The sequence below is a fragment of the Pseudomonas sp. AM4(2022) genome (genome assembly GCF_036346515.1).
Classification (GTDB): Bacteria; Pseudomonadota; Gammaproteobacteria; order Pseudomonadales; family Pseudomonadaceae; genus Aquipseudomonas; species Aquipseudomonas paracarnis.
Genome location: NZ_JAOTNW010000026.1, coordinates 1 through 57671, shown reverse-complemented (window position 1 = coordinate 57671; position 57671 = coordinate 1). Strand labels below are relative to the sequence as shown.

49 protein-coding genes and 1 pseudogene (1 of these 50 running past the window's edge) are annotated in these 57671 nt (G+C 60.8%); 24 read left to right on the top strand and 26 right to left on the bottom strand.

The features are described from left to right. From tssM to tssA, 13 genes are all read right to left on the bottom strand, one after another. A protein-coding gene (gene tssM, locus ODQ19_RS24930; protein ID WP_330211496.1) for a type VI secretion system membrane subunit TssM crosses the window boundary here: on the bottom strand, window positions 1-2745 show its 5' portion. Its footprint begins 621 nt before the window's first position; only the first 2745 of its 3366 coding nucleotides appear in the window; it begins with the start codon at window positions 2743-2745; its stop codon lies beyond the left edge, outside the window. A gap of 16 nt (window positions 2746-2761) precedes the next feature. Further along, window positions 2762-3622, bottom strand: a complete 861-nt coding sequence (gene icmH, locus ODQ19_RS24925; protein WP_330211495.1) for a type IVB secretion system protein IcmH/DotU — start codon at window positions 3620-3622, stop codon at window positions 2762-2764. Window positions 3623-3627: 5 nt separating this feature from the next. After that, complete coding sequence (gene tssK, locus ODQ19_RS24920) at window positions 3628-4956, bottom strand: type VI secretion system baseplate subunit TssK (protein ID WP_330211494.1); 1329 nt, start codon at window positions 4954-4956, stop codon at window positions 3628-3630. 1 nt (window position 4957) lies between these two features. Next, window positions 4958-5443 carry a type VI secretion system lipoprotein TssJ gene (tssJ, locus tag ODQ19_RS24915; protein ID WP_330211493.1) on the bottom strand — a complete coding sequence of 162 codons (486 nt, stop codon included), beginning with the start codon at window positions 5441-5443 and terminating at the stop codon, window positions 4958-4960. Between the two features lie 5 nt (window positions 5444-5448). Beyond that, window positions 5449-6645 (bottom strand): type VI secretion system-associated FHA domain protein TagH, encoded by a 1197-nt coding sequence (gene tagH, locus ODQ19_RS24910; protein ID WP_330211492.1) that lies wholly within the window; start codon window positions 6643-6645, stop codon window positions 5449-5451. A gap of 11 nt (window positions 6646-6656) precedes the next feature. Then, a complete protein-coding gene (locus ODQ19_RS24905; RefSeq protein ID WP_032896909.1) occupies window positions 6657-6788 on the bottom strand; it encodes a hypothetical protein in 132 nt (43 codons plus the stop codon). 35 nt (window positions 6789-6823) lie between these two features. Continuing rightward, on the bottom strand, window positions 6824-8353 hold the full coding sequence (locus ODQ19_RS24900) for a sigma-54 interaction domain-containing protein (protein WP_330211491.1): 1530 nt from the start codon (window positions 8351-8353) through the stop codon (window positions 6824-6826). 104 nt (window positions 8354-8457) lie between these two features. Beyond that, window positions 8458-9465 (bottom strand): type VI secretion system baseplate subunit TssG, encoded by a 1008-nt coding sequence (gene tssG, locus ODQ19_RS24895; protein ID WP_330211490.1) that lies wholly within the window; start codon window positions 9463-9465, stop codon window positions 8458-8460. Next, the gene (tssF, locus tag ODQ19_RS24890; RefSeq protein WP_330211489.1) at window positions 9429-11216 is read right to left on the bottom strand and encodes a type VI secretion system baseplate subunit TssF; all 1788 of its coding nucleotides are present in this window, start codon (window positions 11214-11216) and stop codon (window positions 9429-9431) included. The genes tssG and tssF overlap by 37 nt, the downstream gene beginning before the upstream one ends. Then, window positions 11206-11607, bottom strand: coding sequence for a type VI secretion system baseplate subunit TssE (gene tssE / locus ODQ19_RS24885; RefSeq protein ID WP_330211502.1), 402 nt, complete (start codon window positions 11605-11607; stop codon window positions 11206-11208). Before tssE ends, tssF begins: the two co-directional genes overlap by 11 nt. Window positions 11608-11621: 14 nt before the next feature. After that, the gene (tssC, locus tag ODQ19_RS24880) at window positions 11622-13100 is read right to left on the bottom strand and encodes a type VI secretion system contractile sheath large subunit (protein WP_330211488.1); all 1479 of its coding nucleotides are present in this window, start codon (window positions 13098-13100) and stop codon (window positions 11622-11624) included. 27 nt (window positions 13101-13127) lie between these two features. Further along, window positions 13128-13625 carry a type VI secretion system contractile sheath small subunit gene (tssB, locus tag ODQ19_RS24875; RefSeq protein WP_116665911.1) on the bottom strand — a complete coding sequence of 166 codons (498 nt, stop codon included), beginning with the start codon at window positions 13623-13625 and terminating at the stop codon, window positions 13128-13130. Window positions 13626-13650: 25 nt separating this feature from the next. Then, complete coding sequence (gene tssA / locus ODQ19_RS24870) at window positions 13651-15195, bottom strand: type VI secretion system protein TssA (RefSeq protein WP_330211501.1); 1545 nt, start codon at window positions 15193-15195, stop codon at window positions 13651-13653. A gap of 469 nt (window positions 15196-15664) precedes the next feature. Here tssA and ODQ19_RS24865 point away from each other — a divergent pair, with 469 nt between their 5' ends. From ODQ19_RS24865 to ODQ19_RS24805, 13 genes are all read left to right on the top strand, one after another. Continuing rightward, window positions 15665-16180: an Hcp family type VI secretion system effector gene (locus ODQ19_RS24865; RefSeq protein WP_014718214.1), complete on the top strand. Its 516-nt coding sequence runs from the start codon at window positions 15665-15667 to the stop codon at window positions 16178-16180. A 551-nt stretch (window positions 16181-16731) separates the two neighbouring features. Continuing rightward, the gene (locus ODQ19_RS24860; protein WP_330211487.1) at window positions 16732-17226 is read left to right on the top strand and encodes a DUF1543 domain-containing protein; all 495 of its coding nucleotides are present in this window, start codon (window positions 16732-16734) and stop codon (window positions 17224-17226) included. A gap of 108 nt (window positions 17227-17334) precedes the next feature. Next, window positions 17335-17616, top strand: a complete 282-nt coding sequence (locus tag ODQ19_RS24855; RefSeq protein WP_034125729.1) for a peptidylprolyl isomerase — start codon at window positions 17335-17337, stop codon at window positions 17614-17616. A 130-nt stretch (window positions 17617-17746) separates the two neighbouring features. After that, window positions 17747-19606, top strand: a complete 1860-nt coding sequence (locus ODQ19_RS24850; RefSeq protein ID WP_330211486.1) for an extracellular solute-binding protein — start codon at window positions 17747-17749, stop codon at window positions 19604-19606. Then, a complete protein-coding gene (locus ODQ19_RS24845; RefSeq protein WP_032876053.1) occupies window positions 19606-20664 on the top strand; it encodes a microcin C ABC transporter permease YejB in 1059 nt (352 codons plus the stop codon). Before ODQ19_RS24850 ends, ODQ19_RS24845 begins: the two co-directional genes overlap by 1 nt. Continuing rightward, window positions 20664-21686 (top strand): ABC transporter permease, encoded by a 1023-nt coding sequence (locus tag ODQ19_RS24840; protein WP_032896898.1) that lies wholly within the window; start codon window positions 20664-20666, stop codon window positions 21684-21686. Before ODQ19_RS24845 ends, ODQ19_RS24840 begins: the two co-directional genes overlap by 1 nt. Before the next feature lie 10 nt (window positions 21687-21696). Further along, complete coding sequence (locus tag ODQ19_RS24835; protein ID WP_330211485.1) at window positions 21697-23268, top strand: ABC transporter ATP-binding protein; 1572 nt, start codon at window positions 21697-21699, stop codon at window positions 23266-23268. A gap of 166 nt (window positions 23269-23434) precedes the next feature. Continuing rightward, a complete protein-coding gene (locus tag ODQ19_RS24830) occupies window positions 23435-24838 on the top strand; it encodes a sigma-54 interaction domain-containing protein (RefSeq protein ID WP_330211484.1) in 1404 nt (467 codons plus the stop codon). 282 nt (window positions 24839-25120) lie between these two features. Then, window positions 25121-26512, top strand: a complete 1392-nt coding sequence (locus ODQ19_RS24825) for a GntP family permease (RefSeq protein ID WP_005788811.1) — start codon at window positions 25121-25123, stop codon at window positions 26510-26512. A gap of 7 nt (window positions 26513-26519) precedes the next feature. Next, window positions 26520-27293: a 3-hydroxybutyrate dehydrogenase gene (locus ODQ19_RS24820; protein WP_003191811.1), complete on the top strand. Its 774-nt coding sequence runs from the start codon at window positions 26520-26522 to the stop codon at window positions 27291-27293. A 170-nt stretch (window positions 27294-27463) separates the two neighbouring features. Beyond that, a complete protein-coding gene (locus ODQ19_RS24815) occupies window positions 27464-29419 on the top strand; it encodes an acetoacetate--CoA ligase (RefSeq protein ID WP_330211483.1) in 1956 nt (651 codons plus the stop codon). A 138-nt stretch (window positions 29420-29557) separates the two neighbouring features. Continuing rightward, window positions 29558-32095, top strand: coding sequence for a PAS domain-containing protein (locus ODQ19_RS24810; protein WP_330211482.1), 2538 nt, complete (start codon window positions 29558-29560; stop codon window positions 32093-32095). Window positions 32096-32138: 43 nt separating this feature from the next. Beyond that, on the top strand, window positions 32139-32414 hold the full coding sequence (locus ODQ19_RS24805; RefSeq protein ID WP_003174397.1) for a peptidylprolyl isomerase: 276 nt from the start codon (window positions 32139-32141) through the stop codon (window positions 32412-32414). A 110-nt stretch (window positions 32415-32524) separates the two neighbouring features. Here ODQ19_RS24805 and ODQ19_RS24800 read toward each other — a convergent pair whose 3' ends face one another. From ODQ19_RS24800 to ODQ19_RS24765, 8 genes are all read right to left on the bottom strand, one after another. After that, complete coding sequence (locus tag ODQ19_RS24800; RefSeq protein WP_330211481.1) at window positions 32525-33430, bottom strand: sugar kinase; 906 nt, start codon at window positions 33428-33430, stop codon at window positions 32525-32527. 128 nt (window positions 33431-33558) lie between these two features. Next, window positions 33559-34767, bottom strand: coding sequence for an amino acid deaminase (locus tag ODQ19_RS24795; protein WP_330211480.1), 1209 nt, complete (start codon window positions 34765-34767; stop codon window positions 33559-33561). A 9-nt stretch (window positions 34768-34776) separates the two neighbouring features. Next, window positions 34777-35541 (bottom strand): IclR family transcriptional regulator, encoded by a 765-nt coding sequence (locus ODQ19_RS24790; protein ID WP_330211479.1) that lies wholly within the window; start codon window positions 35539-35541, stop codon window positions 34777-34779. Window positions 35542-35688: 147 nt separating this feature from the next. Beyond that, window positions 35689-36078 (bottom strand): RidA family protein, encoded by a 390-nt coding sequence (locus ODQ19_RS24785; RefSeq protein ID WP_034119946.1) that lies wholly within the window; start codon window positions 36076-36078, stop codon window positions 35689-35691. Window positions 36079-36092: 14 nt separating this feature from the next. Continuing rightward, complete coding sequence (locus ODQ19_RS24780; protein ID WP_116665662.1) at window positions 36093-36875, bottom strand: amino acid ABC transporter ATP-binding protein; 783 nt, start codon at window positions 36873-36875, stop codon at window positions 36093-36095. Continuing rightward, a complete protein-coding gene (locus ODQ19_RS24775) occupies window positions 36872-37534 on the bottom strand; it encodes an amino acid ABC transporter permease (protein WP_014718199.1) in 663 nt (220 codons plus the stop codon). Before ODQ19_RS24775 ends, ODQ19_RS24780 begins: the two co-directional genes overlap by 4 nt. 12 nt (window positions 37535-37546) lie before the next feature. Then, on the bottom strand, window positions 37547-38209 hold the full coding sequence (locus ODQ19_RS24770) for an amino acid ABC transporter permease (protein WP_003191828.1): 663 nt from the start codon (window positions 38207-38209) through the stop codon (window positions 37547-37549). A gap of 55 nt (window positions 38210-38264) precedes the next feature. Next, window positions 38265-39113 carry a transporter substrate-binding domain-containing protein gene (locus ODQ19_RS24765; RefSeq protein WP_330211478.1) on the bottom strand — a complete coding sequence of 283 codons (849 nt, stop codon included), beginning with the start codon at window positions 39111-39113 and terminating at the stop codon, window positions 38265-38267. A gap of 326 nt (window positions 39114-39439) precedes the next feature. On the opposite strand from ODQ19_RS24765, the pseudogene ODQ19_RS24760 reads away from it, so the two are divergent. Next, window positions 39440-39712, top strand: a pseudogene (locus ODQ19_RS24760) (thioredoxin family protein); the annotation flags it as partial. A 37-nt stretch (window positions 39713-39749) separates the two neighbouring features. Here ODQ19_RS24760 and ODQ19_RS24755 read toward each other — a convergent pair. The 3 genes from ODQ19_RS24755 to rpiB all read right to left on the bottom strand — a co-directional run bounded on the left by ODQ19_RS24755 (window position 39750) and on the right by rpiB (window position 43259). Beyond that, on the bottom strand, window positions 39750-41318 hold the full coding sequence (locus tag ODQ19_RS24755) for a TerC family protein (RefSeq protein WP_330211477.1): 1569 nt from the start codon (window positions 41316-41318) through the stop codon (window positions 39750-39752). Window positions 41319-41753: 435 nt separating this feature from the next. Further along, entirely contained in the window at window positions 41754-42734 is a 981-nt protein-coding gene (locus ODQ19_RS24750; protein WP_330211476.1) for a sugar-binding transcriptional regulator, read from the bottom strand. A 63-nt stretch (window positions 42735-42797) separates the two neighbouring features. Next, window positions 42798-43259 carry a ribose 5-phosphate isomerase B gene (rpiB, locus tag ODQ19_RS24745; protein WP_019817614.1) on the bottom strand — a complete coding sequence of 154 codons (462 nt, stop codon included), beginning with the start codon at window positions 43257-43259 and terminating at the stop codon, window positions 42798-42800. Between the two features lie 262 nt (window positions 43260-43521). On the opposite strand from rpiB, the gene ODQ19_RS24740 reads away from it, so the two are divergent. The 7 genes from ODQ19_RS24740 to dhaL all read left to right on the top strand — a co-directional run bounded on the left by ODQ19_RS24740 (window position 43522) and on the right by dhaL (window position 50820). Then, window positions 43522-45009 (top strand): sugar ABC transporter ATP-binding protein, encoded by a 1488-nt coding sequence (locus ODQ19_RS24740; RefSeq protein ID WP_330211475.1) that lies wholly within the window; start codon window positions 43522-43524, stop codon window positions 45007-45009. Continuing rightward, window positions 45006-45983 (top strand): ABC transporter permease, encoded by a 978-nt coding sequence (locus ODQ19_RS24735; RefSeq protein WP_014718193.1) that lies wholly within the window; start codon window positions 45006-45008, stop codon window positions 45981-45983. Before ODQ19_RS24740 ends, ODQ19_RS24735 begins: the two co-directional genes overlap by 4 nt. A gap of 34 nt (window positions 45984-46017) precedes the next feature. After that, entirely contained in the window at window positions 46018-47025 is a 1008-nt protein-coding gene (locus ODQ19_RS24730; protein WP_330211474.1) for a substrate-binding domain-containing protein, read from the top strand. A 152-nt stretch (window positions 47026-47177) separates the two neighbouring features. After that, the gene (locus tag ODQ19_RS24725) at window positions 47178-47933 is read left to right on the top strand and encodes an SDR family oxidoreductase (protein WP_330211473.1); all 756 of its coding nucleotides are present in this window, start codon (window positions 47178-47180) and stop codon (window positions 47931-47933) included. 27 nt (window positions 47934-47960) lie between these two features. After that, window positions 47961-49076 carry an erythritol/L-threitol dehydrogenase gene (locus ODQ19_RS24720; RefSeq protein ID WP_019817618.1) on the top strand — a complete coding sequence of 372 codons (1116 nt, stop codon included), beginning with the start codon at window positions 47961-47963 and terminating at the stop codon, window positions 49074-49076. Between the two features lie 94 nt (window positions 49077-49170). Further along, a complete protein-coding gene (locus ODQ19_RS24715; RefSeq protein ID WP_116665654.1) occupies window positions 49171-50172 on the top strand; it encodes a dihydroxyacetone kinase subunit DhaK in 1002 nt (333 codons plus the stop codon). Window positions 50173-50175: 3 nt separating this feature from the next. Next, window positions 50176-50820, top strand: coding sequence for a dihydroxyacetone kinase subunit DhaL (gene dhaL / locus ODQ19_RS24710; RefSeq protein ID WP_330211472.1), 645 nt, complete (start codon window positions 50176-50178; stop codon window positions 50818-50820). Window positions 50821-50953: 133 nt separating this feature from the next. On the opposite strand, the gene sohB is transcribed toward dhaL, so the two are convergent. Next, window positions 50954-51979 carry a protease SohB gene (gene sohB, locus ODQ19_RS24705; RefSeq protein ID WP_032896860.1) on the bottom strand — a complete coding sequence of 342 codons (1026 nt, stop codon included), beginning with the start codon at window positions 51977-51979 and terminating at the stop codon, window positions 50954-50956. A 194-nt stretch (window positions 51980-52173) separates the two neighbouring features. Between sohB and ODQ19_RS24700 the strand changes: the two genes are divergently transcribed. Both ODQ19_RS24700 and ODQ19_RS24695 read left to right on the top strand, forming a co-directional pair. Next, the gene (locus ODQ19_RS24700) at window positions 52174-52884 is read left to right on the top strand and encodes a histidine phosphatase family protein (protein ID WP_034135852.1); all 711 of its coding nucleotides are present in this window, start codon (window positions 52174-52176) and stop codon (window positions 52882-52884) included. A gap of 56 nt (window positions 52885-52940) precedes the next feature. Continuing rightward, a complete protein-coding gene (locus ODQ19_RS24695; protein WP_034125754.1) occupies window positions 52941-53255 on the top strand; it encodes an SCP2 sterol-binding domain-containing protein in 315 nt (104 codons plus the stop codon). Window positions 53256-53383: 128 nt separating this feature from the next. On the opposite strand, the gene ODQ19_RS24690 is transcribed toward ODQ19_RS24695, so the two are convergent. Further along, window positions 53384-56020, bottom strand: a complete 2637-nt coding sequence (locus ODQ19_RS24690; RefSeq protein WP_330211471.1) for an MGH1-like glycoside hydrolase domain-containing protein — start codon at window positions 56018-56020, stop codon at window positions 53384-53386. Between the two features lie 197 nt (window positions 56021-56217). Here ODQ19_RS24690 and hglS point away from each other — a divergent pair, with 197 nt between their 5' ends. After that, window positions 56218-57594: a 2-oxoadipate dioxygenase/decarboxylase HglS gene (hglS, locus tag ODQ19_RS24685; protein WP_330211470.1), complete on the top strand. Its 1377-nt coding sequence runs from the start codon at window positions 56218-56220 to the stop codon at window positions 57592-57594. Window positions 57595-57671: the final 77 nt, after the last annotated feature.

Below are 57671 nucleotides of genomic sequence, written 5' to 3'. Positions count from 1 at the left end.
GGCGTGCGCATTGAATGGGTAACGTCGACCAATGGCCTTGGCATAAAGGCTATGCACCTCGCTCTGATAACGTTGGTTGACGTGCACATAGGCCTGTTCCAGCAAATGCCGCCAACTGTCATCGGCCATACCTTCGAGCCAGCCGGCAACGGGCAGCGGCAGACGCGCGGCGGCGTCTCGCAGATGGCCCAATGCATCCTGCTGGCCCTCCATGCGCTGCCTGGCACGCAGGAAGGCGGCCTGCTCGGGTGCGCTGTCCCGGTTCAATGCCGTCAGTTGCAGGTGCACTTCATCCAGCAGACGCAAGGCCTGAGTCAGCTCTACGCCGGGGTTCTGCTGCTCATCCAGCAATTGATGCAAAGGCTCAAAGCGGCGCTGCAAGGCGCGCCGCGGAGCCTCGACAATAGCCGCCTGCCCAGCCGTCAACCTCGACTTGGCCATCTCGCCCAGGTCTGCCGACTGCTGGGCCACTTTGTCCAGCAGTCCGTGGCCTGGCAACAAACGTGTATTTTCACGCACCTGTTGCAAGAGACGAATCAAGGGCGATTGCGCCGACGTCAGGTTCATCAGTTGCTCGGCATCCTGGCGCAGGTTGTCAGTCTCTTGCAGCCTGACTCGGCCAAGCGCATCGCTCCAGACATCGGCATACTCGCTGAAATAACGTTGCTGCAGTTCAGCCATCAGGCGCCGCAAGTCCTGGGGCTCCAGGTCGGAGCCCTCGCCGAGCACCCAGTTGTCCTGGGTGATGGCGTTTACCAACCGCGGGCCCTGAGCCTCGAAGTACTGTACATAGCGTTTGGTATAGAACCCCGGCACAGGCGGATCGATAGCGGCAAACACCTTACCCTCGGCCAGACGCAACGGCTCCAGGCTGCGCGCTTGTTCGCGCAATACCCGATAGACCCCATCGGCCAACGATTCGCCCCTCAGCGCTTCACGGGCCTGGGCCACCCGTTCCTCGTTGAGTGACACCACAAAGGGTTGCTCCAGCAGCCGCGCAAGGTGCACATTGAGGCGCTTCTGTGTTGGCATATCCCCGGCAAACCGCACCGACCAAAGGCTTGCGATATGTTCTGCCAGCCAGGTCGTGTCACGGCGTTCGCGCAGATTGAGCATCAGGTAGGCACGCAGGTCGTCGAGCAGCCGCTCCCGGTCCCCAAGGCTGGCAATTACCTGTTCTTCCAACTGGGCGGCTGTCCAGGCCAGAAATGGCTTTTGCAGCGCGTGCTCATAGGCTTGATCGACGCTGGGACGGCTCAGTTCGCCCTGATACAGCCCGGTGCGCTCCACCAGGCGTACATCTACCGGCCCTGGAAAAACCTGGGTCGCCGCCAGTCGCGCGTCCAACAACGCCAACAGCGCCGTGCTTTCATCGTCGGCCGCAAGGGCGAGCGGCGGGTGTGAGGTCAGCGCCGACAATTGCGCCAAGCGTTGGTGGTTGACGGAATAACTGTGCCCCCATAGCCCGCCGACACCGCCAATAACCAGCGCCGCAGCCATCGCCTGCGCGCCCTGGCGCCAACGTAGACGTTGCTGTTCCTGAGCCTGCAAACCCGCAAGGTCGGCCTCGGCGAAGATCACCTGGCTGAACAGGCCCTGCACAAAGCGCGGGTGCCTGCCATCGGCGCAGGTCAAGAAGAACCCTCGCAACCCGTTGATGGCTTGGTAACGATGAGCGCAAAACGCCATGTCAACGAACAGGCTGACGCGCTCCCCCATTCGTGCTGCCTGCTGGGGAAACTCCAGCATCTGCCCACGTCGCCCGACATTGCGCTCCTGATGCAGTCGCCCAATCAGCTCACTGTTCAAGCGCTGCAACAATTGTTCGACCGCCTGACGAACCTGTGTTGTGTCAGCACCGTCGGCGCAGTCTTGCAGGTGCTGACCCAGCACGCTGTCGGCACTTTCTCCAAGGGGTGAGTCGAAGAATTCAGCGAATCCCGGCAACCGGTCGGCGTGGGTCAACACCAGGTAAATCGGCACATCCACATGCAACGTCTGTTGGATCTCTTGCAAGCGCGAATGTACATGGCGTGCGTGATGATCCAGGTCGTATTCGTTGGTACTCGACAGCATGTCGACCGATAGCGTCACCACCACACCGCTGAGCGGCCGCACTCGGCGGCGCCACCGGAGCAGATGCAACAAGGTGATCCAGCCTGCGGCGTCCACTGAAGGGTCGGGCTGGGTAAGGTAGCGTCCCGGGGTGTCGATCAGCACGCCTTCGTCGCCGAAATACCAGTCACAATGAGCACTGCTACCGATCGGTCGCGGTTGCGCGTGGTCCAGCGCCAGCGGCAAGCCCGCTGCCGCCAGTAACTGCGTCTTGCCACTGCCCGGCTCACCGATCAACAGGTACCAGGGCAACTCATGACGCCAACGTGCGTTACGTTCTCCATAATGGCGGGATATTTTGAGCAGGTGCACGGCTTTCTTGAACCGACTGCGCAGGTGCCGGCGCTCGTCCTCCACCCGCGTCATCGGCTGCTGGCGCACCTCGCGTTCTGGCCTTTGGCGCCAGGCGGTAAAACCTGAGCCCACAAACGCCATCGCCAGTCCCCATAGCAAGAACACACCGCTGATGGTGACCAACCGAGCAGTCGCCCCTGCCCAGATACGGTGATCATCCACTGCCAGCAGCGGCCCCAAGAACCACACCATTGCCGCGCAGGAAAGCACCAGCAACAGGCTCCACACCCAAATCCTGCCCAGCACGGTGCCCACCCCCTTGAAGAATGCGATCATTCATTGCTCCCAGCGTTTACAAGGGCGTACGGACCAGATCCGACGCCGAAAGTTGAAGGGGGTGCAGCGCGTTTGTACGCTCGTTGCTCAGCACCCAGGCAAACCCTGTGTACATCGCCAACACACACACCAAGGTGAGGCCGGCCCACCAAGTGGCAGGGATGACCCGCACTTGCTTACGCCGGTCGGCCCGCTGCTGGGCAGGCAGTAGCGCTTGCGCCGCCGGCTCCCCACGTACGTGCCTGATCTGGCGATACAAGGCATCGCGGACGGCCTCAAGTTGCGCCACGCCCCGCTCCATTACCCGGTATTTGCCTTCGAACCCCAGGGACAGGCACAGGTACAGCAACTCCAGCATCGCCACGTGCTTCACGGGGTCGCGCGTGAGGCGCTCCAGCAACTGGAACACTTTTTCGCCGCCAAAGGTTTCGTTATGGAAGCGGCTCAGCAGGCTCATCTTCGACCATTCGCTTTGCGCCCCCCACGGCGTCGTCACCACCGCCTCATCGATCACGCTGCACAACACATAGCGCGCCGACATGACCTGGCTGTTCTCCACGCCGCCCTGCAAGGCGCGGGTTTCGAACTGAGTCACCGCCAACACTAATCGGTCGTTGAGCGTGCCCAGGTTTTCACGGCCCGAGCAGACCCTGAGCCCAATAACCTCGAACAATACCGCCCAGGCTGCGGCTACCAGCGGGTTGAGCCCTGCCTGAAAGCTCTGCGTATCGAGCCTGTGGCCGGCGTAGATCATGCGGTCTTCCAGCTGTTCGTAGCGCGGCGGCGATGGGAAATCCGTTAACGGCCCCTGGGCAGGCTCATGAGTCTCCCGGTCGAGCAGGACGGTTTTTTCATCCTGGGTATATTCACTGTCCATGGCATTCAGTTCCTGATGGCCCAGAAGTCGAGTTCAAGCCCGGTGAATTCACCCCCTACGTGGAAAGCGAAACCACCCGACTGTTCCAGCTGTGCGATATCACGGGGGCTCATATCGAGCACGAAATAGGTCTTGCCGGCATGGAAAGGAATCTGTCGCGGCGCCACTGGCAAAGGCTTGACCTTGATACCGGCCAAGTGCAGGTTGACCAACTCGCGTATGCGCTCAACCGGCGCGACTTTCAGGTGTGCTGGCAGACGCTGGCGCAATTCCTGCGCCTCACACTGCGCGGTGGCCGCCAGGATGAAGGTGGCGGTGCCAAGCAATTTCAACTCGCTGACCGGGCATACCAGCACCCCGTACTGGCGAGGCTGCAATGCCAACTTGATCGCCTGTTGCTCCAGCACCACCGACAGCGCCGTGCGCACCTGCGCCATCAACCCGCGAAAACTGGCGCCCTGATCGCCGTGTTGATAGTGAACATCCAACTGCGCGCGTTTACTGTCCGTGGTGAAGGTTGATAGCTCCCCGAGCAGCGACACCAGCGCACGGAACACCGCTTCGGGCCGCACCCGCGCCTGGCTCAGGCAGTGGCGCAGCTCCAGCTCACTACGATTGATCACTTGCAGCATCAGGAAATCGGCGATTTGCGTGCCTGGGGCCGTGCTCTCGCCACGAATGCGCGCCGCGATGGCATCGCCCCGACTGGCAAGCAGGCCAATCACCTCCTTGAGACACGACGCCACGTACCCATGCTCCTGCACGAAGATAAACGTCGGGATGAACGCCGTATCCAGGTTCACACCGCCTTCACCGCTGGCGTCGAGTACCTGGGCCACCTTGAGCTTGATGAAGTGCTGGTCACCCGCCTGTTCACCCAACAGAAGACGTAAGTCCGGGCGCGCGCAGTGGATTCGGCAACGCGTATCCGCCCCCACGTTGGAATCCCCCACTTCCACTTCACAGCTGAGGTAGCGCGCCAACACCTCGCTTTGCTCAGGCCGGCGGACTTCAAGGTGACTGCCGCTGGCCAGCGGTAGCGCCAGGTAAACCCCTTGCGCGCCCGAATCCCTTGGCACCTGCACCACCAGCGGCTCCATGGCAGCATTCAAGTCAAACAGGCTGCCGTCCGGCAACACGCCGCTGGCCTGGTTGACCACCAGCTTGCCCAGCTTGAGGTACTGCGTATTGAGTTCGAGCGTGAGCAAACCCCAGGTGTCTCTGCCCAGCAGGCGGGTCTGATTGAGCTGCTGGTGGTAATAACGGTCGTTGTGCTGCAAGTGCTGTGGCCGCAACAGCATGCCTTCCTGCCAGATAACTTTATGAACCTGCATGTTATTGCGTCTCCACACTGGCGAGCGGGTCAGCAACACGTATACCGCCTTGGTCCAGCACCAGCTCGGCACGGTTGCGTTGCTGCACCGTCAAGGGCACCAACAGCCGCCACTGGACATGGGGCAAGTCTCGGTAAGCGGCCAGCACACCCACAAAACGACTGTCGGGAGCGATTCGCAGTTTGAGCGCCAACCGGTCACCCGGACGCAGCTCAACCTCCTCGCTGCCGACCCAGTCCTTTGGCAGCGTCTGCTGCGCATTGCCATACAGGCTGAAGAAGTCGGCATGTTCAAAGGCAACGCCATGGCGCAGTTCGATCAACTGCACCACCACGGGAGAAGGACGACCGTGCAAATCCGGGTTGACGTGTTCGCTGGCGGTCAGCACCACGTCCAGCTTGGTCAGCGTGGAAAATGGCGAGACGGCGCTGCAACCCGCCAACAGCCCGCATAAGAGCAACAACGAAACAAGGGTGGCTCGATACATGATTATCATGCTGGAAAATCAATGTGCAGGCTGGAGATCAGGCGCACCTGCTCCTCATAGGCCTTGGCGAAGTCGCCGGCCAACGGGCGATCATTCAACTGTTCTTGCGCCACCACACGCTGGTAGTAACGCTGGTAGTCACGCCACCGCCCACCATCGGAGAAAAACCCGGCAGGCTTGCCCTGGGACGCAAAACACCCCAACAGATGGCTGGGTTCAAAGACAGCGCGGGCATTACGCATGGCGTTTCGACAAGCGGCCAGCAACGCAACCTGATGCACCTGCAGTTCTAGGTGCACTTGGGTAATGGCGCGCACCGCGGGCAGTTGACCCAGCTCCCGGGTATCGAGCATCGTGGCTAAAGCAGCATCGGTGTCGCTATACACTTTCAAGGGATTCTGGCCGGTGCCCTGACCGGCGAACGGCGCCATACCCAGTTCGTTATTCAGTTCTTCACGGGTGCGCAAACCTTGTTGCAGCCCTTCGATCGTCACCCGAAACAAGCGTGCCACCTTGATCGCCAATGCCTCCCGGGCCGGTGTGTCGAGGGCCGTCAGGTCCACACCCAGGACCGCTGCAAATTGCGACCAGAACACCTCGTCGGTCGACGGCGGCGTCGCAACAGCGGGTACCGCGGCAACCTCCATCGAAGGGTCTTGCCGCCGCGGCAATACCACGTGCTCGCAATCGGCCCCATAGTGATCTGCCCATACCGCTTGCTCATCGGCACTTTTGCTCAAGGCTTCCAGATCATCCGACGTGGCCTGCATCTGCCGATCAAGGTCCAAGCCATGCAGCGGGTCCAGCGACAGGAAAGCGTCATCGGGAATCGGTACTGCCGCAGGCGCCAGCAGCTCGTCGGAAGGTCGCGGCGATTCCAGCAGTCGCGCACGTATCGTCAACACCCCCAACTCGAATACGTCGCCGTCACTGATCAATCGTGCCTGCCCCTTGCGCAGGCGCTCGGAACTGTTGGCTACCCCGATACCGTTGCGGCTGATATCCGTAAGGAAATAACGACCTTCACGGTAACCGATCAATCCATGATGGCTGGAGAGTACGCGGCTAGCGTCAGGGATCACCCAGTCACATCCAGGACCACGCCCGATCACGCCGCCGGCACCGTCAAATACTTTGCGGGCCAAAAGTAGGCTCTGGTCGCTTTCGCACGCGCAGACCTCAAACACAAGCTGCAGCTTCATGCCCCCTCCTTTCAGCGGCCACGAATGATCGCCTGCGGGTCACCCAAGGGGTGGTACTCGGCATCATCGAACACATAGTTGGCGTTACAGCCTCCCAGCAAACACATCACCAGCACGACGACGTGCCATGGACGATCAGGCATCAGGTTTCTCCCACAGTAAAAATCAAGTGCGCCATTCAGCGTTCCTCCCGGGCATCGCCAAAGGGAATGTTCAAACGGGCAAGACGGTAAAGCAGCGTGCGCCGGGCGACCCCCAGTTCCCGCGCGGTGCGGGTGCGATTACCGTGGTTCTTGTGCAGGCAGTCGAGCAGGAACGTGCGCTCCACTCGCTCCATCCGCTGGCGCAGCGTCACGTCATCGGAAGTGGCCGGCTTTGGTGCCAGCGGCAGCGCCAGGTGCTCGGGCCGGATCACGCTGTCGTCACACAACAACACGGCGCGCTCCACCAGGCATTTGAGCTCGCGTACGTTGCCGGGAAAACCATGGCTGAACAGTTGATCGAGGGCGGTATTCGACCATTCGACAGGTGGCCTCCCCAGCGCTGCGCACACCTTGCCTGTGAAATGGCGCGCCAGTTGCAGCACATCGCTGTCCCGCTCGCGCAAGGCCGGTAAGGTGATGGGAAACTGAGCCAGTCGGTAATAGAGGTCTTCACGAAAGCCCCCTTCGGCGACCATCGCCGCGAGGTCGCGATGCGTCGCGGCAATGATGCGTACGTCGACCTTGTGTGCCGCACTGGCACCCAGCGGGCGAACCTCACCCTCCTGCAATACCCGCAGCAACTTGGCTTGCAAGGGCAGCGGCATATCGCCGATCTCATCCAACAGCAACGTACCGCCATGTGCGGCGTCGAACAGCCCCGCGTGATTGCGATCGGCGCCAGTGAACGCACCTTTGCGGTAGCCGAACAGCTCACTTTCAAGCAACCCTTCCGGGAACGCCGCGCAGTTCTGCACGACAAAAGCCTTGGCCTTGCGCGGCCCGGCCGCGTGAATCGCCCGGGCCACCACTTCCTTGCCCGTGCCGGTCTCGCCCTGCAGCAGCACGGTGTAAGGGGTGTGCAGGACTTTACTGATCAACCGGCATGCCTGCTCCATTGCCGCACTGGTGCCAATCAGGCCGTATGCGCCAGCTAAGGGTTTGTTGCCTCCGGGCTTTGGATCAACGTTGGGCTGCCTACCGCGCAGTACGCGTAACTGGTTCACGGCGTAGCTGCCCAAATGCCCCAAGGAAGGGGCGTAGCCTTGCAACTGGGCCGGCTGTTGGCGGGCGCACACCAGCATCCCAATTATCCGCTCACATCGATTGAACAGCGGCACGATTAATAGCGCACGCCATGGTGTCGCCAATGCGGGCAGAAAACCTGTGTCATGGCCGCTGCCTTGCACATCCTCCAGGCTCAACCCAGTGCCCTGGGTCAAGGTGTCGTGCAGCAACTGTTGGGAATGCTGACCAGACCGTGGAGGCACTACGGTGAGCGACGGCACCTGGGCAAGATGTTGGGCGATCAGTTCAAGCCGGCCGGTCACTTCATCGAGCAGATACAATTGGCTGACGTCACACTGGCTCACCCGGGCCGCCGCGCTGACACATCCGTCAGGTAACGCGTGTTCATCACGCTCGAACCCCAAGCGTGCGAAACAGGCAGACAGTGCGTCGGCATATATCAGCGGGTCGGCCCCCTCACCAATCAGGTTATCGGTCATTGGCTGCACCCGCAGAAATCCACCAGGGCCGATGTTGTTTCCAGCCGTGCTGACAGCGCGCCGATCATGTGTTGCAAATCCCTGTTCATCATGTCCATTCATCCCTAATGAAAATTACGGGTTAGCGTGACTACGCCATCGGCCCGCTCGTGCCCCAGCCAGGTGGTCCAACCCAGGCGGCAAACCGTGTTTTCGCCAATGTGCAGGGCCCTGATCTGACCCTGCGCCAGTACCAGACGCAGGTCGTATTCCAATGGGTCGCGCAGGGTCAGGCGCACCAGCGAACGCAGCGGCTGACAGGCCTTTCCCGTGGGCAGGAAGTCGTGAAAACGCCGCCACCCCAACGCGCGGACATGCACCCTGAAGTTGCCACTGCGGTCAGCGACTCGGCGCCCTAAGACCAGGTCCTCGCCAAGCACACTGTTGGCCCGTCCAAGGTCATTGCGCTGTACCTGGCTGATCTCGACCTGGCGTTCAACCCACTGCTCGATAAACAACGCGTCGTGCTTGAAGTAGTAACGCAGGACCGACTCGATCAACGCCGCCGAGTGCACACGCACACTCAGCAGGCCCAGGTATGGCAGCAGGCGCTTGCAATCGAGCTGGGAAGCGCCACGGATCGCAGTGCCGCCCAAACCCGTCAAGGCAAACATCTGCGCGGAAAAACCATCATTGGCGCCTGCCCGGAAACACGCCCGATAGCGGTATTTGCGCCAGATCGGGAGCATCAGCCGGTGCAAGCGATGATGGAACAGATCCAGGAAATCTCGAGTCGGGTTGCCGCCTGGCTGTTCGGCAAATGCCTGCTCACCATAAAACGCAGGCAGTGGGGACCCGGCGCCAAATAACCCCAGTACATTGAGGCGCAGGCGCGCGCGCAAATGTCCATGCTCCATAAAGAACTCCACTCGGTCGATATCGTGCGCGGCAAACCCCAAGCCAGGGTTGGCCTGGAACTCCAACTGGTCGTACAACGCGTCCTCATCCAGCAGCGGATGAGCCTCACGCAATCGCTCGGTCACCTGCAAAACCGCCTGGAACAGCGTGTATTCACGGATACCACGGCAAAGTTGATTCAGAGCAGGGGCTGCTGTCCCATCAGGGATGGCCATAAATACACGTCTCCTTGTGTGCTGATGACACGCAACTCGTGATGGGAATTGAGGCTGGCATAAAGCGCAAAGAACTGATTGAGGACCGAAGCGAATACAAATAAGTCGCCCTGGCCGACAAAGCCTTGGGAGTCGACCGTCAGATCGACCCGCACACCTCGCACGGGCAACCCACGATGCAGGCGATCCATCGCGTCATGACGGATAGCACGCAAAGCCCCCAGTCTTTTCTGGCTGACCTTCAGCGCCTGGCGATCGTAATAACGCGGCAGGTCGTAGGTTGCTAGAATCGCCTTCAAGGCGTTGATGTCGGTCAACGACAAGTAGTTGAGCGACATATTGCTGATGAGCTTCCACAGGAAATCCTGGTCCAGGGGCGGCGCGTAGCTCGCCGTTGGCGCGGTGATATTGCGAAACGTCAACGACTCCGGTGTGTGTTCGCCGGGCTGGTGGATATCGCCTGCACGTAATTGCCGTGGCAGGTTGCAATTGGTACAGGTCAGTTCGACCGACAGGGTTTCCTGGCCCTGTTTGCGGCGGTTGCCGAACCCCATCCAGGTGTCGAGTCCGGCATGTTGCACCGACGAACGTTGGCGAATGCTGTAGCTGGGCGGTGCCGCCACAGGCTCGCTGTGGCAGTCATGTTCAAACGACTCGAACGGCACGTAGGTTTGATAGCCCAAGCCACCGGGGCGCCAGCCGGTGACCCGGTCCACTGAATACACGCTGGCATTGCCCGGCGTGTACTCCCCAGGCACCAGGAGGTACTCGTCCTGTTTACCGTCCAGGCGAATGGGAATTGCATCCTGTGTAAACAGGTTGACGATGGGCGTGCAATACAGCTTCACGTTATCCAGGGTAGGACGCAGGGGCTCGCGACCCTGACTGCGGAGCTCGAAACGCATCACCAGGCCGCGCGCCTGCCGGAGCAACTCGTGAGACAACGTGTGCAACACCTCCAGGCCTTCGACATCGACAAACAGGTACTTCTCGGGAAACGCGAAGTACTCCTGCAGGTGCCGATAGCCCTCCAGCGTGTTCTGCGGATAAGGAATCAGCGCCTGTTCCTGGGAAAACCCCACTGGCCGGACCTGGTTGGCATTGAGCCGCAGCGTCAGGGGTTGGCCATCGCCGGCGCTGATCGGCAGGCCATCTTGATCCACGAGCTGCAGGCTGATTCCGGCCAGATGGCGCAACAGACTCAGGTACAGACCCTGACTGATGTAGTGGTCACCGGCCAGGTGCAGTCGCAGCGAATCGAATACCAGCTCACTGAAGCTGCCGTCGACACTCATGCACAGGCGCAAATCCAACCAGGCCCCTTCGCCCTGGCATCTATATTCCAGGTCAGTGAGTTGCAATGGCATGACGTTGGTGGCATAGCATGTACGGAACTGGCAACGCTCACCGTGTATGGGAGCGCTTTGCACGGCGGTGTCCCGCTCCACCCGAACGCTTGGGCCGGCGCGTTTCAACGGGTCGAATTGCAAGATGCTGAAGGCCGGTATCGGGCGCATGTAATGGGGCCAGAGCAAGTGCATCAACGAGTGTGTCAACTCCGGCAGTTCGTCATCCAGTTTCTGACGCAAGCGCCCGGTCAGGAATGCAAAGCCCTCCAGCAAGCGCTCGACATCCGGGTCCTGGCCCGCTTCGCCGAGAAACGGCGCCAGGGCGGGATTACGTTCGGAAAAACGCCGCCCCAGTTGGCGCAACGCACTAAGTTCGCTTTGAAAATAACGGTTAAGCGTCATCGGCACAGACCTCAACCCGCCCGGTATCCGTGAGGCGCGCGTGGAACACCACAGGATGCAGTACGCCCTCAATCATTCGCTCAGCCTCAATGGCGAATGCCAGGGACAAGGAGTCACGCACAACCGGCAATAGCCTGACACGTACATTCGTCAGCCGCGGCTCATAGGCCTGGATAAAACGTTCGATATGCAGCCGCGACTGGCTCAAGGACTCATGTAAGCTGAGCCGCATGTCATTGAGGTCAGGCAAGCCATAATCAGGCAGCGTCTGGACACTGCCCGCACGAGTGCTGAGCATTTTCCCCAAATGTGCGGCGATGGACACCACGGCGGCGCCCGGGTTAGACGCACCCTGCTCGAGGCGTTCGAAAAGGCTGTTGTGCTCAAGCATGCCCTGGCCTCTGCTCATTCTTTATCGAGCTTCCCGACCAAGGACAATGTGAAGTCTGCCCCCATGTATTTGAAATGCGGGCGTACCGTGACGTTGACCCGGTACCAGCCAGGCTCGCCCTCGACATCGCTGACGACAATGCGCGCAGCACGCAAGGGGCGCCGCCCACGCACCTCGGCACTGGGGTTTTCCTGGTCCGCCACGTATTGGCGAACCCATTTGTTAAGTTCCAACTCCAGGTCCGTCCGCTCTTTCCACGCGCCCAACTGCTCCCGTTGCAGCACCTTGAGGTAATGAGCCAGGCGGTTGACCACCATCATGTAGGGCAATTGGGTGCCCAAGCGGTAATTCAGCTCTGCCGCCCTGCCCTCCTCACTGATGCCGAAGGGTTTGGGCTTTTGCACGGAGCTGGCGGAAAAAAACGCTGCGTTATCGCTGCCCTTGCGCATGGTCAAGGCGATGAAACCTTCTTGTGCCAGCTCGTACTCACGTCGGTCCGAAATCAGCACCTCCGTAGGAATCTTGGTTTCGATCTCGCCCATGCTCTGGAAGTGATGCAGCGGGAGGTCTTCGACCGCCCCGCCGCTTTGCGGGCCAATAATGTTGGGGCACCAGCGAAAGCGCGCGAAGCTGTCGGTCAGGCGAGTGGCAAAGGCATAAGCGGTATTGCCCCACAAGTAATGCTCGTGGCTGTTAACCACATTCTCCTGGTAAGCGAAGGTCTTGACCGGGCACTCAAGGGGGTCATACGGGGTGCGCAGCAAAAAGCGCGGCACGGTGAGGCCGATATATCGGGCGTCTTCGCTCTGCCGGAAACTTTGCCATTTGGCAAACTGCGGGCCTTCGAAATGGTCCCGCAGATCCTTCAGGTCGGGCAACCCGGTGAAGCTTTCCAAGCCAAAGAAACTCGGCCCCGCCGCTGCGATAAAGGGCGCGTGGGCCATGCCGGCGACGCTGGATGCGTATTGCATCAGTTTCACATCGGGTGCACTGGGCGAAAGAAAGTAATTGGCAATGATCGCGCCCACCGGCTGGCCGCCGAACTGGCCGTATTCGGCGCTATAGACGTGTTTGTATAACCCGGACTGGGTAATTTCCGAGGAATCTTCGAAATCATCCAGCAGGTCCTCGCGCGAGACATTCAACAGTTCGATCTTGATGTTCTCGCGAAAATTGGTGCGATCGACCAGCAACTGCAAGCCTCGCCACGAAGCCTCCAACGCCTGGAAGTCCGGGTGGTGAAGGATCTCATCCATTTGTTCGCTGAGCTTGGTATCGATCTCGGCGATCATCCGGTCGACCAGGCGTTTCTTTACGGGTTCGTCACAATTATGTGGCTTGACCAGCTCTGCGATAAACGCCGACACGCCGCGCTTGGCAATGCCATAAGCCTCGTCGTCGGCGCTGAGCAATGTCTGGGAAATGATGTTATCGAGGATGCTACCGCCTTCGATAACCTGTACAGGTTGCGTGCCGTGTTGAATGGTGGTCATGGTGTCAGTGTCCTTTTACTGAAAACGTCAGGCTTGAGGCCTATCCAGGCCCAGTTCGGCGAGCACGCGTGCGCGAGAGTCGCCATTGGCCAACGCCCGCTCGATAGCGTTGCGAAAGCTGGGCGTATTGCCCAGCGGGCCCTTGAGCGCCACCAATGCCTCACGCAATGCCATCAGCTTTTGCAATTGCGGGATCTGCTCCACCAGGTTCGCGGGGTTGAAGTCCTTCATCGTGTTGATCCGCACCTGAACCGGCAGTTCTTCCCTGTCGGCTGCATCCTGGAGGCGGTTGGGAACGCTCAGCGTCAGGCTCAATGCTTGCTTGGCCAACACCTCGTCAAAGGTGTGCTTGTCGATACCGATGGGCTTGCGATCTTCGAGTTTGCGTGGGTCCGCGCGCAGGGAAAAATCCCCCAGCACCAGCAGCTTCAACGGCAGCTCGACGTCTTCCTGAGCGCCACCGACGGCGGGTTTGAAGGTAATGTTGATACGTTCCTTGGGGGCTACCGAACCGTCTTTGGCCATGGTGCTTCTCCTTTTTGATGAGGCGCTATTCAAGTACTGCTTCCAGGTCGAAATGGCACAACCGGCGATGCAGACTGTCTTTTCCGTCTTGTACGGCTTGGTTTTGTGGCAACAGGTCGTAGCAGCGATACAGCAACTGGCCGACTTGCACAGCCAGCTCCGGCTCCCAACTTTCCAGACCCGTGCGCTGTAATTGCAGGTTGAGTTGCTCCAGCTGGATCCTGGCCAGGTCATGCTTGCCGGCCGCCACACACAACCTGGCCAGCGCCAGGTACCAATGAAAGCGCGCTCGATCACCGCACGCCGCCCGCAGCCCTTGCTTGAGCACACCCACCGCAGCCTTGAGACCGTCCTTGCGCAGGCAGGGCATCACCGCCTGCAACGCGGCTTCCCAGGGCTGAGCAGCGCAGTCAACGACGACATTGGAGGGCTCAGGCTTGTGCAGGTGACGCATGACGTGAAGCGCGATCCACTCACCTGTCGCGGGGTCGGCAAAGGGCGTGCCGTCCTCGAACCGATACTCAGGCAGATTCGGCAGGCGATGCAGCAGCAGAGCGAATTGCATTTCCAGTTCGGTCATGGCGAGGTCTGCGTGCAAGGCCGCCAGGCACTCCCAGACCATGCGCAAACCATCGAACCAGAACATTGCACCGGCCAGGCTGACCTCGAGTTCAAGCAACAGATCGGCGTAATGGCCTTGGCTGAAGCGGTCTTGATAGCGCTTGCGCTTGTCGGCAGCCAATGAGCGCAGCGCCGTGACCCGCTCATTATTGGCGTCGGGATAGTTGACGAGCATCAGCCACGCCAAGGTTCGGCCGAGGCGCAAGGCGCGCGGGTCGGCGGCATCCTGACGCAACCACCAGGCACATAAAGGCCGAGCCTGCTCCTGCAATGCGCGCAGCCGTTTGTGCGCGTCTTTTTCGTTATTGAGCGGGTGCTCGGGGGCCGGCAGCGGGCTTGGCGCTGGCTTGACCCGGGCAATGACGCCCGCGACGCCGCCAGGTTCGGCAGCAGCCTGGGCCAAGTGCGCCGACAGCTGCCGGCGAACCGGCAACAGCAGCGGCGCCTCGCTGCCAAGCTGTTCACCCCATATCTGATCGAGACATTCCAGGTGCTCCAACAGCGCCTGCAATAAAGGCCGTTGGTCACTGAGCGGCAGGTTGTGTGCGCACGCTTGCTCAAGGCGCAACACCAACCAGCCAAACGCCGCAATGCGGGTACGCAGCTTAACTGGATAGACCTGCGCCCAATGGTGCTCGCAGAGTTCACGCAGCACACCGAGACCAGCCAGCAACCCAGCAAATGAATCACGTTGATACAGGGCCCAGGCTAACCAGGCGGCGACGCGCAGATCCTTGGAATGCTCACGCAAAATGCACTCGCAGATTTCGCTGATCTTCATCCAATCCGGCAAGCTCGTACCATGAATGGAGTGTGCCTTGCCCAGCTCGGTTTCCAACACCTCAAACTCGCTTGAAAAACGCATGTCGCTGCCAACAAAACTGCTTGGCGAACACGCTGCCCGGGCAAGTTCTTGGCAATCGGCATATAGCTGTTCTGAATAAACTATTTTGGTCTGCACACAACCATCCAGGGTAAGACAGGCAAAGTTAACGTCATTGTTAAAAACCCTTGAACTTGCGTTCAAAACACATCGAGGTGAGCGAACCTTAGCCACGAAAAAAACAATCAGCAAGTAACGGAGCGGAACTTAAGAAACATCCTACACGGCTTGAAAATAAAGGCCTGCGCAGCTATTTGCGCAGTCCCTCCCAGCAGAAAACATCATCAATCGCCCACAGCCTTGCATTTACCAAAACACATGACATGAGCAACTAAGTGCGCATAGGCGTGCAACTAATAGCGCTAAAAATTCACCCACAGCCCTATAATAAATACTCAATAAAGGCCACTGACTCTTCTTCGCCCTTATTTCATTGAACCTCACACTTTCAGGCACGTTTCTTGTTAAAGGAACCTGACCGCTCAGCGCTCTCGCTGCCCGGCAATACCTACTCAATCAGGCAAGGAAACCCGTCATGCCCACACCCGCGTACCTCTCCATCACTGGTGTCAAACAAGGTTTGATTACGGCAGGCACATTTACCCAGGACTCGGTAGGCAACATTTATCAGGAAGGCCATGAGGACCAGATTCTGGTGCAGGCGTTTGCTCATCAGGTGATCATTCCCCGCGACCCGCAATCGGGCCAGCCGACCGGTCAGCGCGTGCATAAACCACTGATGATCAGCAAGGTTTTCGATAAATCCTCACCTTTGCTGTTCAGCGCCCTGACCACCGGCGAAGAAGTGTCCTGCCGCCTGGAGTGGCTGCGCACCTCCTCGGCCGGAACCCAGGAGCACTACTTCACGATTGAACTGGAAGGCGCCACCATCGTCGACATCCAATCTCGCATGCCCAACTGCCAGGACCCAGACAACGCCCACTTCACCCACCTGGAGGATGTGCACTTCACCTATCGCAAAATCATCTGGACTCACGAAGTCGCCGGGACGTCCGGTTCGGATGACTGGCGCAGCCCAGTGACGGGTTAACGGTAACCACGATGCGAAGCGAGCCGCTGTTGATCTTGATCTGCTTTTGATCTGCTTTTGATCTTAGGCGCCCCGTTAAACCACGCTGGCCGAACGCAGGCTTGAATTCGTGGGTAACCCGGCAGGACGCCGGGTTAGCCGCCCCGCGCCATGGATGGCGCGTGGCGGCGGCCCACGGATTCAAGCCTGTGTTCGGGCACACCGAGCCCAAGCGAGGTGCCGAGTGGTGGGGCAAGAGCCCTTTGGTTACTTTGGGGCTCTTTTCCAAAGTGACCCGCTGTCAGAGCGGAACCCTAAGTGGCCGTTACCGCAGAAATGGATATGTACACAATCCAACAGTGTTGACTGCCAGGCCGCCTTCGCGAGCAAGCCCGCTCCCACAGTTTGATTGCGAGGTGTCAGGTAGACAGGTGTTGCTTGTTAGGCCGCCATCGCAGGCAAGCCAGCTCCCACAGGTTCGGCGTCGCGACACACAGGCCCCATCACAACCGGACAAAACGGCTCAATCGCAGTATGGTTGCCCTCTCGCCACTCCCCAGGAATCACTGGTAATGCTGTTTGTCGTCATGCTCGGGGGCAAGCACCCGCGGGCCAGGATCGAAGTACACGATGTGGTATTCGCAGTAGCCGACACCCTGCAAGCCACCTACCCACAATTACGCGACGCCTGGTTCGGCAGCCCCAAAGGCGTACACATCGACGCATGGATGGCCGTCGATGGCGTCGACGGCTGGAAGGTTGAGTTGAGCTACCTGGCGCCCCACGGCGATGCGCCCCGCCTGTACTTCATCAACCTCGGCGGCTACGAGGCCAATAGCTTTGGCGAAGCCCATCACTACCTGCTGGTGGTCGCCCGTAACAAACAGGAGGCCATGGGCAAAGGTAAGCAGCAGATGCTCAGCAACTGGTCCCAGGCCCACACCGACGCGGTGCTGGATATCGACGATTGCCTGCCCATCGACCTGGTGGACGGCCGTTATATCCACCTGGTGCAAGCAGCGCACCGACCGATCGTGCAGCGCAACGACTATCTCGTGCTGCCTTGAACCGGCATGACTTAAACAGTGGCGACTGAAAACCCAGTGGAACTTTGCCGAGAAATAACCGCCTGAATCCGGTACGCTCACCGTTTTTTACTCTAGGAGTTACTCACCATGGCCAAAGCCACCGCCCGTCACATCCTCGTTGCCTCTGAAGACAAGTGCAACGAACTCAAGGCCCAAATCGAAGGCGGCGCTGATTTCGCAGAAATCGCTAAAGCCAACTCCAGCTGCCCATCCAGCCGCCAGGGCGGCGACCTCGGCTCGTTCGGCCCAGGCCAGATGGTCAAGGAATTCGACACCGTGGTCTTCAGTGCCCCGGTCAACACCGTGCAAGGCCCGGTGAAGACCCAGTTCGGCTACCACCTGCTGGAAGTCACCAGCCGCCAGGATTGATTCAATCTGCGCTGATGCTATAAACAACGGCCCGCCCTTTGGTGGGCCGTTGTGCATCTGATGACTGGCGATGCCCAGGCCGTTAGCGTACAAATCCTTATTATTCTTTACCCGGCGCTCAAGGCTGATAATGCGATTGGCTTTTTCATCTCTGCTCTACTCCACCCTGGCCTTGCTAATGGCCAGCACTGCGGTGATCGCAGCCCCGCAAACCTACCTGACGGTGTACGGCGAGCCGGCCAAGTACGCCGAAGGGTTCAGACATTTCGACTACGCCAACCCCAACGCCCCCAAGGGCGGCAGCCTGCGGCGTTCAGCGCTGGAGGTGGGGCGGTTTGACCATGTGCTGCCCTATATCGACAAAGGCATCGGCGTGTCCCAGGTGGACGGCTGGGTGTATGCGCCTTTGGCGTTGCGCTCGCTGGATGAGCCTTACACCGTCTATGGCCTGGTGGCGCAAAAGATGGAACGCGGCGACGACGGCCTGTCGCTGCGCTTCTACCTGAACCCCAAGGCGCGCTTTGCCGATGGCACGCCCATTACCGCGCAAGACGTGCGCTACAGCTTTGACGTGTTGATGACCCAGGGCAGCCTGCGCTATCGAACGTTATTTGCCGACGTCAAACACGTCGAAGTCGAAGGCGAACGTCAGGTGCGCTTTGACTTTTCCAGCAATGAAAACCGCACCCTGCCCCTGGATCTCGCCACTTTGCCGGTGTTCCCCGAGCACTGGTGGAAGACCCGCGACTTTGCCAACGGCGGCGGCTACGAAGCGCCACTGGGCAGCGGCCCTTACAAGGTCAGCAAGATCGACTCCGGCAGTACCATCACCTTCACCCGCGACCCCGACTGGTGGGGCAAGGACTTGCCGGTCAGCCGTGGCCTGTACAACTTCGATCACCTGAGCCTGGAATACTTCGGCGACACCGAAGTGGCGCGCCAGGTGCTGCGCGGCGGCGCCTACGACTTCAATCGTGAATTCTCTGCCACGGGTTACTCCATCGGCTACAACGGCCCGGCCCTGGACGATGGCCGCCTGCAGCGCGCGCACCTGGCCAAGGAGATGCCGCAGCCGGCCCAGGGCTATGTGTTCAATGTACAAAAACCGATGTTCAAGGATCGCCGCGTGCGCCAGGCCCTGGCGATGCTGTGGGATTTTGAATGGGCCAACCGCCAGATGATGCGCAACCTGTACATCCGCCAGCAGAGCTATTTCTCCAATAGCCCGTTGGCTGCCAGCCAGTTACCGACCCCGGAAGAACTGGCGATCCTCGAACCCCTGCGCGGGCAGGTTCCCGACGAGGTGTTTACCCAGGTGTTCAAGGCCCCGGTCACCGATGGCAGTGGCATGATCCGCGACAAACAGCTGCAAGCCTTGGCCCTGCTGGAGGACGCCGGCTGGAAACCGGTGGGAGACAAACTCGTCAATGCCCAGGGCGAGCCACTGGAGTTTACCTTTCTGAATGTCCAGAACGGCCTTGAGCGCTTGTTGCTGCCCTACAAACGCAACCTGGCGCAGATAGGCATCACCCTGAATATCCGCCGCATTGACTCTTCGCAGTACGTCAACCGGCTGATGGCCCGCGACTACGACATGATCGTCACGGGTTTCCCGGTCACCACCTCGCCCGGCATGGAGCTGTACAACTATTTCGGCTCTGCCGCCGCGTTCGATTCGGGCGCCAACAACTACATCGTGCTCAAGGACCCGGCCGTCGATACCCTGATCCATGGCCTGGTCAAAGCCGACACCCAGGCGAAGATGCTCACCTATGCCCACGCCCTGGATCGCGTGCTGCAATGGAATTACCTATGGATCCCCAACTATTACCCACCGGGCACCTCCGCCGCATGGTGGAACCGTTTCGGGCGCCCGGCCATCGAGGCAAAAAACGACGAAGCCCTGGAAACCTGGTGGGAAGTCAGCCCCACCCCGCTGACGAACGAACAAATGCAGGCTGAGTTGAAAAAACGCGGAGAGGCCCACTGATGTTTGCCTATATCGTACGGCGCCTGCTGCTGATCATCCCGACGCTGGTGATCATCCTGTTGGTGAACTTTGTGATCGTGCAGGCCGCGCCCGGCGGGCCGGTGGAGCAAGCCATCGCCCACTTGCAAGGCATTGGTGGCGGTGGTGTGGCGGGCGCATCCGGCGAAGGCATCAGTGGCTCGCGAGCCAGCCGCGGCCTGGACCCGAAGCTGATCAAGGACATCGAGAAACAATACGGCTTCGACAAATCCGCGCCGGAACGCCTGTGGTTGATGCTCAAGAACTACGCCCAACTGGACTTCGGCAACAGCTTCTTTCGCGGCGCGACGGTGACCGACCTGATCCTGGAAAAGATGCCCGTCACAATTTCCCTCGGCCTGTGGGCCACGCTGATCACGTACCTGGTGTCGATCCCGCTGGGCATACGCAAGGCCGTGCGCCATGGCAGCAGCTTTGATATGTGGAGCAGTACGGCCATCGTCATCGGTTACGCAATGCCGGCGTTCCTGTTCGCGATGTTCCTGATCGTGGTGTTCGCTGGCGGCACTTCGCTGAACTGGTTCCCGGTACGCGGGCTGGTCTCGGAAAACTTCGCCGAACTGAGCACCGTGGGCAAGGTGGCCGACTACTTCTGGCACTTGGTGCTACCGGTAACGGCGCTGGTTATCGGCGGGTTCGCCACCTTGACCATCCTCACCAAGAACTCGTTCCTCAATGAAATTACCCGCCAGTACGTAGTCACCGCACGCGCCAAGGGTTTGAGCGAACGCCGGGTGCTGTACGGTCACGTGTTCCGCAATGCAATGTTGCTGGTGATCTCGGGGATTCCCCAGGCGTTTATCAGTGTGTTCTTTGCCGGCTCGCTGCTGATCGAGGTGATTTTCTCCCTCGATGGCCTGGGCCGCATGAGCTACGAGGCAGCCGTGTCCCGCGACTACCCGGTGGTGTTCGGCTCGCTGTTTATCTTCACCCTGTTCGGCCTCCTGATAAAACTCATCGGCGACCTCTGCTACACCCTGGTGGACCCGCGTATCGACTTCGCCGCGAGGAACGCCTGATGCTCAACCTGTCCCCCGTGGCCCGTCGGCGCTTCGAGCGCTTCAAGAAAAACCGCCGTGGCTGGTGGTCGCTGTGGCTGTTTATCGGCCTCTTTATCCTGACCCTGGGCGGGGAGTTGATCGCCAATGACAAGCCGCTGGTGCTCAGTTTCAAGAACGAGCTGTATTTTCCGGTGTTCAAGCGCTATACCGAGCAGCAGTTCGGCGGGCAGTTGCCGTTCCAGGCGGACTACCGCAGTGACTACGTGCAAAAGCTGATCAAGCAGGATGGCGGCTGGATGCTGTTCCCGCCGATTCCGTTCAGCGATGACACCCCCAACTACGAACTCACCCGCCCTGCCCCGAGCCCGCCGTCGGCGGTGAACTGGCTGGGCACCGATGACCAGTCCCGCGATGTATTGGCGCGGGTGATCTTTGGTGCACGGGTGTCGATCCTGTTTGCCCTGGCCCTGACCGCCATCAGCGCCGTCATTGGCATTGCCGCCGGGGCGTTGCAGGGGTACTACGGTGGCTGGGTGGACTTGCTCGGCCAACGCATCCTGGAGGTGTGGTCTGGCCTGCCGGTGCTGTACCTGCTGATTATCCTGTCGGGGTTTGTGGAACCGAATTTCTGGTGGTTGCTGGGGATCATGGCGCTGTTTTCCTGGCTGGCTCTGGTGGACGTGGTGCGCGCCGAGTTCCTGCGCGGGCGCAACCTGGAATACGTCAAGGCCGCACGCGCCCTGGGTCTGGGCGACGGCAAGATCATTCGTCGGCACATCCTGCCCAACGCCATGACCGCGACCCTCAGCTATTTGCCGTTCATTTTGACCGGGGCGATATCCACCTTGAGCGCCCTGGATTTCCTTGGCTTCGGCATGCCCGCTGGCAGCGCGTCCCTGGGCGAGCTGATCGGCCAGGGCAAGCAGAACCTGCAAGCGCCGTGGCTGGGCTTGACGGCGTTTTTCACCTTGGCACTGATTCTGTCGTTGCTGGTGTTTATCGGCGAGGCATTGCGTGATGCCTTCGACCCCCGCTCATGAGTGACCGCGTATGAACCTGATCGAAATCCGCGACCTGTGCGTCGCCTTCAACGGCCAGACCGTCGTGCGCAACCTGAGCCTGGACGTGCGTCCCGGCGAGTGCCTGGCGCTGGTGGGTGAGTCGGGCTCGGGCAAGTCGGTGACGGCCCATTCGATCCTGCAACTGCTGCCGCAAGCCGGCACCCAAACCCTGGGTTCGATCAAGTATCGCGGCCAGGAACTGATCGGCGCCTCACCGAACACCCTGCAAAAATTGCGCGGCAACCGCATTGCCATGATCTTCCAGGAGCCGATGACCTCCCTGAACCCGCTGCACAGCATCGAAAAGCAGATCGGCGAAACCCTGCTGCTGCACAAGGGCCTGGGCGGCAAGGCGGCGCAGGCGCGCATTCTCGAACTGCTGGAGTTGGTGGGCATCCAGAAACCCCAGGAACGGCTCAAGGCCTACCCCCATCAATTGTCCGGCGGCCAGCGCCAGCGGGTGATGATCGCCATGGCCCTGGCCTGCGAGCCCGAACTGCTGATTGCCGACGAGCCCACCACAGCGCTGGACGTGACGGTGCAGCGTAAGATCCTGCTGCTGCTCAAGTCCTTGCAACAACGCCTGGGCATGTCGCTGCTGCTGATCAGCCATGACCTCAACCTGGTGCGCAGTATCGCCCAGCGGGTCTGCGTGATGCGTGCCGGGAAAATCGTCGAGCAGGCAGACTGCCAGACCTTGTTTACCGCCCCCCAGCACCCCTACAGCCGTTTGTTGCTGGACGCAGAGCCCTCGGGCGATGTGCTGTGCAGCGAGCCGCGTGAGACGGTACTGGAAGTGGATGACCTGAGCGTGCAATTCCCCCTTGGCGGCGGGCTGTTCCGGGCCAAGACCTACCTGCGCGCGGTGGACGGCATCAGCCTCAGCGTGCAGCGCGGCAAGACCCTGGGGATTGTCGGCGAGTCAGGTTCCGGCAAGTCCACCCTGGGCCAGGCGATCCTGCGCTTGCTCGACTCCAGCGGCAGCATCCGCTTTCAGGGTGAGGCTCTGGACCCGCTCAACCATCAGCAGATGCGCCCATGGCGCAAGCAGATGCAGGTGGTGTTCCAGGACCCCTATGGCAGCCTCAGCCCGCGCATGTCGGTGCAGCAGATCATCAGCGAGGGCCTGGAAGTGCACGCGCCGTGCAGCCTGGCCGACCGCGATGCGCAAGTGGTCCAGGTGCTCAAGGACGTGGGCCTGGACCCCGCCAGCCGGCATCGCTACCCCCATGAATTTTCCGGTGGCCAGCGCCAACGCATCGCCATTGCCCGCGCCCTGGTGCTCAAGCCAGCGCTGATGCTGCTCGACGAACCCACCTCGGCCCTGGACCGTACGGTACAGAAACAAGTGGTGGCGCTGCTGCGCGAACTGCAGGACAAATACGGCCTGACCTACCTGTTTATCAGCCATGACCTGGCGGTGGTGCGCGCCATGGCCCATGACATGATTGTGGTCAAGGATGGAAAGGTGGTGGAGCGTGGCGCGAGCCATGATGTGTTTGAATCGCCCCAACACCCCTACACCAAAGAACTGCTGGCAGCAGCGCACATCCCGTTATAAACGTGGGCACACACTTCCCTCTGTGAGATTGTTCCCACGCTCTGCGTGGGAACACAACCCGAGACGCTCCGCGTCGTGCCTTGGCCCTACGCCAAGTGACGCAGAGCGTCACGGTAGGCATTCCCACGCAGAGCGTGGGAACGATCATTAACAGGATTCTGTACCCATGAGCACTAGCCTCAAGGACTACCAACAGGTTCGCGGCCTGGCCATCCAGTCGCTGTTCGAGATCATCGAGCAGTCCAGCGAGGGCACGGTCATCGTCGACCGCGATGCAAATATCGTGTGGATGAACGAGCGTTACGCCAAGCGTTTTGGCCTCCAGAGCGCCGACCAAGCCATCGGCCAGCCTTGCGAGCAGGTGATTTCCAACAGCCTGCTGCGCCAGGTGGTGCGCAATGACCGGCCGATCCTGCTGGATATCCAGGACACCCCCAAGGGCCCGCTGGTGGTGATGCGTCTGCCGATCCATGACGAGGCCGGGGCGGTGATCGGCGCGATTGGCTTTGCGCTGTTCGATGAACTGCGCAACCTGTCGCCGTTGATCGAGCGCTACCTGAGCATGCAGCAGGAGCTGGCCTCCACGCGCTCGCTGCTGCGTTCGCGGCAAAGCAAATACAACTTTGCGCACTTTATCGGCACCAGCGCCGCCAGCCTTGAGGTCAAGCGCCGGGCGCGGCGCAGTGCGAGTGCCGAGTCGCCGGTATTGCTGCTCGGGGAAACCGGCACCGGCAAGGAGCTGCTCGCCCAGGCCATCCACGGCGCATCGCCCCGGGCGCACAAAGCCTTTGTGAGCATTAATAGCGCGGCGATTCCCCATGACCTGCTTGAAGCCGAATTCTTCGGCACCGCGCCCGGCGCCTTTACGGGTGCCGACCGCAAGGGGCGCCCCGGCAAATTCCAGATCGCCCAGGGCGGCACGTTGTTTCTCGATGAAATCGGCGACATGCCGCTGCCCCTGCAAAGCAAATTGCTGCGGGTGTTGCAGGAAAAGGAATTCGAACCGGTGGGCTCCAACGAGATGCTGCACAGCGATGTGCGGGTAATTGCCGCGACGTCCATGGACCTGGAGGCGGCAATCAAGCGTGGTGAGTTTCGTGCCGATCTGTACTACCGCCTCAATGTGCTGCCGATCCAGGTGCCACCGCTGCGTGAACGGCTGGAGGATATTCCGGCGTTGAGCGAGGCGATCCTTGAGGAGTTGCGCAGCCAGCACGAACTGGACCGCGATGCCCTGGCGTTGTTGGCCCAGCATGCGTGGCCGGGGAATATCCGCGAGTTGCGCAATGTGCTCGAGCGGGCGGCGTTGTTGAGTGATGACCTGATGCTCAATGCCAGCGACCTTCGCGCAGCGATTGGCACGTTCAGCCCGGTACAGCGAGGCGCGGTGGCGGCGGTCGAGGGTGAAACCTTTGCGGCGGCGCGGCAGCGGTTTGATCGCCAGGTGATTGCGGGGGCGCTCAAGGCCTGTGACGGCAATGTGGTAGAGGCGGCCAAGCGGTTGGGGCTTGGGCGGTCGACATTGTATAAAAAAATGCTGGCGCTTGGACTAACCCAGTCTCTTATTTGAGACACAAATCTGCATACAGAGATATTTCCATGTGGGAGCGGGCTTGCTCGCGAATGCGGTGTGTCAGTTAGGATGATTTGACTGACACACTGCATTCGCGAGCAAGCCCGCTCCCACATTTGCCCTTCATTGATCTCAAAAATGAGACAAATCCCATAATGGCCTCTCAAATAAAATATTTTATCCTTATTTTTCAATCAGTTAACAAGATGGCACACATCTCGCTATAGCTCCCTCCCACAGCCTCACCCCACAACAATAACAATCCGATGGAGACACACCATGAGTGTGATCATTGCCCTGGCCGCGCTCGCGCTGCTGATGCTGGCCGCCTACCGTGGCTATAGCGTTATCCTGTTCGCCCCCATCGCCGCCCTTGGCGCGGTGCTGCTCACCGACCCGTCCGCCGTCGCACCTGCCTTTACCGGGGTGTTCATGGAAAAGATGGTCGGCTTTATCAAGCTGTATTTCCCGGTGTTCCTGCTCGGTGCGGTGTTCGGCAAGCTTATTGAGCTGTCGGGGTTTTCGCGCTCGATCGTCGCCGCTGCGATCCGCTTGCTGGGCACGCGCCAGGCGATGCTGGTGATTGTGCTGGTCTGCGCCCTGCTCACCTACGGTGGTGTGTCGCTGTTCGTGGTGGTGTTTGCGGTGTACCCGTTTGCCGCCGAAATGTTCCGCCAAAGCAATATCCCCAAACGCCTGATCCCGGCGACCATCGCCCTCGGTGCGTTCTCGTTCACCATGGACGCCCTGCCCGGCACGCCGCAGATCCAGAACATCATCCCCAGTACCTTCTTCAACACCACTGCCTGGGCGGCGCCGTGGCTGGGGCTGATCGGCACGATCTTCGTGTTTTGCACCGGTATGCTCTACCTGGCCCGCCAGCGCAACAAGGCCCAGCGGGCCGGGGAAGGTTATGGCACCGAGTTGCGTAACGAGCCGGAAACCGCCGAGAACCTCAGCCTGCCCAATCCCTGGATCGCGCTGTCGCCGTTGATTCTGGTAGGGGTAATGAACCTGCTGTTTACCCACTGGATCCCGCAGTGGTACGGCAAGACCCACAGCCTCAGCCTGCCGGGCATGAGCGCGCCGGTGACCACCGAAATCGCCAAGCTCACCGCGATCTGGGCGGTGCAGGCAGCGTTGCTGGTGGGGATTATCGTGGTACTGGTGTTCGGCTTCTCCGCGATCAAAAGCAAGCTGGCCGAAGGCAGTAAAAGTGCGGTCAGCGGCGCGCTGCTGGCGGCAATGAACACCGCCTCGGAATATGGCTTCGGTGCAGTAATCGCCTCGCTGCCAGGCTTTCTGGTGCTGGCGGACTGGCTCAAGGGCATCCCCAACCCGCTGGTCAACGAAGCAATTACCGTGACCCTGCTGGCGGGCATCACCGGCTCGGCTTCCGGCGGCATGAGCATTGCCCTGGCGGCGATGTCCGAGAGCTTTATTTCAGCCGCCCATGCGGCCAATATCCCCCTTGAGGTGCTCCACCGGGTCGCGGCCATGGCCAGCGGCGGCATGGACACCCTGCCCCACAACGGCGCGGTGATCACCCTGCTGGCGGTCACCGGGTTGACCCACCGCGAAGCCTACAAGGACATTTTTGGCATCACGATCATCAAGACCCTTGCGGTGTTCGTGGTGATCGGTACTTTCTACGCCACCGGCATTGTGTGAGGTTTTCATGACAACTTTGAATGGCAAGACCGCCCTGGTCACCGGCTCCACCAGCGGCATCGGCTTAGGCATTGCCCTGAGCCTGGCCAAGGCCGGCGCCAACCTGATTCTCAATGGCTTTGGCGACGCCAGCGCGGTGATTGCCCAGGTGCAGGCGTTTGGCGGCAAGGTCGGGCACCACCCGGCCGACGTCAGCGACCCCGCGCAAATCGCCGACATGCTCGCCTATGCTGAGCGCGAGTTCGGCGGCGTGGACATCCTGGTCAACAACGCCGGTATCCAGCATGTGGCAGCGGTAGAAGACTTCCCTGTGGAGCGCTGGGATTCGATCATCGCCATCAACCTGTCCTCGGTGTTCCACAGCACACGCCTGAGTTTGCCGGGCATGAAGGCCAAGGGCTGGGGGCGCATCGTCAATATCGCCTCGGTGCACGGGCAAGTCGGCTCAGTGGGCAAGGCGGCCTATGTGGCGGCCAAGCATGGGGTGATCGGCCTCACCAAGGTGGTGGGTCTGGAAACCGCCACCAGTAATGTCACCTGCAACGCCATCTGCCCGGGCTGGGTATTGACGCCGCTGGTGCAGAAGCAGATTGATGATCGCGTGGCTACTGGGGTAGACCCACAGCAGGCGCAGCAGGATTTGCTGGCAGAGAAACAGCCGTCGCTGGAGTTTGTGACGCCGTCGCAGTTGGGCGAGCTGGTGTTGTTTTTATGCAGCGAAGCCGGCGCCCAGGTGCGCGGCGCGGCGTGGAACATCGATGGCGGCTGGCTGGCCCAATAAACCCAAATATCACCGGCACAGGTGATCTATAGGTGGGAGCGGGCTTGCTCGCGAAGGCGGTGGGTCAATGAGCCTATTCGGTACTGGTATACCGCATTCGCGAGCAAGCCCGCTCCCACATTGGGCCTGTTTTGTCTGACAAACCTCATACAAAAACAAGAGATCTCGCGATGTCCGACATCCTCTGGCAACCCTCCCCGGAACGCATCGCCGCCACGCGCATGGACCAGTTCCGCCGTTTCATCAACCAGCGCCACGGTGTGCAGCTCCACGACTACCCCGCCCTGCACCAATGGAGCATCGACCAGCGCCCGGACTTCTGGCAGGCGATTGTCGCGTTCTTCGACGTGCAGTTTCGCAGCCCGCCCAGCGTCACGCTGATCGAAGACGTCGAGATGCCCAGCGCCCAATGGTTTCCCGGCGCCACCCTGAACTTTGCCGAACACCTGTTGCGCCGCCGCGACGATCATCCTGCCGTGGTAGCCATCAGCGAAGACGGCCAACGTGAACAGTTGAGCTATGCGCAACTGGCGGAACACGTGGCCGGCTTGCAAAAAAGCCTGCGGGCGGCCGGGGTCGGCATAGGTGACCGAGTGGCCGCGTGCATGCCCAACACCTGGCAAACCCTGGTCGGCATGCTCGCCACCACCAGCCTCGGTGCGATCTGGTCGTGCTCCTCGCCAGATTTCGGCACCCAGGGCGTCATCGACCGCTTCGGCCAGATCGAGCCCAAGGTGCTGATCACCTGCGCAGGCTACCGCTATGCCGGCAAGCGCATCGACCAGAGCGCCAAGCTCAATGAGATCCTTGAACGGCTGCCCTCCCTGCAACAGCTGATCATCGTGCCTTATGCCAAGCCCGAGGCGCAGGCTGGGGACTACGCCACCCACGCCCATGTCGCGCTGTGGGACGATTTTTACCAAGCCTGCGGCGAACCCGAATTTGTCGCGGTGCCGTTCGATCACCCGCTGTATATCCTTTATTCCAGCGGCACCACCGGCATCCCCAAGTGCATCATCCACGGGACTGGCGGCGTGTTGCTGACGCACCTCAAGGAACACGGCCTGCATGCCGACCTGAACCGCGAGGACTGCCTGTTCTACTACACCACCTGCGGCTGGATGATGTGGAACTGGCTGGTGTCGGTGCTGGCGATCGGCGCCACCGCGGTGCTGTATGACGGCTCGCCGTTCCACCCCGGCCCCGAACGTTTGATCGACCTGATCGATGCGGAAAAAATCAGCGTGTTCGGCACCAGCCCCAAATTCCTCGCTACCTTGGAAAAGTCCGGGTTGCAACCGCGCCTGAGCCACGATCTGGGCAGCCTCAAGGGCTTGATTTCGACCGGCTCGCCGCTGTCGCCCCAGAGTTACGACTATGTGTACCGCGAGATCAAGGCTGAGCTGTGCCTGTCCTCGATGTCCGGTGGCACCGACATTGTCTCCTGCTTTGTGATCGGCAACCCGGTGCTGCCGGTGCGGCGCGGTGAGATGCAGTGCAAGAGTCTGGCCATGGCCATCGAAGTGTGGGACGACCAGGGTCGGCCCCTGATCGCAGAGAAAGGCGAACTGGTGTGCACCCGGCATTTCCCTGCCATGCCCATCGGGCTGTGGAACGACCCGCAACAACAAAAACTGCGTGCCTCGTATTTCAGCCAGTTCCCCGGCGTATGGGCCCAGGGCGACTATGCCGAGCAACGCGCCAACGGCAGCCTGTTGATCCACGGGCGTTCCGACGCGGTGCTCAACCCCGGCGGCGTGCGCATTGGCACCGCCGAGATTTATCGCCAGGTGGAAAAAGTCCCGCAGGTGCTGGAAAGCCTCGCCATCGGTCAACGTTGGCAGGACGACGTGCGCGTGGTGCTGTTTGTGCGCCTGGATGAGGGAATTGAACTGGATGAGGCGCTGCAACAGCAGATCCGCCAGGTGATTCGCGCCAACACCACACCACGCCACGTGCCGGCGAAGATCCTCGCTGTCACGGATATCCCCCGCACCATCAGCGGCAAGATCGTCGAATTGGCGGTGCGCAATGTGGTGCATGGCGAGCCGGTGAAAAACACCGATGCCCTGGCCAACCCCCAGGCACTGGAGCAATTTCGCCACAGAGCTGAGCTGGCCGATTAGATGAAAGGTTTCAGCGATGACGCAGCGTTTTGAAGAAAAACCCTCAAGGCATGCTATTTTTCGGGGGTAGTCACCCGCTGTCGTTCCTTGGGACAATGGGGGTTGTCATTTTTCAAAGCGTCAGGCCCAGGTTTTTTTATGAATGGAACATCCACCGGTAGCGAAGCCGCTGCGCTGATCAAGCGGCTGGACTGGGCGCAAAGCCCACTCGGTGAGGCCAGTGAGTGGCCGCAAAGCCTGCGCACTGCCGTCGATATCGTCGTGCATTCACCCATGCCGATGGTGCTGCTGTGGGGCCCGCACCTCACGCAACTCTATAACAATGGCTTTGCCCAACTGATCGGTAGCAAGCACCCCGGCGCCTTGGGCCAACCGGCACACCACACCTGGCCAGAGCTTGAAAGCTTCGCCGCGCCGGTCTACGACGCCGTGCTCGACGGCCAGGTGCGCACCTTCAGCGAGCAACGCTTTGTGCTGCAACGCGAGGGCCGCGACACCGAGATATGGCTCGACATGACCTACAGCCCGGTGCGCGATGAAAGCTGCCGGGTGGCCGGCATCCTGGTCACGGCCATTGAAACCAATGAGCGACGCAGCAAAACCCTCGAACTGCAGCAGCGTTCCGAAGCAAGCCTCAAGGCCCAGCACAACACCGAGCAGCGCCTGCAACTGGCACTGGCGGCCACCGATGCGGTAGGCACCTGGGATTGGGATATCGGCGAAGACCGTTTCATCGCCGACGCCCATTTCGCCTACCTGCATGGCGTCGACCCCAACGATTCGAGCCTGCTGCCCATCAGCGCCTATCTGCACGGTGTGCATCCCGAAGACCGGGGTACGGTGACCCGCAGTATCAAACACTGCATCACCCATGGCACCGAATACGCTGAGGAATACCGTCTGCAGCAAGCCGATGGCCAAGTGCGCTGGGTGTTCGCCCGTGGTCGCTGCTACAAGGACCAACAGGGCCGGCCTGCGCGTTTCCTCGGCGCCGCGCTGGACCTCACCGAGCGCAAAAACACCGAGCAGGCCTTGCGCCAGAGCCAGACCGAGCTGCAACTGATCATCAACGCCATGCCAGTGTTGATCGGCTACGTTGACCACGACCAGCGCTTTCGCCTCAACAACAGCGCTTACCTGGACTGGTACGGCAAGACGCCCCAGGAGCTGTACGGCAAGACCATCCGCGAAGTGCTCGGCGATGAGGTGTATGCCGGGCGCGCAGACAAGATCGCCGCCGCGCTCAAAGGCAAGGCGTGCAGCTTCATGACGGTGACGCCTCATCGCGATGGCCGCCCGCGCCATGCGCTGATGAAGTACCTGCCGCGCTTTAGCAGTGACGGCTCGGTGAATGGTTTCTACATCTTTGTGATCGACGAGACCGAACGCAAACTCACCGAAGAAGCCCTGCGCCACCTCAACGAGAACCTTGAAGAACGCGTGGCCCAGCGCACCCAAGCGCTGGCCGAAGCCAACCAACGCCTGCAAAACGAGATGTTCGAGCGCGAGCGTGCCGAAGACGCCCTGCGCCATGCGCAGAAGATGGAAGCGGTCGGCCAGCTCACCGGCGGTATCGCCCATGACTTCAACAACATGCTCACCGGCATCATCGGCAGCCTCGACTTGATGCAGCGTTACATTGCCGCCGGGCGCAGCGACGATATCGGCCGTTTTGCCGATGCCGCCGTGTCCTCCGCCCACCGTGCCGCCGCCCTTACCCACCGGCTGCTGGCGTTCTCGCGGCGCCAGTCACTGGACCGTCGCCCCACCGACCCCAACCAACTGGTGGCGTCCCTGGAAGACCTGTTCCGGCGCACCAAGGGCGCGCATATCGAACTCAAGGTACAACTGGGCAAGGACATCTGGCCGGTGAACACCGACGCCAGCCAATTGGAAAACGCCCTGCTCAACCTGGTGATCAACGCCCGCGACGCCATGCCCGACGGCGGCGAGTTGCTGATCGAAACCGCCAACAGTTACCTGGACGGCACCGACATCACCACCCTGGAACCGGTCAAGGCCGGCGACTATGTGATGCTTGGCGTGAGCGACAACGGCAGCGGCATGGCGCCGAAAATCCTCGCCAAGGCGTTCGACCCGTTCTTCACCACCAAGCCCATCGGTCAAGGCACTGGCCTTGGGTTGTCAATGATCTACGGCTTTGCCCAGCAATCCGGCGGCCACGTGACCATCCAGAGCGAACCGGGCCAGGGCACCTGCGTTCGCCTGTACCTGCCGCGTTTGTATGGCACGGCACTGGAAAGCAGCCTGCCCACCAGCCTGACCGAAGCGCCCGTGGCCCTGGCCGGTGAAGCGGTGGTGGTGGTCGAGGACGACCCGGCGGTGCGCATGTTGGTGGTCAATGTGCTCGACGAACTGGGCTATACCGCGCACCAGGCGGCGGATGCCCGTGCGGCGCTGCCGTTGCTGGAATCGGATTTGCGCGTGGACTTGCTGGTGACCGACGTTGGCTTGCCCGGCATGAACGGCCGGCAACTGGCGGAAATCGCCCGCCAGCATCGCCCAGGCCTGCGCGTACTGTTCATGACCGGTTATGCCGAAAAAGCCGCCGAGCGCCAGGGGTTCCTGGAAGACGGCATGGACATGGTCGCCAAGCCTTTTTCCATTGACCTGTTGGCCAACAAAATCCGTAGCATGATCGGCGTCGAGGCCTGAGTTCAGGCATAATCGCGCGCCGTCGTACAGCTGGTAGAGCCCCATGAAAGCCCAAGCCCGTCATATCCTGGTGAAAACCAGCGAAGAAGCCGAACAACTCAAGCAGCGCATTGCCAAGGGCGAAGCCTTTGATGTGCTGGCCAAGAAGTACTCCACCTGCCCGTCGGGCAAACGCGGTGGTGACCTGGGCGAAGTGCGGCCCGGGCAGATGGTGGGGGCGATTGATGCGGTGATATTCAAGAAGCCGGTGAAGGTGGTGCACGGGCCGATCAAGAGCAAGTTTGGCTATCACCTGGTGCAGGTGTTTTACCGCGATTGAGTGGATGGCTTCAGTCCGCTATCGCAAGCAAGCCAGCTCCCACATTCAGCGGTGTACACCCATCCAAATGTGGGAGCCGGGCTTGCCCGCGAACCGCCGCAGGCGGCCATTCATCTGGGTATCAGAGCTCCCGGCACCTGAATCACCCGGCTTGCCAGCCGATGCCCCGCCGAAGCGGCTTCCTGGGGCGAGCCACCGTTGAGCCGACTGGCCAAATACGCCGCACTAAACGAATCCCCCGCCGCCGTGGTGTCCACCACCTTCTCCACTTTCAACGCCGGCACCGCAAAGCGCTCGCCCGTGCAACGTATCAGGCACGCCTCCGCTCCCCGCTTGAGCACCACTTCTGCAATCGAGGGATACGCCGCAAACACCTGCTCGCTATCCTCATAGCCAAACAACGATCGCTCGTCATCCTCGGTGAGCAAGGCAATGTCCACTTCGGCCAACACCCTGCGATACGCCTCACGGGCCGTTTGCACATCGGCCCACAGCCGGGGCCGGTAGTTGTTATCGAACACCACCCTGGCGCCGCGCCGGCGGGCTTCGATCAGGGCCTGCAGTAAGCGCTCACGCCCGATGTCTCCCAGCACCGCCAGGGTAATGCCGCTGAAATACACCACGTCATAACCCGGCAGGGCTGCCAGGACCGGCTCGGCGGCAGGTGTGGTGAAGCAGTCGCGCACGGCCGCTTCGTTGCGCCAGTAGAGGAATTTACGTTCGCCCAGGGCATCGGTCTGGATGCAATACAAGCCCGGCAGGCGCCCTGGCAGGCGCTGGACCAGGCCCAGGCCCAGGCCCTCTGCTTGCCAATGCTCACACATGGCATCGCTGAAGCTGTCATCGCCCAGGGCGGTGACGTAGTCAACGCTAACACCCTCGCCCAGTTCGCGACGCAGGTACACCGCGGTGTTCAGGGTGTCACCGCCGAAGCTCTGGTGCAGGCTGCCGTCGGCGCGGTGTTGCAGTTCGATCATGCATTCGCCGATGAGGGCGATGCGGGGGTGGGTGTTCATGCCTTTGCTCTCTGGTGTGGCTGATGGCCCCTTCGCGAGCAAGCCCGCTCCCACAGTTGACCCTATTCCAACTGGAGGAATGCAGTCGAATGTGGGAGCTGGCTTGCCTGCGATAGCCGCGACTCGGTCTAGAAGCAGGTACGCAGAGACTCGACCACCTGCAACTGCTCATCCACCAGGCACCCCACCTGCCATTTATCAAAGGTCAGGCAAGGGTGGGACGTACCAAACGAAATGATGTCGCCAATACGCAATTCAACCCCGGGCGCCACCGTCATGAACGCATGCTGGTCCATCACCGCCGTGACCTTGCACCCGCTCACATCATCACCTTGCGCCGGCACGATCCCGGCCTTGTAGCGCATGAGTGGCACCGGCAAACCGGCGTCGTAGGCCACGTCGCGCTTGCCCAGGGCAACCACCGCAAAACCAGGCTCCGGCAGCGACTGCACGTGCGCCCAGACCTCCATTGCCGGGCGCAGGCCCTCGTTGAGGTCGCTGCGGCGTTCGAGCACGCAGCATTGTGCCTCTTTGTAGATGCCATGGTCGTGTGCCACGTAACTGCCAGGGCGCAACACGCTGAGGAAACGGCCGGCGGCGTTCTGCGTTTCGAACGACTCGGCGATCAGGTCGTACCAGGCCGAGCCCGATGCGGTGATGATCGGCTTGGGCAGGTCGAACAGGCCGCTGTCTTGCAGCTCGACCGCCAGGCTCACCAGGCTGGCGGCGAAGGCGCGGATACCACTGATGGCGTGCTCGCCGTGGATCACGCCTTCGTAACCCTCGATACCGGTAAGGGCCAATGCCGGCTGGGCCTGGACCGCCTTGGCCAGGTCGCGCACTTGCTGCTCGCTGCGGCAGCCGCACCGGCCACCGACCACGCCGTACTCGATCATTACATTGAGGCGCTGGCCACGGGCGGCGAAGAACAGGCCCAGGTCGGCGACGTTGTCCGGGTGATCGACCATGCAATGGAAGTCAAAATCCTTATCGGCCAGCAGGTCGGCGATCAGGGCCATGTTCGCCGCGCCCACCAGTTGGTTGGCCATCAGCACGCGGCGCACGCCGCTGGCGTAGGCGGCGCGGGTCTGCACGGCGGTAGCCAGGGTGATGCCCCAGGCACCGGCGGCGATCTGGCGCTGGAACAGCGCGGGCATCATGCTGGTCTTGCCGTGGGGCGCCAGCTCGGCGCCGCTGCTGCGGACAAAGTCCTGCATCCAGCGGATGTTATGTTCCAGGGCGTCACGGTGCAGCACCAGGGCCGGCAGGCTGACATCGCGAACCAAATGGGCACCGACGGCGGCGGCACCTTTTTCAACGGCGTTGAGGGCAGACATGGAAAACTCCTATTCGTTGATACGCCGGGCCAGGCTGTTGGCACTGTCGATCAGTACCCGGCGATAGTCGTGGTAGTTTTTGCTCGCGTCAGCCCGGGGGGCGACGATGCACAGGGTTGCGATGCTGACGCCCTGAGCATCGCGCACCGGGGCGGCAAAACAATGGGTGAAGGTGTCAGCCACGCTGTCGAAGGAGAAGAACCCATCCAGGCTGGCCTGGCGGATCTGCGCCAGGAAAGTGTCCAGCGGCAGGCGCAGGCCGTCCGGCAGGATGAAATCGTCGGGGTCGATCAGGTCGACGATCTGCTGATCGCTCAAATGCCCCAGCAACAAGCGCCCCGAGGCGGTCCACGGAATGGGTGCGTTTTCACCGATGTCCGAAGAAATACGGAAATGCCGCTGGCCCTCGCGCATCAGCGCCACCGTGTATTTGCGCCCATTGAGCAGGCACATCTGTGCGGTTTCGTGGGTCTGGCTGACGATCTCCTGCAAGGCGTGGTCGGCCTCGCGGGTCAGGTCAAAGTGGCGCAAGTGTGCCTGACCAAGGAAATACAGCTGGCGCCCCAGGTACACGTGGCCTTCCTTGCCCACGGTCTCCAGGATGCGCCGCTCCAGCAATGACGCAACCAGTTCGTAGACCGTGGATTTGGGGCTGCCAATGCCGCTGGCAATATCATTCGGGCGCAGGGGCTGGCCGATTTCCTTGAGAAAATCGAGGATATCGAACGCACGGTCCAGGCCTTTGGCGCGGCGTTTGATGGTGTCTTCGGTCATGGCAGTACTCGGTCCCGTTCCAGATGATCGTTCCCACGCTCTGCGTGGGAATGCATGCGGTGACGCTCTGCGTCACAAGCGCGGACGCAGAGCGTCCAAGGCAGTATTCCCACGCAGAGCGTGGGAATGGTCAGTGAGTGGGGGGATTTAGCCCTTTTTCTTGTAGGCCACGCAATCGATCTCGACCTTGCAATCGACCATCATATTGGCCTGCACGCAGGCGCGCGCCGGGGCGTGTTCCGGGGTGAAGTATTCGCCGAAGACCTTGTTGAAACTCCAGAAGTCCCGTGGGTCTTCCAACCATACGCCCACCCGCACCACATCCTTGAGCTCGTAGCCGGCTTCTTCGAGGATCGCCACCACGTTGCGCATCGTCTGGCGGGTTTGCTCGATGATGCCGCCACTGATGATTTCACCGTCCACCGCAGGCACTTGGCCCGACACGTACAGCCAGCCATCGGCTTCCACGGCGCGGGCGAACGGGCGTGGCTGGCCGCCACCTGCGGTGCTGCCGGTGCCGTAACGAGTAATGCTCATATAGTTGCTCCTTGTTAAAAACGAATGTTCTTGAGAAATTCCGCCAGGCGCGGCGACTGCGGACGTTCGAAAATTTCCTTCGCGCTGCCCTGCTCTTCAATGCGGCCCTGGTTCATGAACACGATCTGGTCCGAAACTTCATAGGCAAAGCGCATCTCGTGGGTGACCAACAACATGGTCATGCCCTCCTCCGCCAGCCCCTTGATCACGCTGAGCACTTCGCCCACCAACTCCGGGTCGAGGGCCGAGGTGACTTCGTCGAACAGCATCAAGCTGGGGTTCATGGCAATGGCCCGGGCAATGGCCACGCGCTGTTGCTGGCCGCCGGACAATTGGCCGGGAAAGTGGTTGCGGCGCTCCAGCAGGCCGACGCGGTCCAGCCATTTTTCGGCCAGCGCTACCGCTTCATCCTTGCCCATTTTCTTGACCTTGAGCAAGCCGAGGGTAACGTTCTGCAGCGCGGTCAGGTGCGGGAACAGGTTGAATTGCTGGAACGCCATGCCGGTCATTGCGCGGTGCTGGGCGATCACCCGCTCCGGGTGGCGTACACGCTTGCCCCCAACATCGCTGTAGCCGATGGACTCGCCATCCAGGGTGATCTGCCCGCCCTGGAACTCCTCCAGCAGGTTCACGCAGCGCAGCAAGGTGGTCTTGCCCGAGCCGCTGGAGCCGATCAATGTCACCACATTGCCGCGCTGCATGGACAGGTCGACGCCCTTGAGCACTTCCACCGGGCCGTATTGTTTACGCAGGCCACGAATGTCCAGCAGCGCTGGGTTGGTTTGAGCTTGGTTCATGGCAAGGCCACCCGCTTTTCAATGTAGCGCCCGAATAATTCGATGGCGTAGTTGATGACAAAGAACAGAAAACCGGCGAACAGGTAGAACTCCAGGGTCATGAAGGTGCGCGCGATCACCTGCTGGGTACTGAGTAGCAATTCCGCCACGCCGATCACCGACAGCAAGGTGGAAGCCTTGACGATTTCCGTGGAGGAATTGACCCAGGTCGGCAAAATCTGCCGCAGCGCCTGGGGCAACAGCACGTAGCCCAGGGACTGATAAAACGTCAGGCCAATCGCCTTACCCGCTTCCATTTGCCCACGGGGAATGGCTTGCAGCGCGCCGCGCACGATTTCCGACACATGGGAGCCACAGAACAAGGTGAGCCCGACCGCACCGGCCTGGAATGCACTGATCTGCCAGCCCAGGGCCGGTAGCATGTAGAAACACGCCAACACCAGCACAAATACCGGCGTGCCGCGGATCAAATCGACATACAGACGGAACGGCGCACGCATCCAGAACTTGCCGTAGGTCAGGATCAACCCGGCGACGATGCCGATCAGGGTGCCAAAGACAATCGCCAGCGCCGAGACCGCCACACTGGCCTGGAAGCCGGCCCAAAGGGTCTCGCGGGCGATCCACAATTCATGCAGCCAACTGGGGGATTCGTACATGGGACCCTTTCCTCAACGACGGATCGCCAAACGCTGTTCCAGGTAACGGAGCAGCATGGCAATCAGGTAACAGGCAGCCACGTAGAGCGCGGTCGTGACCAGCCAGGTTTCAATCACCCGGTAGCTTTCGACGTTGATCTTGCGGGCGTAATAGGTCAGCTCCGGCACCGCGATCGCGGCGGCCAGAGAAGTGTCCTTGAACAGCGAGATGAAGTTGTTGGAGAGTGCCGGCAACACGTTGCGCAGCATCACCGGCACGGTGATGTAAGCGCGGATCCGCCACTCGCCCAGGCCGATGGCCAACCCGGCTTCACGCAAGCCCTTGGGAATATTCACCAGGCCTGCGCGGAACACCTCGGTGAGATAGGCACCGGCATACAACGAGAGGGTGATGATGAACGAGGGGATCTTGTCCAGCCGAATGCCCAGGGAGGGCAAGGCGAAGTAGATCAACAGAATCAACACCAGAATCGGGGTGTTGCGCACCACCGTCACGTATACCGAGGCAAAAATACGCAACGCGCGGTGCCTGGAGAGCATGGCAAACGCCATCAACAGACCGATCACGCAGCCGATGGCGATCGACAGCAACGCCAACTGCAGCCCCAGGCCGAGCCCCGCCAACAAAGTGTCGAAATCACGCCAGACGGCGGCAAAGTTCAACTGATAGTTCATGGTCAGCAGCACCTGAAGGAAGCGTGTTCAGGCACGCCCCTATTGTTGTAGCGGGTCACTTGAATTCCACGGGAAAACCAATCGCCGGTTCTGGCAGGTCCACGCCGAACCATTGCTTGAACGAGGCTTTGTAGGTGGGGAACTCCACACCGGTCATGGCTTCGTGCAGCGCGGTATTGACGAAGTTCAGCCAGTCCTGGTCGCCGCGTTTGACCGCGCAGGCGTAGGTTTGCGGGCTCCAGGCGTAGGTGGGGCTGCGGTAGCGGCCAGGGTTCTGCACCATCAGGTATTTGACCGAGGACTGGTCGGTGGCGGCGGCATCGGCGCGGCCTGAGTTCACGGCCTGGTACATCAAGTCGACACTGTCGTACTGATCGACCTTGGCCTTGGGCAGTGCCTGGTGCACCAACTCTTCGGCATACACGTTTTGCAGCACAGCCACGGTAGCGTCATCGCCTGCGGCTTGGAGGTCTTCGATTTCTTTGTACTTGCTGTTGTTGGGCAGCAGCAGGCCGACACCTTCACGGTAGTACGGCAGGGTAAAGGCCACCTGCTGCGCACGGCTGGCGGTAACGGTGATGAACTGGCAGCTCATGTCGACCTTGTCGGTGAGCAGGTTGGGGATACGTGCATCGGACGACTGCACCACAAACTCCACCTTGCTCGGGTCATTGAACAAGCCTTTGGCCACGATGCGGCCAATGTCGATATCAAATCCCTGCAACTTGCCATCCGCTCCCTGGAAGTGCCACGGCGCATTGGTACTGCCTGTACCTACGATCAAGTGCCCACGCTTGAGCACATCATCGAGCTTGCTGTCCGCCGCCTGCACAACGCTGGCGAAGGAAGCCGATGCAGCGACGAGAAAAATACACGCTTTGAATACGGAAGGTCGGTGATGCATGACAAGCACTCCAGGGATTGTGTATTCCGCTATACCGGAACTTGGTATGTAACAACGGAATAGACAGCAGAAAGTGTGCCACAGACGCCGGAGGAAACCTATGGGAGTAATAAATGCGTTATGGATCAGCGTGATAGCGACTGCAGAGATAAACAGCGTTGGGCCGTCGTCGCATGGCAGTGCTACGCAACGCCCCACAACGGTGTTACAGCGCACCCAGACGGGTCGAGTGCACGTGACGCGCACCTGTGAAGGTTGACAGTAGACGGTGACGCCCCACCGGCTTAGCGTGAGCAAAAACCAACACGGTAGGCAGGGGGATCGACATGGGAGTCGCCACGCGCAGAATTTCCAGCGCCAAAGAGTTTGAATGGGTGCTGAACACGCCACGCCCAGTGTTTATTCTGTTTTTTTCAACACACTGCCCCGCTTGCGCGCAGGCATGCCACTTATTCGAACAGACCGCGTGGAAGCATCCCTGGATAGTCAGCCTGTTACTCGACTGCGCACATACGCCGAGGCACCCTGACGTGACGGGCACCCCGACGCTGCTGATCTACCTGAAGGGGGCCGTGGTAGAACGGCTCAAAGGCTTCGGCCCCGTTGAAGAACAAGAGCAGTGCGTGAAAGACATCTTCAGCCGTTATGACCTGAGCAAGGGCGCAAGTGCACTTGCGTCACTCGACGCTCCTCCACTTCAGCCACCGTCAAACGCCAACCTTCATGCTCCAGGCTATCGCCCACCACCGGCAGGCGGTCGAGCAGGCTCATCACTAAACCCGCCAGGGTTTGATAATCCTCGGTAGCCGCAGCCTTGAAGCCCGTGCGCTGACGCACCAGGTTGAGGTTCAAGGCACCATTGGCACGGAAGCCATCGCCCTGCTCAACAATATCCGGACCTTCGATTTCGCTGGCATCAGGCAATTCACCGGCGATGGATTCCAGAATGTCGGTCATGCTCAACACGCCCATGAAGTCCCCGAACTCGTTGATCACGAAGGCGATGTGGGTGGACTCCTGGCGCATCTGCTCCAGGGCGTTGAGGATCGAAAAGCTCTCCAGCAGGTTGATCGCCCGACGCGCCAAGTGCTCCAGGTTCGGCTCGTTGCCGGCCAGGTATTCCTTGAGCAGTTCTTTCTTGTGCACAAAGCCCAAAGGCTCATCCACTGCACCGTTACGGATCAACGGCAGACGCGAGTAGGACGAGTGCATCAGTTTCAGCCGTGTCGTCTCGGGGTCGTCCGACAGGTCGATACAGTCCACCTTGGCCCTCGGGGTCATCAGGGTGCGAATCGGCCGCTCGGCCAGTTGCAGCACGCCGCTGATCATCACCCGTTCACGCCGGTCAAACAGCGGGCCCTGGGCAGCATCCGGCTCGCCCAGCAGGTCAGCCACGTCTTCACCCACCTCTTCCACCGCCAGGCTGCGACCGCCCAACAAGCGCATCACCGCATGAGCGGTACGCTCACGCACCGGCAACACACCCTGTGCCGATTTTTTGCGACGGGCCCGGGCGATCTGGTTGAACACCTCGATCAAAATCGAGAAACCAATGGCCGCATACAGGTAGCCCTTGGGAATATGGAAACCCAAGCCTTCGGCGGTCAGGGCAAAACCGATCATCATCAGGAAGCCCAGACACAGCATGATCACGGTCGGGTGCGCATTGACGAAGCGGGTCAGCGGCTTGCTCGCCACAATCATCAGGCCGATGGACACGATCACGGCGATCATCATCACCGCCAGCTCGTCGACCATGCCCACGGCGGTAATCACCGCGTCGAGGGAGAACACCGCATCCAGCACCACGATCTGCGCGACGATCGGCCAGAACATCGCGTAAGCCACACTGCCCTTGTGTTGCGCCACATGGCCTTCAAGGCGCTCATGCAATTCCATGGTGGCCTTGAACAACAGGAACACACCACCAAACAGCATGATCAGGTCACGGCCGGAGAAGCTCTTGTCGAACACCTCGAACAGCGGCTGGGTCAGGGTCACCAACCAGGAAATACTCGCCAACAGGCCCAGGCGCATCAGCAGCGCCAGGGATAAACCGATCAAACGTGCACGGTCACGCTGCTCCGGCGGCAACTTGTCCGCCAGGATCGCGATAAACACCAGGTTGTCGATACCCAGCACCAGTTCCAGCACAATCAAGGTCGCAAGGCCGAGCCAGGCCGTGGGATCTGCTAACCATTCCATTTATAGAGTCTCTGTCTTTTAAATTTTTAGAACGCCGGGCACGGCAAAGTGCGGTCATACGACCGGGACAAGGTTAGTTGACGGAATACGGGGTGCTTCAGCGGGAACAGCGACAGCGGTTGTCTTGGGGAAAGACGACTGGGAGGCTCCGAGAGGGTGTTCATGCAAGTCCTGAAATGACAAAAGGACTTGAATCCTACATTTGAAATACAAAATTCCCACAGCGCAAAACTATTACAAAACCTGTAAACCCCTATCAGAAGCACAGCAACTCTTGTGGGAGCTGGCTTGCCTGCGATGCACACACCTCGGTGTTGATCGTTCCCACGCTCTGCGTGGGAATGCCGCCTTTGACGCTCCGCGTCCCACCCGTGCAAGGGTGACGCGGAGCGTCACAGGATGCGTTCCCACGCTGGAGCGTGGGAACAATCTGTATCAGGGTTTACGAGTGGCATCGTCCAGCGCCAGGATGGTGTGGGCATTGGTGACGGTGGTCGCCAGCGTATTGATCACTCCGGAGCGCAACGCCCCCAGGGTCGCCGCCGCCTTGGTGTTCTCACTGGCAATCGCCACCACATCCGGGATGCGAAACAGCTCCTGCACCGTCAACCCGATCACGCGCCCCTGGATGGCGTTGACCGCCGGCTGGCCGTGAATATCGATAAAGTCATAGCCCATCATATCGCCCACCGTACCGGACAACCGCGCCTGGGCGATTTCCTGGGGCGAGAACCAGCCCATGCGCACCATGTTGCTGTTTTCGCTCATGTCGCCGATGCCGATCAAGGCAATATCGGCGCGGCGGGCGCGGTCAAGGGTGGAACGCACCGTGTCGTTGTTGATCAGCACCCCGCGCAGCTCGGGGTTGGCCACCAGTGCCGGGGCGTAGAGGCTTTCACTCTCGCCCCCAAAGCGCAGGGCCAGGCGTCGGCAGATGTGGTCAGGGTTCATGTATTCACCGGCCTTGAGCGAACCGCCGATGGCACACACGAAGGTGCAGTTGCGGGTTACCGGCAGAAACACGTTATCGGCCACCGCGCCGACGTTACGCCCCATGCCCACGGCGACGATCATGCCGTCGCCCAGGGTCTTGTTGAGGTAGTTGGCCACCAGGCTGGCGACCGCCGAGCGCTGGGTGTCGGGGTCGCTATGGTCGACCGCGATCAAGGCGCGGTCGAGCTTGAAGCGCTCCACCAGCGCCCGTTCCAGCTCGTTGTTCATTGCCGGGTGCTGCAGCACGCGCACCTCGACAATCCCTTCATCGCGCGCACGCTTGAGCAGGCGGCTGACTTTTGCCCGCGACAGGTCATAGCGCTTGGCAATGGCCTCCTGAGTGACGTTCTCAAGGTAATAGAGCATCGCCACTTCGGTCATCTGATCGATATCACTGGCCATGCGCTGGGTACTGTCACTCATGGGGACGGGCTTCCGTTTCGGCGTCAAAGGCGCATTCTCCCGACTCTTGCCCCGCGCCGTCCACTACTGATGCCCATCGCGCTCGATCGCATTGATGCGCTCGACCTTGGCCCCGGACCGCGCCGCTTCGAACTCCGAGGCCAAAAACGCACTGACGATGCTTTTGGCCAACTCCGCACCGATGACCCGCGCACCGATGGAGAGGATCTGCGCATCGTTGCTCTTGCGCGCCCTCTCCGCCGAGTAGGTGTCATGAGCCTGGGCCGCACGGATGCCCAGAACTTTGTTGGCCGAGATGGCCATGCCTATTCCGGTGCCGCATACCAGCACACCGAGGCGCTGTTGCCCGGCATTGATGGCAGTGGCCACGGCCAAGGCGATGTCCGGGTACAGCACCGGTGCCGTTGAATGCGTACCGAAGTCGGTCACCGGGTACCCCAACGCTTCAATATGGCGCTTCAACAACTCCTTAAGCTCAAAACCTGCTTCATCGCATCCGATAGCCACCGGGAAAGGTGTGTTCATGGTACCTAGCTCCACTGATCAAATGATCACTTAGTGAAATATCTCTCAGTCATTTCGCAAGCATTAACCCCTTCCTGTCAAGCGAGATTTAGCTGACTCGCCAGTCAAAGCCCCATATAAAGGCAATCTTCCGATCAAAGATGAGAATCACACCTTTTAAGTGAAAGAGATTGACTGATCAGAATTTCATTTGATACACATATGATCACAGCGAAACATAACTGTGCGACCTAATAAGAATTCACAGCACGAGGACACGCCGATGGCCACGCCATTACTGCTCCAGGCTGAACACGTCGCCAAGGCTTACGCCGGGGTGCCAGCCCTGCGTGACGGACGCCTCTCTCTACGCGCCGGCAGCGTCCACGCCCTGTGCGGCGGCAACGGCGCCGGCAAGTCGACCTTCCTGAGCATCCTGATGGGCATTACCCAGCGTGACGCCGGCAGCATTCTGCTCAACGGCGCACCGGTGCAGTTCAATCGCCCGAGTGAAGCCTTGGCCTCGGGGATCGCGATGATCACCCAGGAGCTCGAACCCATCCCCTACATGACCGTCGCCGAAAACATCTGGCTGGGCCGCGAACCGCGCCGCGCCGGTTGCATCGTCGACAGCAAGGCCCTCAACCGCCGCACCCGCGAACTGCTCGAAAGCCTGGAGTTCGACGTCGACGCCATCAGCCCCATGCACCGCTTGAGCGTGGCGCAGATGCAACTGGTGGAAATAGCCAAGGCGTTCAGCCATGACTGCCAGGTGATGATCATGGACGAGCCCACCTCGGCCATCGGCGAGCGCGAGGCCGAAACCCTGTTCAAGGCCATTCGCCGCCTTACCGCACGCGGTGCCGGCATCGTGTACGTGTCCCATCGACTGAGCGAACTGGCGCAGATCGCCGATGACTACAGCATCTTCCGTGATGGCGCCTTTGTGGAAAGCGGGCGCATGGCCGATATCGACCGCGACCACCTGGTGCGCGGCATTGTCGGCCAGGAACTGACACGCATCGACCACAAGGTGGGCCGCGAATGCGCGGCCAGCACCTGCCTGCAGGTCGACAACCTGAGCCGCAACGGGGAATTCCACGACATTAGCCTGCAACTGCGCCGGGGCGAGATCCTCGGCATTTATGGGTTGATGGGCTCCGGGCGCAGTGAATTCCTCAATTGCATCTACGGCCTGACCGTGGCGGATTCCGGCAGCGTTACCTTGCAAGGCAAACCCATGCCCATCGGGCAGCCCAAGGCGACCATCGACGCCGGCATGTCGCTGGTCACCGAAGACCGCAAGGACAGCGGCCTGGTGCTGACCGGCAGCATCCTGTCGAACATTGCACTGTCGGCCTATAAGCGCTTGTCGAGTTGGTCGCTGATCAATGCACGTAAAGAAGCGCAACTGGCCGAGGAGATGGTCAAGCGCCTGCAGATCAAGACCAGTTCCCTGGAGCTGCCGGTGGCATCAATGAGCGGCGGTAACCAGCAAAAGGTGGTGCTCGCCAAATGCCTGTCCACGGAACCGGTGTGCCTGCTCTGCGATGAACCCACCCGCGGCATCGACGAAGGCGCCAAACAGGAGATCTACCACCTGCTCGACCAGTTCGTGCGCGCCGGCGGCGCAGCCATTGTGGTGTCGTCAGAAGCCCCGGAGCTGCTGCACTTGAGCGACCGCATTGCCGTCTTCAAAGGCGGCCGGCTGGTCACTATCAGTACCGACACCGCCCTTTCCCAGGAAGCCTTGTTGAGTCTTGCCTCATGAATGCCAAAACCATCGTTGCTCCCGTTACTGCCGCGCCGCGCAACCGCCTGCGCCTGTCCCTCGACCGCTTTGGCCTGCCGCTGGTGTTTATCCTGCTGTGCGTGGTGATGGCATTTTCCAGTGAATACTTCATGACCTGGCGCAACTGGATGGACATCCTGCGCCAGACCTCCATCAACGGCATTCTCGCCGTGGGCATGACCTACGTGATCCTGACCAAGGGCATCGACCTGTCGGTGGGGTCGATCCTGGCGTTCGCCGGCCTGTGCAGCGCCATGGTCGCCACCCAGGGTTACGGCCTGTTGGCGGCGGTCAGCGCGGGGATGTTTGCCGGCGCGATGCTCGGGGTGGTCAATGGTTTTATGATCGCCAACCTGTCGATCCCGCCGTTCGTGGCCACCCTCGGCATGCTCAGCATCGCCCGGGGCATGACCTTTATTCTCAACGACGGCAGCCCGATCACCGACCTGCCCGACGCCTACCTGGCCCTGGGCATCGGCAAGGTCGGCCCGGTGGGCGTGCCGATCATCATCTTCGCCGTGGTCGCGCTTATTTTCTGGATGGTGCTGCGCTACACCACCTACGGCCGTTATGTGTACGCGGTGGGCGGCAATGAAAAAAGCGCGCGCACCTCGGGCATTGGCGTGCGCAAGGTGATGTTCTCGGTGTACGTGGTCTCGGGCCTGCTCGCCGGGTTGGCCGGCGTGGTGCTGTCGGCACGCACCACCTCTGCCCTGCCCCAGGCCGGGGTTTCCTATGAGCTGGACGCGATTGCCGCGGTGGTAATCGGCGGCACCAGCCTGTCGGGTGGTACCGGCAGCATTGTCGGCACCTTGTTCGGGGCGCTGTTGATCGGCGTGATCAACAACGGCCTGAACCTGCTCGGCGTGTCCTCCTATTACCAGCAGGTCGCCAAGGGCCTGATCATCGTGTTCGCCGTACTGATCGACGTGTGGCGCAAGAAGAAACGCTGAAGAACGACCCATAACAATAACTGGAGTTCTACTTATGAAACTGGGTACCACCCTGGCCGCCGCGGCGGCCCTCTCCCTGCTCGCCAGCAGCATTGCCCTGGCCGCCGATGGCAAGACCTACAAGATCGGCGCAGCCGTCTATGGCCTCAAGGGTCAGTTCATGCAGAACTGGGTCCGTGAGCTCAAGGAGCATCCGGCCGTCAAGGACGGCACCGTGCAGTTGACCGTGTTCGACGGTAACTACGACGCCCTGACCCAGAACAACCAGATCGAAAACATGGTGACCCAACGCTACGACGCGATTCTGTTCGTGCCGATTGATACCAAGGCCGGCGTCGGCACCGTCAAGGCCGCCATGAGCAACGACGTGGTGGTCATCGCCTCCAATACGAAAGTAGCCGATGCCAGCGTGCCGTATGTGGGTAACGACGACGTGGAAGGCGGCCGCCTGCAGGCCCAGGCCATGGTCGACAAGCTCAATGGCAAGGGCAACGTGGTGATCATCCAGGGCCCGATTGGCCAGTCGGCGCAGATCGACCGGGAAAAGGGCGAACTGGAAGTGCTGGGCAAACACCCGGACATCAAGATCATTGAAAAGAAAACCGCCAACTGGGACCGCGCCCAGGCCATGACCCTCACCGAAGACTGGCTCAACGCCCACCCCAAGGGCATCAATGGCGTGATCGCCCAGAACGACGACATGGCCCTGGGCGCCGTGCAGGCGCTGAAGTCCCATGGCCTCACCGCCAAGGATGTGCCCGTTACCTCCATCGATGGCATGCCGGATGCGATCCAGGCGGCGAAAAAAGACGAAGTCACCACCTTCCTCCAGGACGCTCAGGCCCAATCCCAAGGCGCACTGGACGTCGCCCTGCGCGCCCTGGCCGGCGAAGACTACAAGCCGCAATCGGTGATTTGGGAGCGCTATGCCAAGGACCTGAAATGGGCCGACGGCACGGCCAAGAACTACATCCTGCCCTGGGTGCCGGTGACCAATGCCAATGCGGATGCGCTGTACAAGCAAGTCAGCGGCGGTAAGTAACGGTTTCGACCTATTGATGCATCACACATGTGGGAGCGGGCTTGCTCGCGAATGCGGTGTGCCAGGCAGCACATTCGTCAACTGATCCACCGCATTCGCGAGCAAGCCCGCTCCCACAGTGGATTTTCACCATCTTCGAAATGGAGTCATTCATGTCTGGTTTCTGGAACCAAGCCTTCGACCTCAGTGGCCGTTGCGCGGTGATCACCGGTGGCGCTGCCGGCATTGGCCTGGCCTGCGCCACCTTGCTGGCAGAACGCGGCGCCCGGGTGGCGCTGCTGGACCGCGACCCGGCCGTGGTCGAGGTGGCCGCCAGCCTGGGTGCCGGGCACCTGGGCATTGCCGTCGACCTCGGGAAGATCGACCAGATCCAACCGACTGTCGACAACGTATTCGCCCACTTCCAACGCCTGGACTACCTGATCAACAGCGCAGGCGTGGTGGTGCTGGACAAAGCCATCGAAGTCAACGAAAGCGCCTGGGACACCACCCTGGACATCAACCTCAAGGCCAGTTTTTTCATGGCTCAGGCCTGCGCCAGGCACATGCTCGCCCAGGGCAGCGGGCGCATCGTCAACCTCGCCTCCCAGGCCGCGGTGATTGGCCTGGACCGTCACGTCGCCTACTGCGCCAGCAAAGCCGCCATCGTCGGCATGACCAAGGTATTGGCCATGGAATGGGCGCCGCAGATCAACGTCAACGCCATCTCCCCCACCATCGTCGAAACGGCCCTGGGCAAAAAAGCCTGGGCCGGTGAAGTGGGTGAGCGGGCCAAATTGCAGATCCCGGCAGGTCGCTTTGCCCAGCCGGAAGAAATCGCCGGGCTAGCGCTGTACCTGCTCAGCGATGCCGCGCAGATGATCACCGGCGCCAACATGGTGATCGACGGCGGCTACAGCATTCAGTAATTCATCGTTATGTCGTGAGGTTTTGTCATGTCCACTGTCACCGAACGCACACCTGAACAACTCGCCCCGAGCATCCCGAAAACCATGCAGGCCGTGGTCTGCCACGGCCCGGAAGACTACCGCCTGGAAACCGTCGACGTGCCCACCCCCGGCCCCGACGAGATCCTCACCAAAGTCGAGCTGTGCGGCATTTGCATGGGCGATATCAAGACCTATCGCGGCGCGCCGTCGTTCTGGGGCGATGCCGAACAACCGCGCTACGTGAAGCCGCCGATGATCCCCGGGCATGAGTTCGTGTGCCGCGTGGTCGCCCTTGGCCCGGGCGCCGAGAAGCGCGGCGTGGCCGTCGGTGACCGGGTGATCTCCGAGCAGATCGTGCCGTGCTGGGGCTGCCGCTTCTGCAACCACGGCCAGTACTGGATGTGCCAGAAACACGACCTGTATGGCTTCCAGAACAATGTGCAGGGCGCCATGGCCCAGTACATGATCTTCACCAAGGAAGGCATCATTCACAAAGTGCCGGAATCCATTGCTCCCGATGAAGCCATCCTGATCGAACCCTTGGCCTGCTCGCTACACGCGGCGGAACGCGCCAACGTCGACCATGACGACATCGTGGTGGTTGCCGGCGCCGGCACCCTGGGCCTGGGTATTATCGGCGCGGTGCGGTTGCGCAACCCCAAAAAGCTCATCGTGCTGGACATGAAACCCGAACGCGCCGCCCTCGCCCTGCGCCTGGGCGCCGACGAAGTGTGGAACCCGGCCGAAGTCGATGTGCTGGCGAAAATCCGCGAGATCACCGATGGCTATGGCTGCGACATTTATATCGAAGCCACCGGGCACCACAAGGCTGTCAACCAGGGGCTGGCGATGCTGCGCAAGTTGGGGCGCTTCGTCGAGTTCAGCGTGTTCAATGACGAGGCCACGGTCGATTGGTCGATCATTGGCGATCGCAAGGAGCTGGACATCCTCGGCTCGCACCTGGGGCCCTATATGTACCCGAGAGCCATCGACTTTATCGGCAACCGCAAAATCGACATGCGCGATGTGGTGACCCACAAGTTTGCACTGGCAGATTTCAAGGAAGCGTTTGCGGTGATGGAGCGTGGCGACAAGTCGCTGAAGGTTGTGCTCGAACCCTGATTCCAGCAGCAACACACAACCTGTGGGAGCTGGCTTGCCTGCTCCCACAGTGGATGGGTGTCGCCCTTTAGAAAAAACAACAGGAACCCGCGTTATGAATCGAGTCATCAACGATCCCGACCAAGTGGTCGAAGACATGCTGCGCGGCATCCTGGTCGCGCACCCCGAACTTCGCCAGTACGAGAGCAACCCACGAGTCATCGTCAAGGCCAGGCCATCCGCCCAGGGCCGCGTCGGCATTGTCACCGGCGGCGGCTCCGGGCATGAGCCGGCGTTCCTCGGTTATGTAGGCCCAGGCCTGGTGGATGCGGTGGCCGTCGGCGAGATTTTTTCCTCGCCCACCGCCAAAAGCTTTTTCGACGCCTTCCGCGCCGCCGACCATGGCGCAGGCGTGGCCTGCCTGTATGGCAACTACGCGGGTGACAATATGAACGTGAAGCTGGCGATGAAAATGGCCGCCAGCAAAGACATGCACATCCGCACGGTGGTCGCCAACGACGACGTGGCATCCGCGCCCAAAGCCGACATCGCCAAGCGTCGCGGCGTGGCCGGGGAAATCTTCATGTGGAAGATCGGCGGTGCCGCCGCTGCCCAGCATTACGACCTGGACGGCGTGATTCGGGTGGCGCAGAAAACCGTCGACCACTGCCGCTCGATTGGTATCGGCCTTACGCCCTGCACCATCGCCGCGGTGGGCAAGCCGAACTTCCAGATTCCCGACGGCCAGATGGAGCTGGGCATCGGCCATCATGGCGAACCGGGCATTGAAGTCATCCCGATTGAACCGGCCGCCGCCATGGCCGAGCGCATGCTGGCACCGATCCTCGCCGACCGCGATTTCAGCCAGGACGACAGCGTGGTGGTGCTGGTTTCAGGCCTCGGCGCCACCCCGGTGATGGAGTTGTATATTTTCTACGCCGAGGTGGAAAAACAGCTCAAAGCCAAAGGCTTGAAGATTCACCGTTGCTACGTGGGCAACTACTTCACTTCCCTGGAAATGATGGGCGTGACCTTGACCCTGCTCGGCCTCGACGCTGAGCTGAAAACCCTGATCGACCAACCCTGCCGCTCCATCGGCATGACCCAGGCGGAGTGAACCATGAGCCAGCATTTTTCCACCCATGACGGTAGCGCCATTGTCGCCGACCTGGTCAGCGTGATCGTGGCCAACCGTGAGTACCTCAGCGAAGTCGACGGCGCCATCGGCGATGGCGACCATGGCATCAACATGGCCAAAGGCTTTGCCCATTGCGGCCGCACGATCGAAGGCCGCCAACTGACCCTGGCCGAAGCCCTGGATGAACTGACCCTGAGCCTGATGGAAGGCATCGGCGGCTCCATGGGGCCCTTGTATGGCAGCCTGTTTATCGGCATGGCCGACGAAGTGCGCGGCAGTGAAGACGTCGACGCCGCCACCTTCGCCCACCTGCTGCGCGGCGGCTTGACCTCGTTGCAGGACATTACCGAAGCGGGCGTGGGCGACAAGTGCTTGATGGATGCATTGATTCCGGCGGTAGAAGCCTTTGAACGGGCGCATGCGTCGGGGCGTTCTTTCAGCGATGCGCTCGATGCGATGAAAACCGCCGCCTCCCAAGGGCGAGATTCGACCAAGGACCTGGTGGCCAAGATTGGCCGGGCCAGTCGTTTGGGTGAGCGCTCCCTGGGCGTTCTGGATGCCGGGGCCGTGTCGTGCTGCCTGATCCTTACGCAGTTGGCGGACTCGATTAAACCCAGATTAACCTGACATGGCCGAAAACCAATGTGGGAGCGGGCTTGCTCGCGAATGCGGAGTGTCAGCCAGCAAATCTATTGACTGATATACCGCATTCGCGAGCAAGCCCGCTCCCACAAGGGATTACCTGGTTTTCAATACTGGCTTACCAGAACCGCTGCTGGGTCAAGCGGCTCCACCAGGTCAACAGCACCCGGTCTACCGAACCGCTGGCTGCCAGGCCCACGCGCTCTTGCAGGCTCTTACGCTCGGCATAGTGCAGGTGGAACACTTCGGCGGTTTTGGCCTTGGTAGCCAGGTATTCGTCGCTGGTTTGCAGCTCATCGACCAGTTGCTTGTCGAGGGCGGCGACGCCCAACCACACTTCACCGGTGGCCACCTCGTCAATCGCCAACTGCGGGCGGTAACGCGAGACGAAGTTCTTGAACAGCTGGTGGGTGATGTCCAGGTCTTCCTGGAACTTCTCCCGGCCCTTCTCGGTGTTTTCGCCGAACACTGTGAGCGTGCGCTTGTATTCACCGGCGGTCAGCACTTCAAAGTCGATGTCGTGCTTTTTAAGCAGGCGATTGACATTGGGCAACTGCGCCACCACGCCAATGGAACCGAGAATGGCGAAGGGAGCGCTGATGATCTTCTCGCCGATGCACGCCATCATGTAGCCGCCGCTGGCCGCCACTTTGTCGATGCACACCGTCAATGGCACCCCAGCCTGGCGGATACGCGCCAGTTGCGAAGAGGCCAGGCCATAGCTGTGCACCATGCCGCCGCCGCTTTCCAAGCGCAGCACCACTTCATCCTTGGGCGTGGCCAGGCTCAGCAGTGCGGTGATTTCATGGCGCAGGCTTTCGGTGGCCGAGGCCTTGATGTCGCCGTCGAAATCCAGCACGAATACCCGTGGCTTGGCCTCGGGTTTCTTCTTGTCTTTCTTCTTTTCGGCTTTGCTTTCGGACTTGCGCAGGGCCTTGAGCTGGTCCTTGTCGAGCAGGCTCGACTCCAGACGCTCGCGCAAGCCCTTGTAAAAATCATTCAGCTTGCTGACCTGCAATTGGCCGGCGGATTTACGACGACCTTTGCTGCGCAGTGCTGCAAAGCTGATCAGTACCACCAGAATAGCGACCACCAGGGTGACGGTCTTCGCCAGAAAGCTCGCGTATTCGGCCAAAAAATCCATATGTCTCCTTAAAAAATGCACTGCGCCGGGCGCGGATTGCCCCAGCATACCGACGCCACTGCGAAGGAGCCAGTGATCAAACCGCCAGCAGGCGGGCTCCAACGCACTTTTAAAACAAGCGTATGTTTTTTCATTGACAGCTCGCAGGCATCCTCATAACCTCGCCAGACTTTCAACGTACCGGGAAAACGGACGTGGGCAGCATTTATCTGATTCGACATGGCCAGGCTTCCTTCGGTGCAGACGACTATGACGTCCTCTCGCCCATTGGCGTGGAACAGGCGCAAGTGCTCGGTCGCCACCTGGCAGACCTGGGCATCGCGTTTGACCGCTGCATCGCCGGTGACCTGCGTCGCCAGCAGCACACCGCCAGCGCCACGTTCGATCAGTACAGCGCCCTGGGCTTGCCGGTGCCGGCGCTGGAAACAGACAGCGCGTTCAACGAGTTCGACGGCGAAGCGATCATTCGCGGCCTGTTGCCCGACCTGCTCAGCAGTGAACCGGATGCCGTGCACATCCTGCGCAATGGCCCGCAGAACCGCAGCGAGTTCCAGCGCATTTTCGCCCTGATCATCGAGCGCTGGCTGGCCGGCACCTATGATCCGCCGGGGCTGGAAAGCTGGCTGGGGTTTGTCGAGCGGGTCCAGGGGGGCTTGCAGCGTATCCTTGAAGCCGCGAACCACACCGACAAAATCGCCGTATTCACCTCCGGCGGCACCATCACCGCCCTGCTCCACCTGATTACCCGAATGCCTGCCGCCCAGGCCTTCGAAATGAACTGGCAAATTGTTAACACCTCGCTCAACCAACTCAAGTTCCGTGGTCGCGAGGTGGCACTGGCTTCCTTCAACAGTCACGCCCACTTGCAACTGTTGAAGGCGCCGCAGCTCATCACTTTCCGATGAACTGCGGCCAACCGTGACCCCAAGGTCACTGGACTCTACCCTTAAGGATCGAAACCATGACTGACGTAGCTAAAGCAGTAGAAGCAATGAAAGCCAAATTCAACCCAAGCGCTGCCGAGGGCTTGGACCTGGTATTCGGTTTCCGTATCGACGACAGCAAGAATTTCTCGCTGGTGGTCAAGGACAAGACCTGCGAACTCAAAGAAGGCGAAAACCCTGACGCTCAGGTCACCCTGGTGATGGACAGCGAGACCCTGGAAGGCATCGTCGACGGCTCCACCGACGGCATGCAGGCGTTCATGGGCGGCAAGCTGCGCACCGAAGGCGACATGATGCTGGCGATGAAGCTGAGCGAGCTGTTCCCTTCCTGATTCACGGGCGACCCTGGATCCCTGTTGGAGCGGGCTTGCTCGCGAATGCGCAGTGTCAGCTAATGCATCAGGCACTGAACCACCGCATTCGCGAGCAAGCCCGCTCCCACATTTGGTTTGCCGATTGCTTAAGGTTTTGGTTGTAACAGTAACGCCACCAACGCACTCCAGCCGGTCTGGTGTGAAGCTCCCAACCCTCGCCCTGTTTCCCCATGAAAGTACTCATGGAACAACACCAGGTCACGACTGGCCGGGTCCTCCTGCAACTGCGCATACCCCGCCATCGACGGCCGCATACCATTTTCATCCCTGAGAAACAGCCGCGTCAGCCGCTCGCTGAGACTGTCAGCCACTTGCTCCAGAGACGCCAGATACCCACTGCCCGTCGGATACTCCACGGAAAAGTTATCCGCGTAATAGCGGTGAAACTCGCGCAACGATTCAATCAGCATGTAGTTCACCGGCATCCACAACGGCCCGCGCCAATTGGAGTTGCCGCCGTACAAGCGTGAGTCGGATTCACCCGGCTGGTAGCGCGCGCACAAGGTGTCGCCATTCATCTTCAGCGCCAGGGGCTGCTCGGCGAACGCCTTGGACAGGGCGCGCACGCCAAAGGCCGACAAGAACTCCCGATCATCCAGCATGCGCCGCAGCAAATCCTTGGTGCGTTCACCGCGCAGCAGCGCCAGCAACAGGCGGTTGCCCTGCCCCGGTTCGGTCCAGCGCGAAACCAGCTTGGCCAGGTCCGGTCGATGATGCATAAAGCCCAGCAGGCGCTCGCGCAAGCCTTCCAGGCCCTCGTGCTCGCGCTGTTCCAGCACCAGCACCGCGAACAGCGGCATTAACCCGACGATGGAGCGCAGGCGCACCGGTTCGCTCTGGCCATCAGGGCGGTGCAGCACGTCATAGAAAAACTGGTCCTGCTCATCCCATAAGCCTTCGGCGCTGTCATCGACGCGGTTGATAGCGCCGGCGATGTAGAGGAAATGCTCGAAAAATTTCACGGCAATGTCCACGTACACCACATTACGCTTGGCCAACTCCAGGCCGATGCGCATCAGGTCCAGGGCATAAGCCGCCACCCAAGCGGTGCCGTCGGCCTGGTCCAACTGGTAGCCCGGCGGCAACGTGGCCGAGCGGTCGAACAAGGCGATATTGTCCAGGCCCAGAAAACCGCCCTGGAACAGGTTGCGGCCCTCGGCGTCCTTGCGGTTGACCCACCAAGAGAAATTCAACAGCAGCTTGTGAAAGATCCGCTCCAGGAAATCCATGTCGCCCACGCCGGTCAGCGCCTTGTCCTGCTGATATACGCGCCAGCTGGCCCAGGCATGCACGGGCGGGTTGGCGTCGTCAAAGCGCCACTCGTAGGCCGGCAATTGGCCGTTGGGGTGCATGAAGCGGTCCTTTACCAGCAACAACAACTGTTGCTTGGCGTAACCAGGGTCGATCAGCGCGATGGCCACCGCCTGGAAGCCTTGATCCCAGGAGGCGTACCACGGGTATTCCCAAGTGTCAGGCATCGACAGGATGTCGAAGTTGGACAGGTGCCGCCAATGAGTATTGCGGATGTGCAAGCGCTCGGGCGGTGGCGCGGGCTGAGCCGGGTCGCCGTCAAGCCACTGGTTCACGTCAAAATAGTACAGCTGCTTGGACCACAGCAGGCCCGCCAGGGCCTGGCGTTGCACAGTGCGCACATCGTCATCGGCAAGGCCCTGTTGCAAGACCGCGTAGAAGTCATCGGCCTCCCGGCGGCGCTGTTCGAATAGCTTGCGCGCATTGACGTCTGGCGCGTCCAGAGGCGCAAAGCGCAGGTAGAGGGTTTTGCTTTCCTGGCCCGCCAGTTCAAGGGTGAAATGCGCGGCCACTTTAGTGCCCGCGTCCCGGCGAATCGCCGACTCGACCCCGCCCACCACATAATCGTTAATGCCATCCTTGAACGGCCCCGGCGCCGGTTGCCCGTCCAGTTTGGGCTGGTTGGTTTCGTTTTCACAGAACAGCCACTGCACGCCGTCCTGGCCCCAGGCACTGAGGCAGCGGTCATCAAGTTCATGATGACGGGCCAGCACCCGATCAACGTCCAGCCTCAAGCTGGGCTTGGGTGCACCGAAGGTCCAGCTCCAGTCATTGCGCGCCCAGAGCTGGGGCAGCACCTGCAGGCGTGTGGGTTGGTCCGAACGGTTATGCACGGTGACGCGCATGAAAATATCGTCGGGCTGATGCTTGGCGTATTCGACACTGACGTCGCAGTAGTGGTTGTCTGCAAACACACCGGTATCAAGGATTTCATACTCGGCATCATCCAGCCCACGACGGGCGTTCTCGGTGATCAGGTCAGCGTAGGGAAACGCCGCATGGGGGTATTTGTAGAGCATGCGCATGTAGGCATGGCTCGGCACGCCATCGACGAAAAAGTACAGCTCCTTGACGTCTTCACCGTGGTTGCCTTCGGCGTTGTTGAGGCCAAACAGACGCTCCTTGAGGATTGCATCGCGCTCATTCCACAGCGCCAGGCCCAGGCACCAGCGTTGGGCCTTGTCACTGAAACCGGCCAACCCGTCCTCGCCCCAGCGATAGGCGCGGCTGCGGGCATGCTCATGGGGGAAGTAGGCCCAGGCGTCACCGTCGGCGCTGTAGTCTTCGCGCACCGTGCCCCACTGGCGCTCACTCAGGTACGGGCCCCACTCGCGCCAACGTTCGGCGTGTTGCGTTGCCAGGCGCTGGCCTTCAATGGTGCCCAGCAGGTTGGTTACGGGTCTGGCCGTCATTGGGTCCTCCTTCACCGACACAGTGAGGGCAGTGTAGAGCCCAATGACGTCCGCTTGCACATGAAGACTTGGGCGCAGGGCCAACTCATTCATTTGCAGAATGAAGTCCAGAGGAATCTTCGTTTGCAAGCCGGCCGCCCCCTCAACAAAATCGGGCAAAGGCCACGATCATCGCTCCAGTCATCAGGAATTTTTCTATGCACGCCACCGCCCATGTCAGCCCCGACGAGATCCGCAAGGGCTTTTCCAAGGCCATGTCAGACATGTATCGAGATGAAGTGCCCTTGTATGGCGCGCTGCTGGAGCTGGTGGCCCAGACCAATGCCCGCGTGCTCGACAGCGAACCGGGCCTGGCGCATCAACTGCAACGTACCGGCGAAATCCAGCGCCTGGACATGGAACGCCACGGCGCCATCCGCCTGGGCACCGCTGCGGAACTGGCAACCATCAGCCGGTTATTCGCGGTGATGGGCATGCAACCGGTGGGCTACTACGACCTCACCCCCGCTGGCGTACCTGTACACTCCACCGCCTTTCGCGCGGTGCATGAACACGCGCTGCAAACCAGCCCGTTTCGCGTGTTCACTTCATTGCTGCGCCTGGAACTGATCGAAAACCCCGACCTGCGTGCCTTCGCCGAAAGCGCCTTGGCCAAGCGCTCGATCTTTACCACCGAGGCCTTGGCATTGATCGACCAGGCAGAGACCCAAGGCGGCTTGAATGCCAGCGATGCCGAGGCCTTTATCCGCCAGGCCCTGGAGACGTTCCGCTGGCACCACACTGCCACGGTCACCGGCGCCCAATATCAGCAACTCAGCGACCAGCACCGCCTGATCGCCGACGTCGTCGCGTTCAAGGGACCACACATCAACCACCTGACGCCACGCACCCTGGACATCGACCAGGTGCAGGCGGCGATGCCCGGCAAAGGCATCACCCCCAAAGCCGTGATCGAAGGCCCACCTAGGCGCCAGTGCCCGATCCTGCTACGCCAGACCAGCTTCAAGGCCTTGGACGAACCCATCGCCTTCACCGATGCCCACGGCAGCCACAGCGCGCGCTTCGGCGAAATCGAACAACGCGGCGTCGCGCTTACGCCTAAAGGCCGCGCCCTGTACGACCAACTGCTGAACGCCGCCCGCGATGAACTCGGCACATTCCCCAATGAAGCCAACGCCGAGCGCTATGTGCAATTGATGGAACAGCACTTCCAGGCCTTCCCCGATAACTACCCGCAAATGCGCGAGCAGGGCTTGGCGTATTTTCGCTACTTCGTCACCGATAAAGGCCTGGCGGCATGCGGCCAGGCCGATCAGCCGCGCACATTGGAGGCGCTGCTCAGCGCCGGTCATGTGGCGGTGGAACCGTTGGTGTATGAGGACTTTTTGCCGGTCAGTGCGGCGGGGATCTTCCAGTCAAACCTGGGGGATGGGGCGCAGAGTCACTACGCGGGCAACTCCAACCGGGCAGCCTTCGAGCAAGCGCTTGGGCGCAGGACGATTGATGAGTTGCAGTTGTATGAGCAGACGCAGCAGCGTTCCATGGATATATGCCTTGAAACGCTGTTGAAATGACTGGATGCAAGACCGAACGCCAAGCGTCACGGCCTTGATGGTAACCACGATGCGAAGCGAGCCGCTCTTGATCTTGA

Excerpts from the sequence above, each read along its gene's own strand:
- icmH (WP_330211495.1), bottom strand. The coding sequence starts at position 3,622 with ATGGACAGTGAATATACCCAGGATGAAAAAACCGTCCTGCTCGACCGG.
- tssK (WP_330211494.1), bottom strand. The coding sequence starts at position 4,956 with ATGCAGGTTCATAAAGTTATCTGGCAGGAAGGCATGCTGTTGCGGCCA.
- tssJ (WP_330211493.1), bottom strand. The coding sequence starts at position 5,443 with ATGTATCGAGCCACCCTTGTTTCGTTGTTGCTCTTATGCGGGCTGTTG.
- tagH (WP_330211492.1), bottom strand. The coding sequence starts at position 6,645 with ATGAAGCTGCAGCTTGTGTTTGAGGTCTGCGCGTGCGAAAGCGACCAG.
- ODQ19_RS24905 (WP_032896909.1), bottom strand. The coding sequence starts at position 6,788 with ATGCCTGATCGTCCATGGCACGTCGTCGTGCTGGTGATGTGTTTGCTG.
- ODQ19_RS24900 (WP_330211491.1), bottom strand. The coding sequence starts at position 8,353 with ATGACCGATAACCTGATTGGTGAGGGGGCCGACCCGCTGATATATGCC.
- tssG (WP_330211490.1), bottom strand. The coding sequence starts at position 9,465 with ATGGCCATCCCTGATGGGACAGCAGCCCCTGCTCTGAATCAACTTTGC.
- tssF (WP_330211489.1), bottom strand. The coding sequence starts at position 11,216 with ATGACGCTTAACCGTTATTTTCAAAGCGAACTTAGTGCGTTGCGCCAA.
- tssE (WP_330211502.1), bottom strand. The coding sequence starts at position 11,607 with ATGCTTGAGCACAACAGCCTTTTCGAACGCCTCGAGCAGGGTGCGTCT.
- tssC (WP_330211488.1), bottom strand. The coding sequence starts at position 13,100 with ATGACCACCATTCAACACGGCACGCAACCTGTACAGGTTATCGAAGGC.
- tssB (WP_116665911.1), bottom strand. The coding sequence starts at position 13,625 with ATGGCCAAAGACGGTTCGGTAGCCCCCAAGGAACGTATCAACATTACC.
- ODQ19_RS24865 (WP_014718214.1), top strand. The coding sequence starts at position 15,665 with ATGCCCACACCCGCGTACCTCTCCATCACTGGTGTCAAACAAGGTTTG.
- ODQ19_RS24860 (WP_330211487.1), top strand. The coding sequence starts at position 16,732 with ATGCTGTTTGTCGTCATGCTCGGGGGCAAGCACCCGCGGGCCAGGATC.
- ODQ19_RS24855 (WP_034125729.1), top strand. The coding sequence starts at position 17,335 with ATGGCCAAAGCCACCGCCCGTCACATCCTCGTTGCCTCTGAAGACAAG.
- ODQ19_RS24850 (WP_330211486.1), top strand. The coding sequence starts at position 17,747 with ATGCGATTGGCTTTTTCATCTCTGCTCTACTCCACCCTGGCCTTGCTA.
- ODQ19_RS24845 (WP_032876053.1), top strand. The coding sequence starts at position 19,606 with ATGTTTGCCTATATCGTACGGCGCCTGCTGCTGATCATCCCGACGCTG.
- ODQ19_RS24840 (WP_032896898.1), top strand. The coding sequence starts at position 20,664 with ATGCTCAACCTGTCCCCCGTGGCCCGTCGGCGCTTCGAGCGCTTCAAG.
- ODQ19_RS24835 (WP_330211485.1), top strand. The coding sequence starts at position 21,697 with ATGAACCTGATCGAAATCCGCGACCTGTGCGTCGCCTTCAACGGCCAG.
- ODQ19_RS24830 (WP_330211484.1), top strand. The coding sequence starts at position 23,435 with ATGAGCACTAGCCTCAAGGACTACCAACAGGTTCGCGGCCTGGCCATC.
- ODQ19_RS24825 (WP_005788811.1), top strand. The coding sequence starts at position 25,121 with ATGAGTGTGATCATTGCCCTGGCCGCGCTCGCGCTGCTGATGCTGGCC.
- ODQ19_RS24820 (WP_003191811.1), top strand. The coding sequence starts at position 26,520 with ATGACAACTTTGAATGGCAAGACCGCCCTGGTCACCGGCTCCACCAGC.
- ODQ19_RS24815 (WP_330211483.1), top strand. The coding sequence starts at position 27,464 with ATGTCCGACATCCTCTGGCAACCCTCCCCGGAACGCATCGCCGCCACG.
- ODQ19_RS24810 (WP_330211482.1), top strand. The coding sequence starts at position 29,558 with ATGAATGGAACATCCACCGGTAGCGAAGCCGCTGCGCTGATCAAGCGG.
- ODQ19_RS24805 (WP_003174397.1), top strand. The coding sequence starts at position 32,139 with ATGAAAGCCCAAGCCCGTCATATCCTGGTGAAAACCAGCGAAGAAGCC.
- ODQ19_RS24800 (WP_330211481.1), bottom strand. The coding sequence starts at position 33,430 with ATGAACACCCACCCCCGCATCGCCCTCATCGGCGAATGCATGATCGAA.
- ODQ19_RS24795 (WP_330211480.1), bottom strand. The coding sequence starts at position 34,767 with ATGTCTGCCCTCAACGCCGTTGAAAAAGGTGCCGCCGCCGTCGGTGCC.
- ODQ19_RS24790 (WP_330211479.1), bottom strand. The coding sequence starts at position 35,541 with ATGACCGAAGACACCATCAAACGCCGCGCCAAAGGCCTGGACCGTGCG.
- ODQ19_RS24785 (WP_034119946.1), bottom strand. The coding sequence starts at position 36,078 with ATGAGCATTACTCGTTACGGCACCGGCAGCACCGCAGGTGGCGGCCAG.
- ODQ19_RS24780 (WP_116665662.1), bottom strand. The coding sequence starts at position 36,875 with ATGAACCAAGCTCAAACCAACCCAGCGCTGCTGGACATTCGTGGCCTG.
- ODQ19_RS24775 (WP_014718199.1), bottom strand. The coding sequence starts at position 37,534 with ATGTACGAATCCCCCAGTTGGCTGCATGAATTGTGGATCGCCCGCGAG.
- ODQ19_RS24770 (WP_003191828.1), bottom strand. The coding sequence starts at position 38,209 with ATGAACTATCAGTTGAACTTTGCCGCCGTCTGGCGTGATTTCGACACT.
- ODQ19_RS24765 (WP_330211478.1), bottom strand. The coding sequence starts at position 39,113 with ATGCATCACCGACCTTCCGTATTCAAAGCGTGTATTTTTCTCGTCGCT.
- ODQ19_RS24755 (WP_330211477.1), bottom strand. The coding sequence starts at position 41,318 with ATGGAATGGTTAGCAGATCCCACGGCCTGGCTCGGCCTTGCGACCTTG.
- ODQ19_RS24750 (WP_330211476.1), bottom strand. The coding sequence starts at position 42,734 with ATGAGTGACAGTACCCAGCGCATGGCCAGTGATATCGATCAGATGACC.
- rpiB (WP_019817614.1), bottom strand. The coding sequence starts at position 43,259 with ATGAACACACCTTTCCCGGTGGCTATCGGATGCGATGAAGCAGGTTTT.
- ODQ19_RS24740 (WP_330211475.1), top strand. The coding sequence starts at position 43,522 with ATGGCCACGCCATTACTGCTCCAGGCTGAACACGTCGCCAAGGCTTAC.
- ODQ19_RS24735 (WP_014718193.1), top strand. The coding sequence starts at position 45,006 with ATGAATGCCAAAACCATCGTTGCTCCCGTTACTGCCGCGCCGCGCAAC.
- ODQ19_RS24730 (WP_330211474.1), top strand. The coding sequence starts at position 46,018 with ATGAAACTGGGTACCACCCTGGCCGCCGCGGCGGCCCTCTCCCTGCTC.
- ODQ19_RS24725 (WP_330211473.1), top strand. The coding sequence starts at position 47,178 with ATGTCTGGTTTCTGGAACCAAGCCTTCGACCTCAGTGGCCGTTGCGCG.
- ODQ19_RS24720 (WP_019817618.1), top strand. The coding sequence starts at position 47,961 with ATGTCCACTGTCACCGAACGCACACCTGAACAACTCGCCCCGAGCATC.
- ODQ19_RS24715 (WP_116665654.1), top strand. The coding sequence starts at position 49,171 with ATGAATCGAGTCATCAACGATCCCGACCAAGTGGTCGAAGACATGCTG.
- dhaL (WP_330211472.1), top strand. The coding sequence starts at position 50,176 with ATGAGCCAGCATTTTTCCACCCATGACGGTAGCGCCATTGTCGCCGAC.
- sohB (WP_032896860.1), bottom strand. The coding sequence starts at position 51,979 with ATGGATTTTTTGGCCGAATACGCGAGCTTTCTGGCGAAGACCGTCACC.
- ODQ19_RS24695 (WP_034125754.1), top strand. The coding sequence starts at position 52,941 with ATGACTGACGTAGCTAAAGCAGTAGAAGCAATGAAAGCCAAATTCAAC.
- ODQ19_RS24690 (WP_330211471.1), bottom strand. The coding sequence starts at position 56,020 with ATGACGGCCAGACCCGTAACCAACCTGCTGGGCACCATTGAAGGCCAG.
- hglS (WP_330211470.1), top strand. The coding sequence starts at position 56,218 with ATGCACGCCACCGCCCATGTCAGCCCCGACGAGATCCGCAAGGGCTTT.